The sequence below is a fragment of the Lysobacter antibioticus genome (assembly GCF_000731095.1).
GTDB lineage: Bacteria > Pseudomonadota > Gammaproteobacteria > Xanthomonadales > Xanthomonadaceae > Lysobacter > Lysobacter antibioticus_B.
On sequence record NZ_JMTZ01000051.1, the window covers coordinates 1 to 42,021 of the forward strand.

The window sequence follows — 42,021 nt, forward strand, 5'->3', positions numbered from 1 at the left end:
CTCCTACCCAGGAGCCGCGCAGCAAGGGGTAGGAGCGACGCGAGTCGCGACAGGGGGCGGGTCGAACATCGAGCCCGGTGCGACTACTCGAAGCGGCAAACACGCAGATGCTTCGTGCTTTCGCAGCGCAACGTTTTCGCGGTCGCGGCTCGCGCCGCTCCTACCCAAAAGGGGTGGCAGCAACGATGCAGGCGATGCCTGCGCGCCTCAATCCTTCTTCACCGCCAACAACCAATCGAGAAAGCTTTGCGCCGCGGGGCGCAGGCGGCGGTGGGCGGGGTAGATCGCGTAATAGCCCCAGCGCGCCGGCATCGACGGGCCGGGCAGGCGCACCAGCTGGCCGGAACGCAGATAGGGCACGGCGATCTGTTCGCGCGCCAGGGCCACGCCGATGCCGTGGGCGGCGGCCATCATGGCGTCGGTGGTGTCGCTGAAGGTGTAGCGCTCTTCGAGCTTGCGGCCGTGCACGTCCGCGGCGCGGAACCAGTCGTGCCAGCCCTGGCGGGCGTGGTCGGCGATCAGCGGCAGGTCGGCGATCTGCGCCGGTTCGGTGATCCGCTCGATGCCGGGCATGTTCGGCGAAGCGACCGGGAACAAGGCGTCGTCCATCAGATGATGCGCGGTCAGCCCGGGCCAATGGCCGGCGCCGTGGCGGATGCCGAGGTCGGGGCCGCCTTCGTCGAATCGCGCCAACGCGATCTCGGTGTCGAGGCTGAGCAATATCTTCGGGTTCGCGCTGGTGAACTCGCTCAGCCGCGGCAGCAGCCAGGTGTAGGCCAGCGAATGCAGGGTGGTGACGCGCACCCGGTCGGTCTCCTCGCGGCTGACCCGCAGGCTGCGCAGCACGCCGTCCATGTCGGCCAGGGCGGTGCCGGCCGAGTCGGCGAGCTGGCGCCCTTGCGGGGTCAGGGCGACGCCGCGCGCATGGCGCTGGAACAGGCTCACGCCGAGCCGGCTTTCGAGCTTGCGCACGTGATGACTGACCGCGCTGGCGGTCAAATGCAGCTCTTCGGCGGCGTGGGCGAAATTCTGATGCCGCGCGGCCGCTTCGAAGGCCGCCAGGGCCGGTAACCAGTCTGCCCGCAATGCCATGATCAGCCTCAAATCATATTTGTGTCTGAGCGCCAAAGTATGCGCTTGTCTCGGCTAGCAGGCCAGTCAAAATAAGCGCCAGGGAAGAGCCAGATTGTTGTCACGACCCGCCGCGACCCACCCGCCAGTGCCTGCGTATGAGCCTTATCGACCTGCTTGCGACCTCCGCCGAACTGCCCGCCGCCTGGCGCTCGACCCTGGTCGGACGTTTCGGCAGCGCCAACTTCAAGCTGGTGCGGATGGACGCCGGCGCTTACGAGGAAGAGACGCACGATTTCGCCGAGGGCCTGCTGGTGCTCGACGGCGAGATGCGTCTGAGCATCGGCGGTGCGATCGTCGAAGTCGGGGCCGGGCAGCTCTATGTGGTGCCCGCGGGTGTGGCCCACGGGGTCGCGCCGGGCAGCCGCGGCACGCTGGCGATTCTGGACGTCTGAGCGAGCTGCCGGCGGAGCCGGCGCGGCACTCGATTCGTTATTGATCGGATCGGTTCTTGATTAGATCCGGCTGATCGAATTCGGATATCCGCATCTGGGCCACGTACCGATACTGCGATCGGGCCCTGCGCTCGATGGCGCTTGGCCATGGCCGGCCTCGGTTGTCCGTATCGCGCAACGGCGTCCGTCGCCGCTGCGCCCACCGCGCCGCCGCGAGGCCGGGTGCGGCCGTGTTCCCCCGCAGGCGCCCGCATCGCGCGGCCGCCGTTTTCGAGGACTTAGCGCATGCGTTCCCCCGAACTCGCCGCCAACGTAGCTTGCAACTGCCCCGCAGCCCCGGCTGCCGTGGCCACCCATTCGGACTCCGAGCGCGCCGCCTGGCGCACGCCGCTGGAGCTGACCGTGCTCGGTGCGATCTGGGGTTCGTCGTTCCTGTTCATGCGCGTGGCGGCGAAGGACTTCGGCGCGCTGCCGCTGGTGGAAATGCGGCTGGGCCTCGGCGCGCTGATCCTGTTGCCGTTCCTGTGGAAGGCGCGCGAATCGTTCAAGGGCGCGATCTGGGCCAAGCTCGCCTTGATCGGCGTGATCAATTCGGCGGTGCCGTTCGTGCTGTTCGCCTGGGCCGCGCAACGCGCGCCGGCCGGCATCGGCGCGATCACCAATTCGATGGCGGTGCTGTTCACCGCGCTGGTCGGATTCCTGTTCTTCGGCGAGAAGATCGGCATGCAACGCGCGGTCGCCTTGTTCGCCGGTTTCGCCGGCGTGGTGGTGCTGGCCAGCGGCAAGACCGCCGGCGCGAGCATCGGCTGGGCGGTCGCGGCCGGTTGTACCGCCGCCTTCCTGTACGGCATCGGCGCCAACTTGGTGCGCCGCCAACTTACCGGCTTGCCGGCCGCGGCGGTCGCTGCGGCGACCCTGGGCACTTCGGCGCTGTTGACCCTGCCGTTCGCGATCGCGCAGTGGCCGACCCACGCGATCCCGGCCAAGTCCTGGCTGTCGGCGGCCTTGCTCGGCGTGCTTTGCACCGGCATCGCCTTCGTCATGTACTACCGCCTGATCCAGCGCATCGGCGCCGGCCGCGCGGTTGCGGTGACCTACCTGGTGCCGCTGTTCGGCGTGGCCTGGGGCTGGATGCTGCTCGGCGAGCCGCTGACCGGCACCATGCTGATCGCCGCGCTGTTGATCCTCGGCAGCGTCGCGCTGAGCCAAAGGGCGGCGAAGTAAGCATCGCGCGATGCAGAACGGCCGGCGGATGGGGGCTGCCTCCGAGCCTCGTTTTCGCGAGACTTCATGCGCCTGTCGTAGAACACGGCGATCGGTCGCTACGGGCCTTTCGTCAGTCGCTAGACTCCAAGCCGTCATCCCCGCGAAGGCAGGGGTCGAGAAACTTCAGCGTTCCGTCGCGATAAAGCCCTGGATCCCCGCCTTCGCGGGGATGACGAGCAGGAGCGTCGCAGGGCGCTGCCATGGATGAATCGGTCGCATAAGCCGCCATCGCATCATCCGTTCGCATCACCCATCCATTGCAGCAAATCCTCGTCGCTTCCCCCATCGCAGTCTTCCATCACACCCGCCTCTCGGAGATTCGCTTGAATTCCATCCAGCATCGCGTCCAGTTCGATTTCGAAATCGAGTTCAGCAACGGCGGCGGCCTGCAGGGCCAGGGGTTTCGCCTCGACATCGAGGGCGACGACATCAGCGATGCCGAACTGGTCGACTACATCGTGCGCGACTTGCGCCTGCTGATGGTCGGGCCGGCGCGCATCCTCAACAAGCAAATCCTGATCGAAGCGCACAAGCGCAAGGCCGGCGGCCTGGAGCACGGCGCGACGCGTTATATCGACCTCAGCCACACCATCGAGGACGGCCTGGTCACCTATCCGGGCATGCCGGCCGCGTATATCTGCGATTACCTCAGCCGCGAATCCTCGCGCGAGATCTACGCCGAGGGTACGCAGTTCCATATCGGCCGCATCGACATGGTCGCCAACACCGGCACCTACATCGACTGCCCCTCGCATCGTTACGAGCACGGCGCCGACCTGTCGCAGATCCGCGCGGAAGACTGCGCCGACCTCGACGCGATCGTGGTGCGTATCGACCCGTCGGTAAAGGCGATCGACGTCGCCTATTTCCGCGACCTGGAACTGCGCGGCCGCGCGGTATTGGTGCACACCGGTTGGGACCGGCACTTCGCCACGCCGGCCTATGCCGACGGCCATCCTTTCCTGACCGAAGACGCGGCGGTGTGGCTGCGCGATTGCGGGGTGAAGCTGGTCGGCATCGACTCGATGAACATCGACGACACCCGCGGCAAGACGCGCCCGGTGCATTCGACCCTGCTCGGCGCCGGCATCCTGATCGTCGAGCACCTGCGCAACCTCGCCGCGCTGCCCGACGAAGGCTTCAGCTTCAGCGCGGTGCCGCCGAAGGTGAAGGGCATGGGCACGTTCCCGGTGCGGGCCTTGGCGAAGATCGTCGGCTAAGGGGCCCGGGCTTCGCTCTCCTTCTCCCGCATGCGGGACAAGGTGCCTGCAGCGCGGATACGGGCACGCGCTCGCTACCGCTGCGATCCCAGATAGTCCTGCAAGGCCGCGATCGCCATGCGCACCTTGGCCGGCTGCGAATCGCGCTGCGCGGTCACCGCGTAGACGCCGAGCGGCGCCATCGTCCATTCCGGCAATACATGCACGGCGCGGCCATCGGCCAACACCGGCGTCGCATCCGGCTCGGGCAGGCGGACGATGCCGAGCCCCTGCAGCATCATCTGCTTGAGGGTCTCGGCGTTGTTGCCGACGATGCGCCCGCCGATCCGCACCCGCCGCGAGGGTTCGCCGTCGCGATGCATCTCGACGTACTCGGGTTGGCTCATCACGCTGAGGATCAGCATCGAGTGGCCGGCGAGTTCCTCCGGCGTGCGCGGCAGGCCGTGGGTCTGCGCATACGCCGGCGAGGCCAGCAGCAGATGCCGCCATTCGGCCATGCGCCGCGCGATCAGGTTGGAGTCGGCGAGCCGGCCGACCCGGATCGCCAGGTCGATGCGCTCGGCGATCAGGTCGATCTGGCGGTCGTCGGCGAAGATCCGCAGCGACAGTTCGGGATAGGCGCGCATCAACGGTGCGAGTGCGGGCGCCAGATGCGCGGCGAAGCCGATCGGCGCGGCGATGCGCAACTCGCCGCGCGGTTCGTCGCGCAGGTCGCCGAGGCGGCCGTCGGCGCTGCGCGCGGCGTGCAGCATCGCTGCGCAGTCTTCGTAATAAGCCTGGCCAATCTCGGTCGTGGTCAGCTTGCGGGTGGAGCGATGCAGCAGTACCACGCCGGTCTCGGCTTCGAGCTGGCGCAGCTGCTGGCTGACCGCCGAGGGGGTCATATCGAGTTCGCGGGCGGCCGCGCTCATCGAGCCCAGTTCGACCACCCGGGCGAACAAGGCCATACGTTTGAGCCGATCTATCGTGAAGTCCAGCTTCATGGTGATAGCGTCCTGGGCCGGATTATCGCGGAGTCTGTAAGTCAGCAAACTATATCCCGTCCAATCCACTACGGGAGTCCCCCATGAACATCGTCCTGATCGGCGCCACCGGTTACGTCGGCCGCGCCCTGCTCCAAGAAGCCCTGCAGCGCGGCCACCGCGTCACCGCGGTCGCCCGCGACACCTCGTCGCTGCAGGCGCACGACGGCCTGACCGCGAAGCCGGCCAGCATCGACGGCGAGGCGACGGCGTCCGCGACCGTGGCCGAACTCAGCCGTGGCCACGACGCGGTGATCGCCTCGTACAACGCCGGCGGCTGGAAGAACCCGAACGTCGGCCGCGACACCGTAGCCGGCTATACCCGGATCGTCGAAGGCCTGAAGCAGGCCGGCGTGCCGCGTCTGCTCGTGGTCGGCGGCGCCGGCAGCCTGGAGATCGCGCCGGACCAGCAAGTGCTCGACCAGCCCGGTTTCCCGGCCGAGTACCGCGACGGCGCCGAAGCCATGCGCACGGTGCTCAACACGCTGCGCGAGGAGAAGAGCCTGGACTGGAGCTTCCTGTCGCCGGCCGCGCACCTGGTGCCGGGCGAGCGCAGCGGTCGTTACCGCATCGGCGCCGATCAGTTGCTGGTCGACGAGAAGGGCGAGAGCAACATCTCGGTGCAGGATTATGCGGTCGCGCTGATCGACGAACTGGAGCAGCCGGCGCATTCGCGCAAGCGCTTCACCGTCGCTTACTGATCGTTGCGTGCGATGGGAACGAAGGGCGCGATAGTGGGGCTGTCGCGCTCTTCGTCGTGCACGGTCATTTCAACTGATCGCTACGGCGCGAGTGCCCAACCCTGCGGTCGCGGCTTACGCCGCTCCTACAAAGGGAGCGGCCAGTGGCGCCGTGCACGGGCTCTCAGCCGATCGCCGCGACCAGGGCTTCGCGTTGTTTCGCATCGAGCACAGGGCCGACGCCGGCCTTGAGGTTGTCGGTCTGGTTCTTGGGCTTGGACGTCGCCGGAATCACCACCGTCACCGCCGCTTCGCTGAGGGCGAACTTGAGGAACAACTGCGCCCAGGAATCGGCGCCGACCTCGGACGCCCAGGGCGGCAGCGGTTTGCCCTTGACCTGCGAAAACAAACGGCCGTCCTCGAAGGCGCGGTTGATCATCACCGCGATACCCAACTCGCGCGCGAGCGGAAACACCGTGCGTTCGGCAGCGCGCGAGACCGGCGAATAATTGATCTGGACGAAGTCGGGCTTGAGCGCGCGCATGTCTTGCGCGAGTTGCGCCTGCGCTTGTTCGCGGTAATGGGTCAGGCCGACCAGGCGCACCTTGCCTTGCTGCTTCAGTTCGCGCGCAAGCGCGAGCTGGGTGCGGGTGTCGCCCAGGTTGTGCACCTGCAGCAGGTCGATGCGATCGGTGCGCAGGCGCCGCAGCGAGGCTTCGAACTGCGCCAGGCCTTCGTCGCGGCCGCTGACGCCGGACAGCTTGGTGGCGAGGAACAGGCGCTCGCGCAGCTTGGCTTCGGCCACGAGATCGCCGAGCACGTCCTCGGCGCTGGAATAGGTCGGCGCGGTGTCGATGACGCGGGCGCCGGCATCGACGAAACGTTTCAGCACCTCGCGCAGGGGCGCACGCGATGCCGCGTCCGTGCCGACCTCGAAGCTGCCCGAGGTGCCCATGCCGATCACCGGGATGGATTCGCCGGTCGCGGGAATCGTGCGCTTGAGCAGGGTCCCGGAGAACGACGTTTCGGCCGGTGCTGTTGCCGCCGCGGCGGGCGGCGATTCGTCGCTGCATGCGGCCAGCGGCGCGAGTGCGAGGCCGGTGGCGGCGAGGGAGACGGTGCCGAGGAAATCGCGACGACTGGCCATGGCGGAGGCTCGCTGTGGGATCGGTGCGGTGGTCGCCTGCGTGGCGGGCGACCCTGCGGCGATTGTGGCACCGAATCCTCGCCGGCGAGGCGTTGCGTGACGGGCGGGAAATCAGCGGGGGTGGGTATCGGCGCGATCGGAACGAATGCGGTCGCGACTTGCGTCGCTCCTACCCTTAAAGCCGCGTTCCAGGGTAGGAGCGGCGCGAGCCGCGACCGCGATGTTTCGAAAGCCGGCGCTACGCCCCGTAAGCCGGCGTCGCCGCGACGCAACGACTGGCCTCAACGTGCCCCGAGCTTCTCCAACAAACGCATCGCCGCGGCCGGGTTGCGTTCCTTCGCGGCGCTGATGAAATAGACGAAGACTTCGCGCGGCTTGCCGCCCTCGACGGGCGCGGCGACATGCGGCAGCTCGGGCCGATCTCGACCTTGCGCCCAGGCCTGCGCGCGTTGCTTCCAGTCATCCAACTCGGCCTCGGGATAGCCTGCCGCCACTTCGCTGCGCGAACGCATCAGCCGGGCGTAGACGAAATCGCCGGTGACGTCGGCCAAGGAGGGGTATTCGTCTGAGTCGGTGAATACCGTGGCGATGCGGTGCTCGCGCGCCAGCCGCACATAGGCCTCGTCGAGGAAGCTCGGATGGCGGACTTCCAGTACGTGCTTGAGTGCGCGGCCGTCGAGCGTGCGCGGCAGGTTGTCCAGAAACGCCGCGATGTCGTCGCGGTCGAACACGCGGTTCGGCGTAAGCTGCCACAGGATCGGCCCGAGCCGCTGGCCGAATTCGCTCAAGCCGCCGTCGATGAAGGCCTTCGCGCCGTTGCCGGCCTTGGCCAGGGCGCCGCCCTGGGTGATGCGGCCCGGCGCCTTCAGCGAGAACACGAAATGTTCCGGCGTCTCCGCCGCCCACTTCGCATAGGTCGCCGGCTTCTGCGCGCTGTAGTAGGTGCCGTTGATCTCGATGCTGCTGAGCTGGCGGCTGGCGAACTCGAGCTCGCGCCGCTGCACCAGCTTGTCCGGATAGAAGTTGTTGCGCCAGGGCACGAAGGTCCAGCCGCCGATGCCGGCGCGGATACCCTCGACCGGGCCGGGGCCGGCGCCGAAATCGCCGGCCGCGGTCGAAGCCGGGGCGGCGGGAGCGGCGAACAGATCGCCGGGTGCGGAGTCGCTGCTGCGTTTGCGATTCATAGGTTCCACGGGTTGTAGGTGCCGAACCACCACAGTCGGCCTTCGAGGTCGCGGCAGGTGTAGGCGCGTCCACCGTAGTCCTGGTCGGCGATCTCGACCACGATCTCGGCGCCGGCCGCGCGCGCCTGCGCATAGTGCTCGTCGGCGTCGCTGACGACCACCGAGCAGGCCTGAGTCTCGCGCCCGCCGATCTCATCGGGTTGGACGATGCGCCGGCCCCATTCGCTGCTGTCGTCGACCGAGCCGAGCATGATCATGCCCGGCCCGTAGGTCAGCTGGGCATGGTGCACGGTATCGCCGTCGGCGTAGACGGCGTGTTTCTCGAAACCGAACGCGCGGCACAGCCATTCGATCGCGGCGGGCGCGTTGCGGTAACGCAGGGACGGGATGATGGTGCTGCCGACGATCGAGTCCATGAGGCGCTCCGTTGGCGTGTTGGCGGCGCGGGGTGTCGGATTTAGGGCGACGAGCATAGCGCGGCGGCGTTATCCTCGTGTCTTCACGGACGCCGCACCGCGGCGGGAGCATGCGATGACCAAGTATTCCGGCGGCTGCCACTGCGGCAAGGTCGCTTACGAAGTGGAAGGCGAGATCGACCAGGCCATCGATTGCAATTGTTCGATGTGCCAGCGGCGCGGCGGGCTGTTGTGGTTCGTGCCGCGGGCCTCGTTCGTGTTGAAGACCGATCCGGCCGATCTGGGCCTGTATCACTTCAACAAGAACAGCATCGATCATCATTTCTGCAAGCACTGCGGCATTTCCTCCTTCAGCCAGGGCAGCATGCCCGACGGTACGCTGATGACGGCGATCAACGTGCGTTGCCTGGAAGGGGTCGATCTGGCCTCGGTCAAAGTCGTGCCGGTGGACGGGCGCAGTTTTTGAGTCGAGGCCGGCGTTGCGTGAGCGACGCCGTAGCGGATGGTTCGTGGTCGCGGCTTGCGCCGCTCCTAGCCCGGTCGCTTTAGGGTAGGAGCGGCGCAGGCTTGCGCCGCTCCTAGCCCGGTCGCTTTAGGGTAGGAGCGGCGCAAGCCGCGACCGCGTCAAGGCACCAACGACGTAGCCCGCATTGCCAGGGCTATCTCGAAACACTCATGCGCTCTAATCGCGCTTCTCGCTGTCGCCCATCCGCAGCCGTTCGCGCCCGCGCTCGGTCAACACCGCGACTTGGGTTTCGCCGCGCGTCTCTACCCGCACCCAACCCGGGCCGGTGTGGCCGCCGATGGCGTCTTCGCCGATCCACGCCAACTCGCGCAGCAACACGCTCATGCGCAGGCCCAGGCGCTTGCACAGGCGCGGCAGAGACACGCCGTCGGCTTCGCCGGCCAGCATCGCCAGCAGGGCCTCAGTCGACTCGGACAAGGCCGATGTCCTTGGACGCTTGCAAGCTCTGCGCCGCTTGCGGCGCATGCGGATGCACGAGCACCGGGATCGATTTCGAGGTCGGGGTGCGCGCCTCGTCGGCGAAGCTCGACAGCGGCACCAGCGCATTGGTCTCGGGGTAGTAGGCGGCCAGGCAGCCGCGCGGGATGTTGTATTCGACCAACAGGAAGCGCCGGGCGATGCGTTCGACGCCGTCCTCGCACAGGCTTTCCAGGTCGACCCAGTCGCCGGCGTTCATGCCCAGGGCGGCGATGTCGTCGCGATGGATGAACAACACCCGGCGTTCGCCGAACACGCCGCGGTAGCGGTCGTTCATGCCGTAGATGGTGGTGTTGTACTGGTCGTGCGAGCGGGTCGTCGCCAGGGTGAACACTGGTTGCTGTTGGCTGGCGCGTGCGCGGTGCACCGGCAGGTCGGTCGGCACCGCATGGGTCTTGAACAGCGCCTTGCCCTCGGCATTGAGCCAGCGCCGTTCGGCCGCGGCATTGGGCAGGTGGAAACCGCCGGGTACGCGCACGCGCCGGTTGAAATCGTGGAAGTCTTCGAACACCTCGGCGATCTTGTCGCGGATGCGGTCGTAGTCGCCGACCAGCCACAGCCACGGTACTTTGCTGCGGGCGCCGAGGGTGGCCGCGGCGAGACGCGCGACGATCGCCGGTTCCGACAACAGGGTCGGTGCGGCCGGCGCGTTGATGCCGGCCGACAGGTGGACCATGCTCATCGAATCCTCGACGGTGACGCCTTGCGCGCCGCTGTCCTGGATGTCGATCTCGGTGCGGCCGAGGCAGGGCAGAATGTAGGCGTCGCGGCCGTGCACGAGGTGGCTGCGATTGAGCTTGGTGGTGACGTGGACGGTGAGGTCGCAACGGCGCAGGGCGCGATGCGTGGCCTCGGTGTCGGGCGTGGCGGTGGCGAAGTTGCCGCCGAGGCCGAAGAAGGTCTTGCAACGGCCGTCGAGCATGGCCTCGATCGAGCCGACCGTGTCGTGGCCGTGTTCGCGCGGCGGTTCGAAACCGAACACTTCGTGCAGGCGGTCGAGAAAGGCCGGCGACGGCTTTTCGTAGATGCCCATGGTGCGGTCGCCCTGCACGTTGCTGTGGCCGCGCACCGGGCAGGGCCCGGCGCCGGGGCGGCCGATGTTGCCGCGCAACAGCAGCAGATTGCCCAGCATGTGGATGGTCGCGACCGAATGCTTGTGTTGGGTGATGCCCATGCCCCAGCAGCAGATCACGCTGCCTGCGCGGATATAGATATCGCCGGCGCGTTCGAGTTCGGCGCGGCTGAGGCCGGACTCGGCCTCGATGGTGTCCCAGGATTCGGCGGCGACGTCGGCGGCGAAACGCTCGAAGCCGCGGGTGTGCTCGGCGATGAAAGCGATGTCGACGGCTCTTTCGCGGCCTTCGCGCTGCGCCTGGGCATCGGCTTCGAGGGTGCGCTTGATGATGCCCTTGACCGCGGCCAGGTCGCCGCCGATGCGCAACTGGAAATAATCCGAGGAGATCCGGGTCGAACCGTTGTGCAGCATCTCCAGCTTGTCCTGCGGGTCGGCGAACTTCTCCAGGCCGCGTTCGCGCAGGGGATTGAACGAGACGATCGCGGCGCCGCGCTTGGCCGCCTTGCGCAGCTCGCCGAGCATGCGCGGATGGTTGGTGCCCGGGTTCTGGCCGAAGATGAAGATCGCATCGGCGATCTCGAAATCGTCGAGCAGCACGGTGCCTTTGCCGACGCCGAGCTGGGCCTTCATCGCCGTGCCCGAGGGTTCGTGGCACATGTTGGAGCAGTCGGGGAAGTTGTTGGTGCCGAACTCGCGCACGAACAACTGATACAGGAAGGCGGCTTCGTTGCTGCAACGCCCGGAGGTGTAGAACAAGGCCTGGTTCGGCGAATCCAGGGCGTTCAGATGCGCGCCGATGCGGGCGAAGGCTTCGTCCCAGCCGATCGGCAGATAGCGGTCGCTGGCCGCGTCCCAGCGCATCGGATGGGTCAGGCGGCCCTGGTTTTCGAGCCAATGGTCGCTGTAGCGTGCGAGCTCGGCGACTGTGTATTGGGCGAAAAGCTCCGGTGTCGCGCGATGCCTGGTCGCTTCGGCGGCCACCGCCTTGGCGCCGTTCTCGCAGAACTCGAAGGTCGAGGTGTGGTCGCGGTCGGGCCAGGCGCAGCCGGGGCAGTCGAAGCCGTCGGGCTGGTTGGCCGAGAGCAGGGTGCGCGCGCCGTGCACCGGTACGTCCTGTTCGAGCAGGTGCCGGGCGACGCTGCGCAAGGCGCCCCAGCCGCCGGCGGGGCCGTCGTAGGGGCGGATGGTTTTCTTGCTCATGAGTTCGCTTCCATTGCGTCGTCGTCGCCGTCTTCGCCGGCGTGCGGGCCGTCGTCGAGCAGGCGCTGCGGGTGGGTGTAGACCGCGTGCCCGTCGTCGCGGGCGAAGCCGATCAGGGTGAGGTGGGTCGAGTCGGCCAGCGCGATCGCCAGCGCGGTCGGCGCCGAGATCGCGGCCAACAGCGGGATACCGGCTTGCGCGGCCTTCATCGCCATCTCGAAACTGGCGCGGCTGGTGACGACGGCGAAACCCTGCAAGGGGTCGAGGCCGGCGGCGACCAAGGCGCCGATCAACTTGTCGAGGGCGTTGTGGCGGCCGACGTCTTCGCGCACGAACAACAGGCGACCGTCGCGATCGGCCCAGCCTGCGGCATGGGTGGCGCCGGTCAAAGCGTTCAAGGGCTGGCGTTCGCGCAGTTCGCGCAAGGCGCGGTGCAAGGCCCCGACGCGGATCGGCTTGCTGTCGCGCAGACGCGGCGGCGGCCGCAGCACCGCTTCGATGCTCTCGGTGCCGCACACGCCGCAGCCGCTGCGGCCCTGCAGGTTGCGCCGGCGTTGTTCGAGCGCGGCGACGCGGGCCTCGGGAATGGACAGCTGCAGGGTGATGCCTTCGAGCGAGGTCGCGATCTCCCCGACCCGCAGTTCGTCGGCGCCGGCGACGATGCCTTCGCTGAGCGAGAAGCCCAGGGCGAAATCGGCGAGGTCCTCGGGCGTGGCCATCATCACCGCGAACGGCGTGCCGTTGTAGACCAGCGCGACCGGCACTTCGGCGGCGATCGCATCCAGGGTGTCGTCGACGCGCGCGCCACGGCGGCGGCGCACCGGGCGCGACACCGCGCCGGCGCGGGCCGGGTCGGGCGTCGCCGATGGCAGGCTTGCCGACGCCACGGCGTTGTCACTGGACATGAGACCTCTCCGATTACGAAGGTTGTTGCCTGGGCTCTGCGCCACTATGCGCTTTGCACCACTATGCGCTCCGGGACATAAAGCAAGGGTCAATCCGGAAGCGTGAGCGAGGCTATCCCAGGCCGGTGGCGAGATATATCACCAGTCGAACGGTTCTCGCCTTCGCCTGCCGCGATCCGGGAACGGGAATGGGGACGGGGACGGGGACGAGGCCGGGGCGACGCGGCCGGCCGTGGTTTAGTCGCTGCCGAGGCGGCGTGGTCGCGGCTCGCGCCGCTCCTACCCAAGAGCCGCGCAGCAGGAGTAGGAGCGGCGCAAGCCGCGACCGCGGGCGATCAGCGGCGGCGTTACTCCGGCTGGCCGCGTGCGCGATAGGCCAGGCGGAAGAACGCACTCCAACAAAAAGCCCGCCATGCGGCGGGCTTTCGTTCCTGCGAACCGGGGTTCAGAGAATCGGTTCGTCCAGCATCAGCTCGCGCACGAACCGCACCGGCGGTGCGCCGTAGGACAGCACCTGGTCGTGGTAGGTCTTGGCGTCGAACTTCGGTCCGAGCTTGGCTTCCACGGCCTTACGCATGTCGAAGTGTTCCTGCGCGCCGACGAAATAGGTCGGCAACTGCGCCGAGGTCAGCTGAGCGCGGACCCATTTGCCGGCGGCTTCGCGTTCCTGCTGGAAGGTCTGCTGGGTCATGAACTGCATCGCCTGCTCGCGGCTCCAGTCTTCGACCTGCACGCCCTGGTCGAGGATCGCGTTGCCGATGCTGCGCAGGTAGAACTTGAGCTGGACCAGGCGGAACAGCGGGTCGTTGTCGAGATAGCCGGCGTCGGCCATGACGTCCTCGGTATAGACCGCCCAGCCTTCGGCGAACACGCCCGAACGCAGTACCGCGCGCAGGGTCGACGGCGCCTTGGCCGAATGCGCGCCTTCCAGGTAGTGGCCCGGCATCGCTTCGTGGATCGACAGCAGATGCACCATGCGCGTGTTGTATTCGCGCAGGAAGGAGTCGACCTGGGCATCGCTCCAGTCGTCCGGAATCGGCGAGATCGCGTAATAGGTGTCCAGGCCCTTGTCGAGCGGGCCCGGCGAGTCGCAGTAGGCCAGCGCCACACCGCGCTGGAACTCCGGCATCAGGATGATCTTGACCGGCGCGTCGGGCACGGTCACCAGGTTCTTGGCGCGGGTGAAGGTCGTGGCTTCTTCGAGTGTCTGCTTGGCGAAGTCGACGACCTTGTCGCGCGCCGGCTTGTCGGCATAGGCCAACTCGAGCGCGGCCTCGATCGCCTTCTGCTGCTGTTCCGGCTTCGGCTTGTCCGGCAGTTCCGGTGCGCCGGGCTTACCCTTGAGTTCCTTCTGCGCGATCGCGTACATCTCGGCGCGCACGCGGGCCAGTTCGGATTGTGCGCGCTGCATGATCTCGGCGCGCGACAGCGAGGAGTTGAGCGAGAACTTCAGCTTTTCGTCGTACAGGGTCTGGCCGATGCGGAAATTGCCCTTGGCGTTCGGCACCAGGGTCTTGTCCAGCCATTCCTGTTGCTCGGCGACGGCCTTGCGCAAGCCGGCGACGGCGGCGTCCAGGCGCTTGCGCTCGGCGCCCTTGACCTGGCCGGCGTTGGGCACGATGAAGGTGTCGATCAGGCTGAGCACGCCGGCGTTCTGCTTGGCGACGGTCTCGGCGTGGATCTTCGGCACTCGCGCCGGGTCGAGGTTGGCGCGGGCCTGGGCGAAGATCGAGGGGATCTTCTCCATGCGCGCGGTCGCCGACTTCAGGCGCTGCGGCATCGGCGCGAATTCGCGCGCCATCAGGTTGTAGATCGCGTCGCCGGCCAGGCCGCTGTAGACCATCGGGTCCCAGGCCCAGTTCTGCAGGGTTTCGATCGACCACACTTCCGAACGCAGGCGGTTGCGCAGGATCGCCGCATCGACCTGGTTCTCGCGCGACAAGCGGGTGGCGTCGACGGCGTCGAGTTCGGCCAGCAGCTTGCGGTTGAAATCGAGCTGGCGCTGGCGGCCGGCGGTGCTGAGGTCGTCGATCTCGCCATCGAAACGGTGGTCGCCGATCTGGGTGGCGCTGACCGGGTTGATCTGCATGACGCCGTCGAGCCAGCGCTTGGACAAGGCGGCGAAGGCGGCGTCGACGGCCGGGTCGGAGCTCGCTGCGGGCGCGGCGGCGGTCTTGGCCACGGCGGTGGGTGCGGCGGTTTCGTGCGGCCCGCAGGCCGACAAGGCGAGGGCCAACAGGGCCGGAGTGAGGACGAAAGAGAGCTGCGAGGGACGCAACAGGCGCATATCCGATCTCGGTCGAGGGGGGCGGCCGGGCCGCAATGCGCGGAGGATATGCGAAGGCGATGGGGTGCGCATGGGTCATAGGTCCGGGCGGGGAACGGACTCGCCGGCCGATATGCGGGAAGGTGCCGCGGCCGGCCGCCAGCCGCGTGCCACAACCGAATGCGACTTTTCCGATCCTGTCCTCTGCGCAACGGCCGTGTCCGGCGTCGGATTTCGCGGTTTCCGCGGGCGCTTGCGACATAACCATCGGCAATGCGCTCATGCGCCCCGCGGCATGAGGCGACCTGAATAATGAACACCGGGCCGCACTGGCGCGATCGCGTGCAAGCCTTGGCCTGCGGGGCTTGCGTGCGATTCGCCCGATTCGCCGGCGCATTGCCCGGTTCAGGATCGCGGCGGCCCATGGCGGCGAAGCCGGCGAGTCGGCCGTCCGCGTCGATTGACGTCGCTTTATCGCGATGCAACATATCTCTCGTCGCCGGCCTCGGCGGCCCTTTCTCCGCTGCCGAAGACCTCACCGTGAATCCTGCAGGACCGACGAAACCCCATGCCGCATCGCGCCGTTCCATGCGCGCCTGCCGCTGTCGCGAGTGTTGCCGCTGAATCGCGCATCGCTTCGTCTCCGTCCGTCCGCTCGCTCTTCACGTTCGTCTTTGCCGCCATGTCCGCTTCGACCCTGAAATCTCCGCTCGCGACTGCGTTCGCTTCGCTGCAGCTCCGGCCCATCGCGCGAATGCCGATGCGTTGTCGCTGTAGCCGGCAGGTGATGCCCGCGACGGGTTGATCCTGCCAGCAAGGTTTTTCGCCCGTCCCGGATCGGTACGCGGCTGCACGGTAACGCCGTCCCGCGATTCCCTCTCCCTCGTGACCGCACTGCGCTTGCGCAGCGCCGGCGGCTGCGTGCCGTTCCGGGCGGGCGTTCTTTCGTCTCTTCGTTTTCCCCTTCGACTCGTACCCAGGAACTCCCCATGTCTTTCGCTCAGGTTTCATCCCGCTCCGGCGTGCGCTACCGACGCCTCACGCTCGCTCTGTCCATCGCCCTGGCCGCGCCGCTGGCGCAGGCCGACGACGCCACCGCCGCAGCCGATGCCGCGGCCGGCGTCACCCTCGACGCGGTCCAGGTGACCGGCACGAACCTCAAGCGCAGCGACGAGGCCGGGGTCAACCCGGTGCTGGTGATCGATCGCGCGCAGATCGAGAAGAGCGGCAAGGTCACCGTGTCCGACTTGCTGCGCAGCCTGACCGTCAACAGCGGCAACAGCTTCAACGAGCAGTACACCGGCAGCTTCGCCAACGGCTCGGCCGGCGTGTCGCTGCGCGGCCTCAGCCAGAAGAACACCCTGGTGCTGGTCAACGGTTATCGCGTGGCCTCGTATGGTTTCGCCCAGAACACCCAGGACAATTTCGTCGACCTCAACGCCTTGCCGTTGGGCGCGATCGAGCGGGTGGAAATCCTCAAGGACGGCGCGTCGGCGCTGTACGGTTCCGATGCGATCGCCGGCGTGGTCAACCTGATCCTGCGCCGCAAGATCGAAGGCTTGGAAGTCGATGCGGCCTATGGCGCGGCGACCGAGGGCGGCATCGATCAGAGCAGCCTCGGCCTGCGCGCCGGCCACGGCGATTCGGCCAAGGACGGCTACAGCCTGCGTTTCAGCCTGGACGTGTTCAAGCGCGGCCGTCTCGACGCCGACGAGCGCGACCTGACCCGCGACGGCGATTATCGCGACCAGCCCGGCGGACGCCTCGCCGGTTGGTCGACCCAGGGCGGCGCCTACTTGTCCAACCCGCGCGCGCCGGTGGCATTCGCGTGCCAGCCGGGCACCCAGTCGCGGCCCTACGCCGACTTCGGCAGCCCGCTGCCGGGCAACGCCTGCGCGTTCAACACCCAGCCGTTCCGCACCCTGGTACCGGACGTCGAGCGCTACCAGGCGCTGGTCGCCAGCGACGTGTGGTTCAACGATTCGCTGCAGGGCTTCGCCGAGATCCTCTACAGCACCAGCCACAACGGCACCTACTTCAGCGCGCCGATGTCGGTCGGCGCCGGCCTGCGCGCCTACGACCGCGGCACCGGCCGCCTGGTCGACATTCCGACGGTGTTGCCGGTCGGGCATCCGAACAATCCCAATGCGGTGCCGACCCCGTTCGAGTACTCCTTCCTCGACCTCGGCGCGCGCTACAAGATCAACAAGTCGCAGTTCCAGCGCACCCTGATCGGTTTGCGCGGCCACGGCGAGACCTGGGACTGGGAAGTCGCCGCCAGCCATTCGGAAAGCCGCCAGCGCGAGTACGTGCGCAACTTCCTCAATCGCTACGCGTTCGAACAGACCCTGGCCAGCGGCAGTTACGACTTTCTCAACCCCTCGCGCACGCCGGGCGCGCTCGACGCGCTGCGCCTGTCGACGCGGCGCCCGGGCACCTATCGCCTGAGCACGGTCAGCGGCAAGATCTCCGGCTTCCCCTGGCAGTGGCGCGCGGGCGACGTCGGCGTCGCCGCGGGCGTGGAGTTCCGCGACGAGGCCCAGGACGCACGCACCAGCCCACAGGTGCTGTCGGGCACCGAGCTGCGTCCGGCGATCAATCTGATCGACGGCAGCCGCCGCGTGTCGGCGGCGTTCTTCGAACTCAGCCTCAAGCCCTGGCAGCAGGTCGAAGTGCAGTTGGCCGGCCGCGGCGACCACTACGACGACTTCGGCAGCGCGTTTTCGCCCAAGCTCGGCATCCGCTGGCAGGCCAGCGACGATTGGCTGTTGCGCTTGAACGCGTCGCGCGGCTTCCGCGCGCCGTCGTTGCCGGAGATCGCGCAGAGCACCACGATCAGCTATGGCAGCGTGATCGACCCTTACGACCCGGTGCAGCCGGGCGCCTCGCGCGGCGTGACGATTCTTCGCGCCGGCAACCCCGAGCTCAAGGCCGAGCGTTCCAGCAACATCAACCTCGGCGTGTTGTGGGCGCCGGACGCCGACACCAGCCTCGGCGTGGATCTGTACCGGATCCGCCAGGACGACCTGATCGCGCCGGACAACGTCCAGTTCGTGGTCTCCAACCCGCAGACCAATCCCGGTCGGGTTACCCGCGATGCGCAGGGTCGTCTGCAACTGGTCGAAAACCGCTACGCCAACCAGGGCACGCTGACCACGACCGGCTTCGACATCGAAGGCCGCAAGGTCTGGCATGCCGGCGAGGCCGACTGGACCCTCGACGGCACCTGGACCCGCCTGCTGAGCTACGAGCAGCCGCAAGTCGCCGGTCAGAGCGCACTGGAAGGCGCCGGCGGCAACCGCTTCGGCGCGCTGCCGAAGTGGCGCGGCATCACTTCGCTGGCGTACGGCCGCGGCGACTGGAACGCGCAGCTGTCGTGGCGCTATATCGGTGGTTACCGGCAGCAGGTCGTCGATGCGCGCAGCAACCCGGGCCTGGACGCCAAGGTCGACGACCATCACCAGTTCGATCTCTACCTGGGCTACGAAGGCCTGCGCGACACCACGCTGTATTTGTCGGTGCAGAACCTCGCCGACAAGGACCCGCCGTTCGATCCGGCCGGCGGCGCGCTGCCCTACGACATCAGCCAGTACGACGCCTTGGGCCGGTTCGTCACGGTGGGGTTCAAGCACAAGTTCTGATTGCGCGATCCCATGCACGACTCTGAAGTCTCTGGATCCCCGCTTTCGCGGGGATGACGGCTCATACGAGGGCGGCGCAGCCTACCTACCGTCGTTCCCGCGTAGGCGGGCTCCGCTTTACTTCGGCGGAGCCGAACACCCAGGGCTTTACCGAGGCATCGCTCTGAAGTCTCTGGATCCCCGCCTGCGCGGGGGTGACGGTCAGGGGGAGACGTCGCGAAATCTACCTGAGGTCTCGGCCGTATCTCCGATTTGCTCAACCCCGATCAGGGCAATGCGACGTTAGCCATTACGACCACGGCGCCCAGCGGAAACCCGCTGCGCGCCCGGCCGCGATGGCATAGTGCGCGGGCCGAACGGATCACGGACAACAGGGAGAACGGATCATGGCATATGGATTGGCGAAGCGGCTGCTGGCCGCGACGTTGGCGGTGGGCCTGCTCGGCGCTTGCAGCAAGCACAACGCCGCGACGATGGAGGAGTCGGCCGCGGTGCCGATGGCCGACCTCGGCAAGCCCGATGCCGGCGGCTCGGCGCCGTCGCCGGGCAAGGCCGACCTCGGCGTGCTGCTGGCTTACGAACATCGGGTGCAGGTGCGCCTGCCCGGCGAGCGCATCGCGACCCAGATGCAGGCGGTGCGGGCCGCTTGCGACTCGGGCAAGTTCGGCGCCTGCGCGGTGTTGGACATGAGCCAGAGCGGCGGCGATTTCCCCAGCGCGATGCTGCAGCTGCGGGTCGTGCCGGCGGGGGTCGAGCCGCTGGTGGCGCTGGCCGGCAAGGGCGAGGAAATCTCCGAGCGCAGCATCCAGGCCGACGACCTGGCCACGGCGGTACGCGACAACGCCATGTTGCGCGACCGGCTGCAGAGGGAACATGCGCGTCTGTTGGAATTCCAGCAGCGCCAGGACCTCAAGATCGCCGACGTGCTGACCCTGTCGAACCGCATCGCCGAGCTCGAAGCGCAGCTGCAGGGCGCGCAGCAGGAAGCGGCGCAGCAGCAGCGGCGGATCTCGACCCAACTGGTCACCTTCGATTTCGAAACCACCCGCAGCCAAGCCAGCCGCAGCGAGATCGGCGAAGCCTTCCGCGATTTCGGCGGCATCGTGGCGGCGGTGATCGCGTTCCTGATCCGCGCCTTCGCGGTGTTGTTGCCGCTGCTGGCGGTGTTGTTGCCGCTGGTGTGGCTGATCCGCCGCACGCTGCGCAATCGCCGCAAGGCCCGAGGCGGCTGATAGCGGCGCGCGCCGCCGGCCTGCGGACCGGAGCTGCGCCCGTTACGGGCGCAGGCGCCGGCTCAGCGTTCTTCGTCGGTTTCGAACTCGACCAGCACGTCCAGGTCGAAGGCCAGCGCTTCCACCGCTTCGCGGACCTTGTTCGCGGTGGAGGCGTTGGGCGCGTCGACTTCAAGTTCGTGCACGCCGGGGCCGGCATCGTCGGGCAGGCCGGCGGAACTGGAATCGGAGTCGTCCATGTGCGGCATCAGGTCGGCGACTTCCTCGACGTGTTCGATGCCTTCCAGGCTCGACAGCAGGTTGCCGATGGCGCGCGCGTCGTTCTCGTTGCCGGTGATGCGCAGTCTGAGCAGGGGCATGGCGGAACCTTCGCGCAGGGGGGTATCGGCAGGCTAGGCAGGCGGCGGCTAAGGCGATGTGAAGCGATGCCGCCGGCCGCCCATTGCGATGCGCAACGTGGGTAAAACGTCACACCGGCTGCATGCCGGTGGAGTAGGGTAACGGCCATGAATACGACCTCCGCCGACGAGCATCCCGCGCCGAGCGTCACCCTGCGTCCGCTGGAGCGCGGCGACCTGCATTTCGTCCACGTGCTCAACAACAACCGCAGCGTGATGGGTTATTGGTTCGAGGAGCCCTACGAGTCCTTCGTCGAACTCGAAGAGCTGTACCGCAAGCATATCCACGACCAATCCGAGCGCCGCTTCATCGTCCAGGACAGCTCGCAAGAGCGGGTCGGGCTGGTCGAGTTGGTCGAGATCGACCACCTGCACCGGCGCGCCGAATTCCTGATCATGATCTCGCCGGAGCAGCAGCGCCGCGGTTACGCGCGCGCAGCCACCGACATGGCGATCAACTACGCTTTCCGCGTGCTCAATCTATACAAGCTCTATCTGCTGGTCGACGTCGACAATTCGCGCGCCATCTCGATCTACGAGCAGGCCGGGTTCCAGCGCGAAGGCGTGTTGATCGACGAATTCTTCAGCGACGGCCGCTACCACGACGTGGTGCGGATGTGCCTGTTCCAACCGCAGGCGTTGGAGCGCGGCGCCAGCGCCAAGCCGCTGTCGCGCGGGCCGGAGCGGGACTGAGTCCGGCGCCGAACGGCGCCGAACACGACTGAGGCCGGCGCCGGGCGACGCCGGATCTTGCGGAAGCCGACGCCGTGCGCGCGGCGCTGGGCTCAGCGCTTCTTGCCCTTGCCCTTCGCTTTGGACGGCTGCGCCGCGGACTGCGCGGTCTGCTCGCGCACCGGCAGCGGCACGTTGCAGATGTTGACGTGGCCGGCCGGCTGCTTGTACCACTCGTCGCGGCGATTGCGGCGCGATTCGACCAGTTCGGCGAACAGCGGTGTGTCGGTGCGCAGCACTTCCAGGTTGGCGCGTTCGGCCTTCGGCACGTCGGCGGCCAGGCGGATCGCGCGGATCGGCGTGCGCTCGGCCGGGGTCTCGTAGAAGCCGAGGTTGCCGGTGCCGCGCGGCAGCGACGACAGCAGCTCGATGCCCTTGACCACGCGCCCGACCGTGGTGATGTTGCGGTCGAGGTGGCGCGGCGATTGCCCGGTCACCACGTACAGCTCGGTGCCGTTGCTGGAATCGGCGGCCATGTCGCGGCCGGCGCCGACGGTGCCGTAGCAATGGGTGAGCCAGCTCGAACCGGTGGCCGAATCGCGTGCGGCCGGGAAGCCGGCGACGAAGCCGGCCTCGGCCGCCCAGCCGTCGGCGTCGGGCAGCACGGTCATCGCCAGACCCTGGCTCTTGCGGGCGAATTCGGCCGGCAGCTTCGCCTTGACCCCGCGGCCGTAAGGCTTGCGCTGGGCTGCGTCCTCGGCGTTCGCATCGCCCCATTGCACGACGTAGTTGTCCTGCGAGCGGTTGATGCTGAGGCCGTTCCAGTACTGATTGGTGGCCAGGGCGCGGATGTTGGCGACGTGCGCCGGCGCGAACTGCGGCGCCAGCTCGATCACCACGCGGCCGCGCGGCAGTTCGACGTACAAGGTGTTCTTCGGGTCCAGCGCGCGCCAGTCGGCGGGCTGGCTGGCGTCGAGGATCTCCTGCATCGGGCGCGCCGGCGTCTGCGCTGCTGCAGTCTGCAGCACGGCGACGGTCAACAGGCTCAGCAGGGCGGTTTGCGGCATCGAACGCATCGGGCGATCTCCTGTCAGGGCTGGCGAGTGTAGTCGCCGCGCATGAATTCGGCGAAGTCGGTTTCGCCCGGGAAGCGGTTCTCGATGACGAAGCGGTGGCGCTCGCCGTCGAGTTCGTAGCGATAGCGCGATTCGCCGCGCGGGGTGACCTGGTCGAAGCACAGGCTGTCACCGTGCCAGCGCCCGCGTGCCGGCGCGGCCGGATACCCGAGCGAGTCGAACCACCACCACAGCACCTGGTCGCTGCCGGGCTCGACCAGGAACACGCCGTGGCCGCGGAACACGGTCGTGCCGTTGCGTTCCTGGCGGTAGTCCTGGATCAGCGCGCCGCCGTCGAGGGCGACCCGGTAATCGCCATGGCCGACCGAGGCGGCCGCCGCGCCGGTGGGGTCGGCGTTGCGTTCGGGCCCGGACCAGGCGCCGGCGAGGCGGTGCAGCAGGGCGAGCTGGGCAGGGTCGGGGCGGGGCGATTCCATGGCGTCTGCATGACCTCATCGAGGATGTCGTCGGGCCGGGCGGTGCGGCCGGGTCGCCGCAGCGTACCCCAGCTCCACGAGCCGAAAGCGGCCCTGCGCCTCGTCCTGGTGACTATCGGCACATTCGCTATACCGAACTTCGTACTAGTCTGACCTCAACGATAGCGGAGAGCGACATGACCGACTTCGATAACCAACTGCGAAAGTTCCAGAAAGAGCTCAGTGCCGGCACCGTCTCGCTGGCCCTGTTGGCGGTATTGGCCTCGGCCGCCGAGCCGATGTACGGCTACCAGATCGCCAAGCGCCTGGAGCGCGAAGGCGAGGGCGTGCTCAGCGGCAAACAGAGCGCGCTGTACCCGGTGTTGCGCAACCTCGGCGCCGGCGGCCTGCTCGACAGCCACGTCGAGCCCTCGGTGACCGGTCCGCCGCGCCGCTATTACCGCATCACCGAAACCGGACTGTCCGTGCTGCGCGAATGGGTCATGGCCTGGCGCGCCACCCGCGATTCCGTCGATTCCGTCCTTCAGGGGCTAGCACTATGAACACCACCGCCACCGGTTCCTTCGCCCGCCCCGACAGCGCACTGCCGCAGTCGATACCGGACTACCTCGATCGCCTGCGCGCGGCTCTGGCCGGCGCCGACAAGGCGCTGATCCAGGACGCGCTGTACGACGCCGAGGAATACTTGCGCTCGGAGATGGCCGAGAACCCGGGCCAGAGCGAGGCCGAAGTGATCGCCGCGGTCGCCGGCAGCTACGGCGCGCCCGACGAAGTCGCCGATATCTATCGCGACACCGAGGTCAAGGTGCAGACCGCGTTGCGCCCGCCGGCACCGAAGCCGCGCCAGTCGCCGCTTGGGCGGTTCTTCGGCGTCGCCGCCGAACCGCGCACCTACGCCGCGCTGTTCTACATGCTGTTCTCGCTGGCGACCGGCATCTTCTACTTCACCTGGGTCAATGTCGGCGTGTCGCTGTCGCTGGGCCTGCTGGTCCTGATCATCGGCGTGCCGCTGCTGATTCTGTTCCTGGGCTCGGTGCGGATCCTGTCGCTGGTCGAAGGCCGCCTGGTCGAGGTCATGCTCGGCGAACGCATGCCGCGCCGGCCGCTGTACCACAACCGCGAACGGCCGCTCCTGGAACGCATCAAGGACATGTTCGCCGATCCGCGCACCTGGACCACGCTGATTTACATGCTGCTGATGCTGCCGCTGGGCATCGCTTACTTCACCGTCGCGGTGACCGGCCTGAGCGTCTCGCTGTCGCTGATCTTCTTCCCGCTGCTGCGGCTGTTGGGCATCGGCACGGTGCAGTTCGATGGCTACGACGTGTTCATGGCCTGGGAACCGTGGTCGTGGCCGGTGGCGATGTTGATCGGCGTGGCATTGCTGTTCGCGACCCTGCACGTCGCACGCTTCGTCGGCAAGTTCCACGGCCAGATCGCCAAGCACCTGCTGGTGCGCTTGGGCTGAGAGCAGGGGAAACGGCAGTCGCCGCCGCGATCGGCGATCTTCGATCGCTGCGAGAGTCGAACCAGACGAAGCCGGCCCGAGGGCCGGCTTCGTCGTTGTGGTGTGTACCTACCGCCGAACGCGCTGAGCTGCTGGCCTTCGTCGCTGCTGTCGCTGTTCCCCCCTTTGGAAAAGGGGGAAGGGGGGATTTGCTTTTGCTTGGCTGCGCGCATCGCGCTGAACGGCAAATCCCCCGCGCCGAAACTGCATCGGGCTTCGTGCCGTGTCGGGCGCTTGCCCCCTATCCAACGGGGGCGATGTGAGACGGGGCCAGGCTGCGTATCACTGCATGAAGCAGTTCACCTTGACCTGCAGGAAGCTGGCCTGTTCCTGCTGCATCGCGGCCTGGCAGACCGGGTCGGTCGACGAGCCGGCCTGCTGGCACTTCATCGCGCGTTGCTGCGAAACGACGTTGTAGATCTGCCGGTTGACCGAGCACTGCGGCGTCGGTGCCGGGCATTGCGCATCCATCACCTGCCAATAGACGTTCTCGACCTGCTGGCGCTGCTGGCAGATCGGGCTGTTCGGGCCTTGCGTGGTGCAGGCCTGTACGCGCTGGATGTGGCTGATTTCGACTTGGATACGCGAAGACTGGCAGGCCGCGGTGGCGGCGGAAGCCGCACCCGAGCACAGCATCAGGGCGGACAGGACGGCGGAAACGGTGGCGAGTTTCATGCGGTTCTCCTTGAGCCGGGGCAATGGAACGAGTCGAGGGGTGAAGCACGATCCGGGGCAAGAGCGCGGCAGAGCGCCGATGCTTGCGACGGGACGTAGGGGCCTGCGATCGCAGTCGGCGATCGCGCTTGCGATGAGGTCGATGGATGAGGCAACGCAACGCGACGCGCAGGCCTCGGCGCTGCGGCGGGCGATGACGAGATAACGATGCGATGCGGCATGGGCCTTCCTGGCGTGTCGCGAACGGCGTGGCCGGTTCGCGTGGTCCTGATCAGTTCGAACCGATTCGTCCGAGCGGATGCGTTCGAGCCGACTCGATGCGGCGGCGACGTTCAAGCGGCATTCGGCGGCGGGCGCGGCGATCCTTCGGCGGGCTTCAGCGCCGAATGTATCCGCAAAATTCGCCGGGTCCTCGCGGGGACGGCTGCGTTTGCTACCCAGTCGACAGTTTTTCCGTGCGGATCGGCCGGGTTCACGGATAAAAAAAGCCCGATGCATGGCATCGGGCTCGGGTTGCGGCGGCTGTGCGCGCTATGGCGCGGGAAAGCTCACGCCGCGTACTTGGCGATGAACTTGCGCACCTGCGGATAGACCTGCTCGCGCCAGCGGCGGCCGCTGAAGATGCCGTAATGGCCGGCGCCGAGGATGGTCAGGTGCTCGCGGTCGGCTTCGGCCACGCCGGTGCACAGCGTGTGCGCCGCGCGGGTCTGGCCCTGGCCGGAAATATCGTCGAGTTCGCCTTCGATGGTCAGCAGGGCGGTGTTCTTGATCGCGCCCGGATTCACCCGTTCGCCGGCGACGTCCCACAGCCCGCGCGGTAACAGGTGCTCCTGGAACACCACGCGGATGGTGTCGAGGTAGTACTCGGCCGGCATGTCGAGCACGGCGTTGTATTCGTCGTAGAAACGGCGGTGCGAGTCGGCGTCTTCGAGGTCGCCCTTGACCAGGTCCTGGTAGAAATCCCAGTGCGACTGGAAATGCCGCTCGGGATTCATCGCGACGAAACCGCCGTGCTGCAGGAAGCCCGGATAGACGCGGCGGCCGCGGCCGGGGAAATTGGCCGGCACGTGATGGATCAAATTGCCTTCGAACCACCACAGCGGCTTGTGCACGGCGAGGTCGTTGACCTGGGTCGGGCTTTCGCGGGTGTCGATCGGGCCGCCCATCATCACCAGCGAACGCGGCGTGGCTTCGCCGCGCGCGGCCATCAGCGAGACCGCGGCGAGCACCGGCACGGTCGGCTGGCACACGCTGATCACGTGCAGGGTGTCGGCGCCGATCAGGCGGATGAAATCCTGGATGTAGGCGACGTAGTCATCGAGGGTGAAGGCGCCGTCCTCGGCCGGCACCATGCGCGCGTCGACCCAGTCGGTGATATAGACCTTGTGATCGCGCAGCAGGGTCTTGACCGTGTCGCGCAGCAGAGTGCTGTGGTGGCCCGACAAGGGCGCGACCACCAGCACCGGCGGATCGTCCTTGAGCTCGGCGATGTTGTCGGCATCGTCGGCATAGCGCTTGAAGCGCAGCAGCCGGCAGAACGGCTTGCGCTGCATCTCGCGCTCAATCACCGGATAGGCGTTGCCGTCGATCTGGATGGAGTGGATGCCGAACTCGGGCTTCTCGTAATCCTTGCCGACCCGGTACAGCAGTTCGTAACCGGCGGCCAGGCGCGAGGCGCCGGGCACGGCCGAAAGCCAACTGCCGGGCGCGGCGAACATCTTCGCGCCGGCTTCGGCCCAGTAGGTCATCGGCGCCATCCAGGCACGGCCGAGTTCATGCATCTGATAAAGCAGCATCGGATGGGACTCTCTGTGACGTTACGACTGTGGCGGTACGGCCTGAGGCCGGAGCGTCGAGGCTCCGGCCCGGGTGGTTTGCTGCGCCGCAGCATAGCGGATTGGGACGGCGGTCGCGTGAATGGCCTTAGCGAGTGCGACCCGCGTTCCAGGATGCGCTGAGACGCCGCGGCGTCGCGGTTTGTGGGCTTACTCGGCGGTTTCCAATGCCGCGGTGCCGCCGCGCAACTCCGGCGCCAGCCACAGGTGCGAGCCCAGGCTGGCGAAGCCCTGGGCGGCGAAGCGTTCGCGATAGAACTTGGCCGGGCGGCGCTTGAAGCCGACCGTGTCGCCTTCGATGCCGTCCTCGCGGCTGAAGGTCTCCAGGAAGGCGACGCCGCCGCAGAGTTCGGCCAGGCCGGACAGGCCGCGGTCGAGTTCGCGGGTGTCCAGGTAGTGCAACACGTCGCTGCAGATCAGCAGGTCGACCGGGGCGCAGGGGCGCAGGAACTCGAAGTCGCCGAAGCGCGCCAGATGCAGGTTGCGACTGCGGCCGTAACGGCCGATCGCGTACTCGCTGCTGTCGAAACCCAGATAGCTCGCGCGCGGCCGCAGCTTCAGCAGCGGCGCCCGCCACGGCCCTTCGCCGCAGCCGATGTCGAGCACGCTGCGCAGCGGGCGCTCCAGGTGGTACTCGGCGGTGGCCACGGCCAGCGCGACCTTGCGCGCCAGGCGGGCGCTGCCGCCGATGGCCTGGTCCTTGAGGGCCGGGTCGCGGTACCAGCGCTGGAAGTAGTCGCGGTCGTACTGTTTGCTCATGGGGTCATCGGCGTTGCGTGGAGCGTGGCATCCTATCGTGCCCGGCCGGCGGACAGGGTGCGACGCGCGCCTGCGTTGTATTCGATGATGGTTTCATCGGTTCCGCCCGCCGACACCGCCAGCCGACTTCAGGACGCCCGCGCATGAATGCCTATCTGTGGACCAAGACCTTCCATCTCGTGTTCGTGATGGCCTGGATGGGCTCGGTGTTCTACCTGCCGCGGATCCTGGTCAACCTGGCCGAAGCCGGCGACGAGCCGGCGGTGCGCGCCCGATTGGTGCTGATGGGGCGGCGCCTGTACCGCTTCGGCCACATCATGTTCGGCGTTGCCGCGATCCTGGGCGGCGTGCTGTGGTTCGTGTTCCACATGAGCGGCGGCTGGCTGCACGCCAAGCTGACCGTGGTCGCTGTGATGCTGGCCTATTACATCGTCACCGGCCGTTGGCTCAAGGGTGTCGATCAGGGGCGCGCGCTGCCGTCCTCGCGCAACTTGCGCATCTTCAACGAGATCCCGGTGTTCGCCCTGATCGCGATCGTCTGGCTGGTGTTGGCTAAGCCGTTTTGAGCCGGGAATGGGGATTCGGGAATCGGGATTCGTAAAAGCGGGATTCGTAAAAGCGGGAATCGTGGGCGGGCCGACGCTGGCGACCTGGTAACGAAAACGGCGACCTGCCGGCAGGTCGCCGTTTTGTTGTTCGCCAGTGCGCCGAAGGGCAAATCCCCCGCGCCGAAACTGCATCGGGCTTCGTGCTCAGGTCGGGCGCTCGCCCCCTTCTTCAAAGCGGGCGATGGGAGTCTGCGATGGCAGAGAGTGTTCGGGGCCTACGTTCAGCCCTTGCTTTTGCTGTTCCCCCCCTTTGGAAAAGGGGGGCAGGGGGGATTTGCTCTAACGCGAATGCTTCAACGATTCTTGAAATCGTCCGCTTTCGGCAGCGCCAGCGGAATCGCGTTCGCGTCGCAATCGCCCTTCGCGCACAACGCCGCGCGCAGCTTCGGCATGCTCTGCAGCATGAAGTGGTAGATCGTGTTCTGCTCGACGCTGCCGCGCACGGCGTCGCTGCCGGGGCCGCGCGCCCAGATGCCGACGTCGTCGCCGCCATGGGTCTCGGCGTTGGTCGGCACCAGCGCTTCCTGCATGTAGTCCGGATGCGCGGTGTCGACCTTGCTCAGGTCCGGGCGGCCCTTCTCGGCCATCTGCGTGCCGCTGACGGTGTGCGGATAACGGTGCGGACCTTCCGGTTGCTGCGCGCTGGCGCCGACGTAGCCGGGGCCGTTGCTGTAGCTGAGGGTGGTGTAGGGCATGCCGAGCGCGTCGCGGGCGTAGTCGCCCGGGTCGCCTTCTTCGCCGCTGCTGCCGCGCACCTTGCCGAGCATCGGGTTGCCGCGCACCGGGTAGCCGACGAAGCTCAAGGTATGCGAGTGGTCGGCGGTGACTAGGATCAGGGTGTCGTCGGCCGAAGTCGCCTGGTTCGCAGCCTCCACCGCTTCGCTCAGGGCGATGGTGTCGGTCAGGGCGCGGTAGGCGTTGCCGAGGTGATGGGCGTGGTCGATGCGTCCGCCTTCGACCAACAGCACGAAGCCCTTGTCGCCCTTGATGCGCTTGAGGCGTTCGATCGCCGCGGTGGTCATCTCCGCCAGCGAGGGTTCGCCGGCGCCGTCCTGCGGGCGGTCGTGCGAGAACTGCATGTGGTCGGGCTCGAAAAGGCCGAACAGCGGCTGGTCCTTCGGCGCCGCGGCGAATTGCTTGGCGTTCCAGACATAGCTGCCGCCGGGGTGGCGCTGCTTCCAGGTCGCGACCAGATCGCGGCCGTCGAGGCGCTGGCCGACCTTGTCGTCGTACTCGGGGTCGCGCTGTTCGGCGGTCATGAAGTTGCCGCGGCCGCCGCCGAGCAACACGTCCGGGCCGGTGCCGTAGGGCGATTCGATCATCTGCCGGGCGATGTCGGCGCAGCCTTCGGCCTTGGCTTTCTCCGGCAGGTCCATGTCGTTTTCCCAGTTGCGATCGGCCGAATGGCTGAAGGTCGCGCCAGGGGTGGCATGGGTGACGCGGGTGGTGGTGACCACGCCGGTGGCCAGGCCGCTGCTCGCGGCGAGTTCCCACAGGGTCAGCATCGGTGCCGCCAATGCGCCGGCGCAATCGCCGCGCGCGGCCTGCTGGCCGATGCTGAGCACGCCGGCGCGGGTCTTCACCCCGGTGGCCATCGCGCTCATGGTGCCGGCCGAATCGGGCGTCTGCGAGTCGGTGTTGTAGGTCTTGCTGAGCGCGGTCGCGGGGAAGCGTTCCCAACTCAGGCGGTTCTCTTCGCCGGGCGCGCCCTTGAGCTGGCCGGCGAGGATGCGCGCGGCGGCGACCGTGGTCAGGCTCATGCCGTCGCCGACGAACAGGATCACGTTCTTGGCCTGGCCGCCGCTGGCGCCGCGTTGCGCGGCCTGGGCGGCGCCGTCGCGATACCACCAGGCCGGCGTCTCGCCCTGCGGATGCTGGATCGCGGGGACGTCGATGGCGACGCCGTGTGCCGCGGGCGCATCGGCGCGCGTGGGCGCCGATGCGGCGCAGGCGCTGAGCAGCGCGGGAACGAGAAGGACGGAAGCGGAACGCAGCTTGGACATGGACGGCCGGCTTGGGATGACTAGCCGGCGATTATGCCCCGGGTCTGTGACGGCGCGGCGCTGGCACCCGGGCGTCGCTTTGCGGGAACAGGCGGGAGCGGGGGGCGGGTAAGCAGGAGCGAGGAGTGAGGAGTGAGTAAGGGCCGGAGCAACGCCGTTGCCTTCGCTCACTCCTCACTCCTACCCACTCACTTCTAGCTTCAAATAGCCTGTCCCAGCCGCAGGTCCGAGCGGTGCTCGAGGAAATTCACCACCAACCCGAGCCCGATCACGAACGCGGCGACTACCAGGATCTGGTTGAGGCCGACCTGCCGCAGCACCACGCCGCCGATCAACGAACCCAGGGCGATGCCGATGTTGTAGCCCGACACGGTCAGGCTGGAGGCGATCTCGGCCGAACCCGGGATCAGCCGGCGCGACACTTCGATGCCGTAGTGGCCGAGCGACGGCGTCGCGCTCATCGCGAACAAACCAAGCACCAGGATGCCGGCGTAGGCCGCCGAGGGCAGGCCGATCAGGAAATAGATCGCCAGGAACAGCGCCGCGATCAGGGCGTAGTTGAAGCCGATCGTGCGCGATACGCCAAAACGCGCGGCGGCGATACCGCCGACGTGGTTGCCCAGCACCACGCCGATGCCGAACAGCAACAGCAGCAGGTTGGCGGTGTCCTGGCTGTAGCCGAGCGAATCGATGATGAGCTTGGGCAGATAGGTGTAGGCGATGAAGTAACCGCCGAACAGCAGCACGATCTTCATCAGCGCCGACAGCACGCGCGGGTTGGAGATCACTTCGACGAAACCGACCTGCTGCGCAGCGGCCTCGCGCGCGCCGGCGCGCGCCGGGATCCAGCGCCACATCGCCGCCGCGGCGATGAAATAGCTCGCGCCGAGCAGCCAGAACGTCGCTTGCCAGTGGTAGTGATCGCTGACGAATCCCATGATCGGAATGCTCAACACGATGGCGATGGTCAGGCCGGACACCACCTGGGACATGCCCTCGATGGTCGAGCGTGGGCTGAGCTTGCCGGCCAGCGGCATCGCCAGCGAGAAGAACAGGCCGTGGTTGGCGCCGAGCAACAGCCGCGCGACCAGCAGCAGGCCGAAGTGCTCGCTGGCCGAAGCGAGCACGGTCAACACGCCGGCCAGGGCCATCGACACCGCCAGTGTCAGGCGGGCGTCGTAACGCTGCAGCAACCGAGTCAGCAGCGGCGCGCCGATGGTCACGCCGATGGCGTAGATCGCCACCAGCCACCCGAGCTCGTCGCTGCTGCGGTGCAGTTGATGGCTCAGCGACGGAATCAGCCCGACCGTGCCGAATTCGGCCGAGCCGAGCGCGAAGGCGCCGAGCAGGAGAGAAAACAGGGGTTTGTTCATTGGGCGGGAATCGGGGATCGGGAATAGGGAATGGGACGAGCAAGAACAGCGAAAGCGAGAAAGGCGGGGCGAAAGTACGGATTGTTGCGGAACCGCTTCTGCGATTCCCTATTCCCGATTCCCCATTCCCGGCGGCTTACAAATGACTGCCGCCGCTGGCATCGAGCGTGGTGCCGGTGAGCCAGCGGCCGTCGTGCGAGGCGACGAAGGCTACCGCATCGGCGATGTCCTCCGGTTGACCCACTCGCCCGATCGCCTGGCTCTGCAAAATCGCCGCGCGGCCGGCCTCGTCCTGCAGGAAGGTGTTCATGACCGTTTCGATGGCGCCGGGCGAGACGTTGTTGACGGTAATGCCGCGCGCGGCGAACTCGGGCGCGAGCTGCAGGGTCAGGGTTTCCAGCGCGCCCTTGCTGGCGGCGTAGGCGGCCAGGCCCGGGGTGGCGACGCGGGTCGACAGCGAGGAGATGTTGACGATGCGGCCGCCTTCGTTGAGGCGCGGCGCGGCCTGCTGGATGGCGAAGAACACGCCTTTGACGTTGACGTCGAACAGGCGGTCGAACTGCGCCTCGGTGGTGTCGGCCGGTGTGGCGGCCACGGCGACGCCGGCGTTGTTGACCAGGATGTCGAAGCCGGGCCGGCCGTTGGCGTCGAGCAGGAAACGATCGAGTTCGACATAGGCCTGGACGATCGAGGCGACCGAGCCCAGGTCGGCGCCGATGGCGACCGACTGCACGCCGAGGGCGCGGATCTCGGCGGCCACCGCCTCGGCTTCGTCGCGCGAGGCGCCGTAGTTGATCGCGACATGGGCGCCGTCGCGGGCCAGGCGCAGGGCGATGGCGCGGCCGATGCCGCGGCTGGCGCCGGTCACGAACGCGGTCTTGCCGTGCAGGGGGTTGCTGGAAAGCGTGCTCATGTCGGGTGTCCGGAGAGGAGGGGCGGCTGGGGAGGGCGATGTGTTATTCTGTTGTTCCGATATTCGGAACAATGGAAACCATAGCAGCAGGCCTCGGCTTGTTGCAAGCTGTCGCCATGAGACCCCTGCATCACCCCGCCATCGACGACATCGAGATGACCAGCGTGCTGTATGCGCTGGCCGATCCGGTGCGCCTGGGCATCGTCCGCTCGCTGAGCCGCGACCATCCGGTGTCCTGCGTCGGCGCCTGCATCGGCGAAGACCTGCCGCGCGCGACCTTGTCGCGGCACTTCGACGTGCTGCGTTCGGCCGGCCTGGTCAACACGGTCAAATCCGGAACGCAGTATCTCAACACCCTGCGCTGCGACGATCTCGAACGGCGTTTCCCCGGCCTGCTGCGGGCGATCCTGGCCGGTGCCGGCGGCTCGCAGCCGGCCAGGAAGCCGCCGGCCAAACCTGCGCCGAAGCCGGTGGCCAAGGCGCCTGCGCGCGGACGCCGCGCCGACGCTTCGCGCACGCCGCCGGCGAAGGCCCGAGCATGAAAGCGCGGACTGCGTCGCGCTGTTTTGCCGAAGCGGTCGCTCTTCATGAAATTTCGTTGCCGGCTTATGCGCTAGGGTTTGCCGGCGGCGTATCGAACCTGTTTATGGTGTGCCGCTCGCTCCGCGCCGGGCTGGTCCGGCCGGAGTCTTCCGACGAATCTTCTGGATAGTCCGTCATGACCGCCTTGCTCTCCGCGTGGTTCCGCATTCCGTTCTGGCAGCGCGTGGTCGGCGGCTTCGTGCTCGGCGCGCTCGCCGGCTGGGCCTTCGGGCCCGCGGCTGAAACCTGGTTCGGCCCGCTCGGCGATCTTTACGTCACCCTGATCAAGATGATCGCGGTGCCGCTGGTGTTCTTCGCGGTGATCAACGCGGTGGCCTCGCTGCATGGGCAGAAGTCGATCGCCGCGCTCGGCGGACGCACCTTCCTGTGGTTCGCGGTCACCGCGGTCCTCGCCGTCGGCATCGGCCTGGCGGTCGGCACCGTGCTACAGCCCGGCAGCGGCGTGATGGGGCTGGCGATCGACAGCGGCTACAAGCCGCGCGACGTGCCCAGCGTGACCAAGGTGCTGCTCGACGTGGTGCCGAGCAATCCGTTCTACGCCCTGACCGGCATCGGCGCGACCAAGAACGCCGCCGGCGAGACCGTGCTCGCGGCCGGCAAGGGCTCGATCCTGCCAGTGATCTTTTTCGCCGGCCTGCTCGGCTTCGCGATGGTCAAGCTAGGCGAGAAGGTCGCCGGGGTGCGCAAGCTGGTCGGCGAGACCAGCGACCTGATGATCCAGGTCACCCGCTTCGTGCTCGAAGTCACCCCGATCGGCACCTTCGGCCTGATCGCCGCGCTGGTCGGCGCCTACGGTTTCGAGAAGCTGCTGCCGCTGGGCAATTTCGTGTTCGCCCTGTACCTGGCCTGCGCCCTGCACATCGTCGTGGTCTACAGCGGCCTGCTGCTCGCGCACGGGCTGAACCCCTTGAAGTTCTTCCGCGGCGCCGCGCCCGGCATGCAGGTGGCGTTCGTAAGTTCGTCGAGCTTCGCCGCGATGCCGGTGGCGATGCGTTCGATCACCCACAACCTCGGCGTCAATAAAGACTATGCGGCGTTCGCCTCGCCGCTGGGCGCCAGCATCAAGATGGACGGCTGCGGCGCGATCTATCCGGCCCTGTGCGCGGTGTTCATCGCCCAGTACACCGGCACGCCGCTGACCGCCGACCAGTACTTCATCGTCATGATCGCCTCGGTGCTCGGCAGCTTCGGCACCGCCGGCGTGCCCGGCACGGCGGTGATCATGGCCACCGTGGTGCTCAGCGCCGCCGGCCTGCCGCTGGAGACCATCGGCTATCTGTATGCGATCGACCGCGTGCTCGACATGATGCGGACCATGACCAACGTGACCGGGCAAATGCTGGTGCCGGTGCTGGTGGCCAAGGAGACCGGCCTGCTCGACAAGGCGGTCTACGACGCGGCGCCGACCAATGTCGGGATCGAGGAAGAAAGCAAAGCCTGAGCGAGGACGAAGGCCATGCAGGGTGCGAGGCGTCGAAACAAGCGTGTAGGCAGAGTGGTAGCGGCCCTGGGGTTCGCGAGCGCGTTCCGGTGGCCGTCGCTGCTGTTGGCTTCGAGCCTGCTGGCGGCGTGCGCGACGCACCCGAACCTGCCCGAGGCCGAACAGACCGGCCGCAGCGGCCAGGTCGGCGTGCGCTCGATCGACAAGCTGATGCCGGCCAGCGAGCGCATGCAACTGGCCGACAACGAAACCTTCCAGATGCCCCTGGCCGAATACGGCAATCCCAATCCGCTGTATCCGCCGGTGCTGCTGGCCCAGCGCCTGCCGCCGCAAACCATCTGCCTGCGCGTGGCCATCGGCGAGGACGGCAAGGTCATGGACAGCCAGCCGATCGACGATGCCGCCAGCGGTTGCCCGCGCCCGGCCCAGACCGACCCGCGTTTCGTCGAGGCCGCGCGCAATGCGGTGGCGCAATGGCGTTTCGACCCGGCGTTCCGCTGCGTCTATCCCGGTGCGCGACCGATCGACGAGCAGGGCTGCGTCAGCGGCCGCGAAGAAGCGGTCGCGGTGAGCCTGGCCTTCAGCTTCGTGTTCGAGCAGGAAGACGGCAAAGGCTCGGTGCGGGTCGGCGGATAAGCCGGCGCGTTCGTCGGCCGGATCGAAGATACTGGCGGCCTGCACAGCGAAGGAGGTCGGCATGACCTTCGAATTACCCGCGATCGAACTGGTCGAAATCTTCCCGCAGATCGAGGACTACTGCCGTTTGCGTATCCTCGCCGGCATGTCGCCGCGCACGCCGCAGGCAGCGGCGCGCGGCCTGCCGAACACCTTGTACGGGGTCAGCCTGTTGCGCGAAGGGCAGGTGGTCGGCATGGGCCGCATCATCGGCGACGGCGGTTGTTTCTACAGCGTGGTCGACATCGCGGTGACGCCGGACCTGCAAGGGCGCGGATTGGGCCGGCGCATCCTCGACGCGCTCGACGCCTGGTTGCGCGCGAATGCCGAGCCTTCCGCATTCGTGACCCTGGTCGCCGACGGCGACGCCCGGCATCTCTACGCCAAGTACGGTTTCGCCGAGAGCGCACCGCATGCGGTGAACATGGAATATGTGGTCGGCGCACGCAGCGCAGGCTGAGCGTCGACGGCAAGCGTTCGAGGACCAGCGCCGGACAAGGCGTCTCAGGAGGAGCGGATGTCGGTGGAAATCGTATCGCGGCCGATGACGGACGCGGAACTGAGCGAGCTGGCGTCGCTGAGCCGGGCTGGGCCCACACCGGTCAAGACCGCGTTTGAGAGCTGGGTGGTCGCGACGGCGTCGCTGAGCTTGGCGATGGCCTTGCTCATCATGGGCGCGGGCTGGGTGGCGCGGAGGTTGTTCGGCGCCGGGGCCTGGGGCGACGACTACGCTTCCTTCGCGATTCTGGTTTGTGCAGTCGCGATCGCGCTGGGCTGCGCGGTGTACGCCTGGCGCCACGGCCGCAGGCTGAGCCGCACGCGTGGCGTGTCCCGCGAGCGTTATCGGGCCGATATGCGGGCGGGGACGGTGAACGAGGAGCACTACGAGTTCAGCGAATGCAAGTCGCTGGCCGAGCCCGAGCACGGCGGCGGCCTGGTCTACCTGCTCAAGATCGATGCCGGTCGTTGCCTGGCAGTCTACGACTACGACAGTCTGCGCATCGCCATGGACGATGGCGATCCCTTGAGCAGCCCGATGACCCCCTGCCGCCGCGCGACGCTGCGCCGCGCGCCGGTTTCGGCGCACGTGTTTTCGTTCGAGTTCGATGGCGAGCCCTTCGATAAGAGCCCGCAGGGCGAGCTGCCCGCGCAGGTGGAGTGCTGGCCGGAGCACGGCGAGGTCTGGGAAGTGTCGTGGCACGAGATCGAGCGGCGGCTCGACGGCGCTTGAGGCGGACCGGCCGCCCTCAAACCCGCGAGAACTTCCATGACTGCATGCGCCCGTCGCGATAAGGCATCACCCCGTGGAAGGGGCGCGGGTCGGCGTCGAACACCAGCGGCAGGAACTCGCGGTCGCCTTCCCACATCGGCAGTTCGTGCAGGCGCTCGATCGGCACCCAGTCCAGCGCGCCTTCGGCATTGCTCGCGAACGGCGTGCCCTCGAAGGCGGTGATGGTGAAGACGAAGCCCAGCCAGTCCTCGCCGTGCTTGCCGAAGCCGGGCCAGCTGATGGTGCCGCGCAGGTTCATCGCGGTGCAGTCGATCCCGGCTTCCTCGAAGATCTCGCGGCGCATGCCGGCGACCACGTCCTCGTCGGCTTCGAGCTTGCCGCCCAGGCCGTTGTACTTGCCCAGCTGATGGTCGTCGGGGCGCGCGTTGCGGTGGACCATCAGGACTTGGCGGCCATCGGGCGAAATCACGTAGCCCAGGGTGGCCACGATAGGCGTATACGGCATCGGCGGGGGGTCGGCGGAGCAGGGGCGCGGGCCGCACAGTGTCGGCGATTCGCCCCGCAACGACCAGCGCCGTCGATCCCCCTACGTGACTTTCGACCCGTATCGGCGGGCCCTTCCCGGGTTAGGGTGCCGGAGCCTCCGGCGCGTCGCAGCAGCGGTCCCGCGACGGCCGACGGACTCATTCGACAGGACAGGGAGATTCCCATGCGCAAGCCTCACCTCTGCGTGCTGCTGGCCGGTCTGACCACGATCACGACCGCCGCGTTCGCCACTGCGCACGCGGCCGAGAGCGATCGCTGGCAGTTGCCGGTTGCGGTCAAGAAACTCGACAACGGATTGACCGTGGTCGTCTCGCAAGACCACAACTCGCCGACCGTCGGCGTCAGCGTGGTCTATCACGTCGGCATGCGGCTGGAGCCGAAGAACCGCACCGGCTTCGCCCACCTGTTCGAGCACTTGATGTTCCAGGGCACGCCGGTCGCGCCGAAGGGCGTGTTCGACCAGGTCATCAGCGGCGGCGGCGGACGCAACAACGGTTCCACCCGCGCCGATTTCACCAATTACATCGAAGTCGCGCCGGTCTCGGCACTCGACCGCATCCTGTGGCTCGAAGCCGACCGCATGAAGACCCTGGACTTCAACCCGACCACGCTGAAGAACCAGCAAGACGTGGTCAAGGAAGAGATCCGGGTCAACGTGAAGAACCAGCCCTACGGCGGCTTCATGTGGATCGACATCGGCCAGCACGCATTCCAGAAGTGGGAGAACAACCACGACGGCTACGGCAGCTTCCAGGATCTGGAGAACGCCAGCCTCGAGGACGTGCGCTCCTTCCACCGCGACTACTACGGCCCCAACAACGCCGTGCTCGGCATCGCCGGCGACATCACCCCGGAAGACGCCTTCAAGCTCGCCGACAAGTATTTCGGCGCGATCCCGGGGCGTCCGACCCCGCCGCCGCCGGATTTCGCCGAGGGCCTCAACACCAAGGAGAAGCGCATCGAGCAGACCGATGCGTTGGCGCAGGTGCCGGCGATCGCCGCGGCCTGGAAGATGCCGACCCGCGGCAGCCGCGACCACGCGCCGATGGCGGTGCTCGGCAGCCTGCTCGCCGGCGACGAGGCCTCGCGCCTGTACCAGGGCCTGGTCAAGCAGCGCCAGATCGCGCTCAACATCGACGCGCTGTACGGCCTGACCGACCCCTGGACCTATAACGGCCCGACCTTGTTCACCCTGTTCGCGTTGTACAAGCCCGACACCAACGCCGATGCGGTGCTCGCCGCGATCGACGAGGAAGTGGCGAAGGTCGCCCGCGACGGCGTCGATGCGGTCACTCTGAAGCGGGTCAAGACCCACATGCTCGCCGATTGGTACAACGGCCTGGAAAGCTACATCGAACGCGCCGACACCGTCGCGCGCATGCAGACCCTGTGGGGCGACGCCAACGTGGTCAACAAGATCCCCGGCTGGATCGAAGGCGTGACCTCGGCCGATCTGCAGCGCGTCGCCAAGACCTATCTGACCCGCGCCAACCGCACCGTGATCGACCGCAAGCCGGTCGCGATGGCGGCGCCGGCCGCGAAGCCCGGCGCGGCCGCGCCGTCGGCGACGAACTGAGGAGGAGACGACATGAGAATCCATAACAATCTGCTCGCCCTGTCGACCTCGTTGGCCCTGGTCTGCGCGGTCGGCACCGCCGTCGCCGGCCCCGCCGCCAAGCTGCCCCAGCAACTGCCGCCGCTGGCCGCCGACAAGGCCCTGCCGGTGCCGCAGATCGCCCAGAAGACCCTCGCCAACGGCCTGCAAGTCTGGGTGGTGCCGCGCAAGGGCCTGCCGCGCGTCGATTACGCACTCGCGGTGCGTAGCGCCGGCTATGCCAGCGACGGCCCCGACGCCTCGGGCTTCGCTTCGTTGTATGCCGGCCTGCTGACCCAGGGCACGGCCAAGCGCAACGCCAAGGCGATCGCCGAGGCTGCGCAGGGCTACGGCGGCGCGATCGGCGCGAACGCACTCAACGACGGCGTGCTGCTCAGCGCCAACGCCTTGCCCTCGCAGGCCGAGCCGATGATCCGGCTGCTGTCGGAAGTGGCGCAGCAGGCGAACTTCCCCGATGCCGAGGTCAAGCTCGCCCAGGCCAACGCCCTGCAAGGCTTGAAGGTGTCGCAGGCGCAGCCGAGCTTCAAGGCCACGCGTGCCTTGCTGAAGGCGACCTACGGCGATCACCCTTACGCACGCAGCCAGCCCACCGAAGCGGCGATCGGCGCGGTCACCGCCGAGAAAGTGCGCGCCGAACACGTGCGCCGTTTCCGTCCGGACCGCGCCTTGTTGATCGTCACCGGCCGGATCGGCGCGGAGGAGGGCTTCAAGCTCGCCGAAGCCGCCTTCGGCCAGTGGAAGGCCAGCGGCGAAGCCATCGCCGACACCGCACCGGCGCGCGCCAGCGCTGACCCGCAGCGCATCTTCGTGCAGCGCGACGGCAGCGTGCAGTCGGCGGTGCGCCTGGGGCGTCCGGCGATCGCCGCGACCGATGCCGACTACCTGCCGGCGCAGTTGGCCGGCATCGTGCTCGGCGGCGGTTTCAGCAGCCGCCTGATGCAGAACCTGCGCGAAGACAAGGGCTATACCTACGGCGCGCGCGGCGGCCTCAACGCCTTGCGCGACGGCGGCAGCATCCAGGCCTCGGCCGACGTCCGCAACGAAGTCACCGGCAAGGCGATCGGCGAATTCATCTACGAATTCGGCCGCATCAACGACTACCCGGTGCCGGCGCAGGAGCTCGAAGACACCAAGCGCTACGTCGCCGGCGGTTATCTGATCGGCAACCAGCTGCAGAGCTCGGTCGCGGCCTCGTTGGCGAGTAATTGGCTGTACGGCCTGCCGCCGGAATTCCTCGGCGAGTACGTGCCGAAGATCCGCGCGATCAGCGCCGAGCAGGTCCAGGCGATGGCGAAGAAGTACTACGCCTCCAAGGACCAGTCGATCGTCGTGGTCGGCGATTACAAGGCGGTCGAGGGCCAGCTCAAGGAATACGGCGAGTTCAAGCTGGAGAAGTAAGCCCGGCCCATCGTCGCCAACAACTAGCCCCGGCCGTTCGCGGCCGGGGCTTCGTCGTTTTGGAAGCTTGTGGTCCGGATGTCGAGCCGACGGCGCTCAGTTCTCGCCGAACCATTTCAGCACCACGCCGATGGCGAGGCCGGCGAAGACCAGCCCGACCACGCCGTACAGCAAGCCGGTAAGGAACAGGCCGTAGCCGCCCGGAAACGCGCCGACGACGGCGCCGGTGACCAGCGAATACGCCCCGTACAAGGGGATGAAGATCAGCCGCGCCAGCCACACCCCGCGCTCGCCGCGCTGGTCGCGAGGGACGGGGCTGCCGGTGGCGGCCCAGCGCACCGCCATGCGCGCGAGTACGACCGGCGCGAACAGCAGCGCAACCGCTTCCAGCGCCTTGTAGCCGAGCACCAGGCCGACCGCGAGCATGCCGCCGCCGATCAGCATGGCGGTGTCGTCGCCGGGCGCGCCGAAGCGGGCGAGGCCGGCGCCGATCAGGAAGGCGACGACGAAGATGCCGAAGCCGTAGAACACTTGTTTCATGCGGTCGCCCGTTCAGGTCTTGCGATCAAAAAGGCGCCGAGCCAGCTGGCCGGCAAAGGCAACAGCAGTCCGGCGACGGTCATCCACAGCGGATGCGCGAACATCATCGACACCGCGATCACGCTGGCGACGATCAGGGCGCCGACCGTAAGCGCGGCGCCGCGGCGGTGGCGGCGCGCGATCAGCGCCGCGACCAGGCCGCCATCGAAAGCACCCACGACCCAGCCGGCCACGACCAGGGCCATGGCCGAGAACGGCGCGGCCGCCACGTGCGCGGCCAGCGCGACGGGATCGCGCGGATCGGTGCCGGGCGCGAACGGATGCAGGCGGGCCGAGCCGAACTCGAACAAGTGCATAGTCGCCATCGCCGCCAGCATGCCGACGATCACCGCCAAAATCGTGCGAATCATGGTTCCGTCCCTCCCCGGATCGGATGCGCGGAGCATCGCCCCACGGACGCCGGGTTTCAAGCTCCCGCCGTTGCGGCGCGTCGCGCATAATCGGCGCCTCGCCACGGAGCCCCTCCATGCCCCCAGCCAATCCCGCCGTCTCGCCGGTGCGTCTGCTCGCCTTCGCCGGCAGCCTGCGCGCGGGCTCCTACAACCGCCGCCTGATCCCGGTGTTGGCCGAAGGCGCGCGCACCGCCGGCGCCGAAGTCACCCTGATCGAACTGCGCGACTACCCCTTGCCGATCTACGACGGCGACATCGAAGCCGAGGCCATGCCCGAGCACGCGCGCCGCCTGCAGGCCTTGCTGGCCGAACACGACGGCCTGCTGATCAGCACGCCCGAGTACAACGGCTCGATGCCGGCCCTGGTCAAGAACACCCTCGACTGGATCTCGCGTCCGCTCGCCGACGGCCGTTCCGGCACCGCCCTGTTCGCCGACAAGGTCGCCGGCATCGTTTCGGCGTCGCCCGGTCCCCTCGGCGGACTGCGTTCGCTGCTGGTGTTGCGCGACGCCTTGGCCAAACTCGGCCTGATCGTGGTGCCGCAGCAGGTTGCGGTCGGCCAGGCCGCCGACAAGCTCACCGATTTCGGCCAGTTGAACGACGAGCGCCAGCGCGACGCCGTGCATCGCGTCGGCGCCGCCGTGGTGCGCCACCTCAAGGTCTACCAGGGAGCTCCGGCATGAAAGGTCAGCAACGCGAATTGAACCTGCGCTTCCTGGCGCAACCGACCGACGTCAACTATGGCGGCAAGGTCCACGGCGGCATGGTCATGAAATGGATCGACCAGGCCGGTTACGCTGCCGCAGTCGGCTGGAGCGGCAAGTACAGCGTGACCGTCGCCGTCGGCGGCATCCGCTTCGTCGCCCCGATCCGGATCAGCGACCTGGTCACCGTGCACACCAAGTTGATCCACACCGGCACCAGCAGCATGCACTTCGCGGTCGACGTGAAGGCCCGCGACCCGGGCCTGGACGACGGCGAGCCCGAAGAGCGCCTGTGCACCCACTGCGTGATCGTGTTCGTCGCCATGGACCAGGTCGAAGGCAAACCGACCCCGGTGCCGTCGTGGACCCCGGTGACCGAGGACGACAAGCGTCTGGCCGAGTACGCGCTCAAGGTGATGGAGTTGAGCAAGGGGATCGAGGCGACGGTGGAACGGTACGTGCACGAGGGGTGAGGTTCGCCCGCTGCGCTCGGGCCCGGGCTTGTGTAGGAGCTCTGGGCTTGTGTAGGAGCGACGTGAGTCGCGACCGAGGGACGCGCAGAATCTTTACTGCCGTCGTTGCCGATCGAAGCCACGAACTGTCGCCGGGTAGGAGCGACGCAAGTCGCGACCGCGCAGCTCGCAGTTGTTGCGTACCTTGCCGCAGAGCGATGAAACAACGTCAACATCTAAAGCTTCCGTCCGCTGACGCGGCCGGGTTACTTTCTTTTGCTGGCCC

Annotated in this window: 41 protein-coding genes; 20 read left to right on the forward strand and 21 right to left on the reverse strand. The window is 67.7% G+C overall.

Translation table 11 applies throughout. The features are described 5' to 3' along the window. Nucleotides 1–207: 207 nt before the first annotated feature. On the reverse strand, nucleotides 208–1,092 hold the full coding sequence (locus tag EX88_RS23845) for a LysR substrate-binding domain-containing protein (RefSeq protein ID WP_036149103.1): 885 nt from the start codon (nucleotides 1,090–1,092) through the stop codon (nucleotides 208–210). A 137-nt stretch (nucleotides 1,093–1,229) separates the two neighbouring features. Between EX88_RS23845 and EX88_RS0115380 the strand changes: the two genes are divergently transcribed. The 3 genes from EX88_RS0115380 (at nucleotide 1,230) to EX88_RS0115390 (ending at nucleotide 4,012) form a co-directional block, all read left to right on the forward strand. Further along, nucleotides 1,230–1,526 (forward strand): cupin domain-containing protein, encoded by a 297-nt coding sequence (locus EX88_RS0115380; RefSeq protein WP_031372878.1) that lies wholly within the window; start codon nucleotides 1,230–1,232, stop codon nucleotides 1,524–1,526. Nucleotides 1,527–1,811: 285 nt separating this feature from the next. After that, nucleotides 1,812–2,750: a DMT family transporter gene (locus EX88_RS0115385; protein WP_081931052.1), complete on the forward strand. Its 939-nt coding sequence runs from the start codon at nucleotides 1,812–1,814 to the stop codon at nucleotides 2,748–2,750. A gap of 365 nt (nucleotides 2,751–3,115) precedes the next feature. After that, nucleotides 3,116–4,012 carry a cyclase family protein gene (locus EX88_RS0115390; protein WP_235186309.1) on the forward strand — a complete coding sequence of 299 codons (897 nt, stop codon included), beginning with the start codon at nucleotides 3,116–3,118 and terminating at the stop codon, nucleotides 4,010–4,012. 74 nt (nucleotides 4,013–4,086) lie between these two features. Here EX88_RS0115390 and EX88_RS0115395 read toward each other — a convergent pair whose 3' ends face one another. Continuing rightward, entirely contained in the window at nucleotides 4,087–4,995 is a 909-nt protein-coding gene (locus EX88_RS0115395) for a LysR family transcriptional regulator (RefSeq protein ID WP_051885168.1), read from the reverse strand. 83 nt (nucleotides 4,996–5,078) lie between these two features. Here EX88_RS0115395 and EX88_RS0115400 point away from each other — a divergent pair, with 83 nt between their 5' ends. After that, a complete protein-coding gene (locus tag EX88_RS0115400) occupies nucleotides 5,079–5,735 on the forward strand; it encodes an NAD(P)-dependent oxidoreductase (RefSeq protein WP_031372882.1) in 657 nt (218 codons plus the stop codon). A 163-nt stretch (nucleotides 5,736–5,898) separates the two neighbouring features. Here the strand turns inward: EX88_RS0115400 and EX88_RS0115405 are convergent, their stop codons facing one another. The 3 genes from EX88_RS0115405 to EX88_RS0115415 form a co-directional block, all read right to left on the reverse strand. Further along, nucleotides 5,899–6,861: an aldo/keto reductase gene (locus EX88_RS0115405; protein ID WP_031372883.1), complete on the reverse strand. Its 963-nt coding sequence runs from the start codon at nucleotides 6,859–6,861 to the stop codon at nucleotides 5,899–5,901. A 281-nt stretch (nucleotides 6,862–7,142) separates the two neighbouring features. Beyond that, the gene (locus EX88_RS0115410) at nucleotides 7,143–8,045 is read right to left on the reverse strand and encodes a DUF72 domain-containing protein (RefSeq protein WP_081931054.1); all 903 of its coding nucleotides are present in this window, start codon (nucleotides 8,043–8,045) and stop codon (nucleotides 7,143–7,145) included. Continuing rightward, nucleotides 8,042–8,461, reverse strand: a complete 420-nt coding sequence (locus EX88_RS0115415) for a VOC family protein (protein WP_031372885.1) — start codon at nucleotides 8,459–8,461, stop codon at nucleotides 8,042–8,044. Before EX88_RS0115415 ends, EX88_RS0115410 begins: the two co-directional genes overlap by 4 nt. A 115-nt stretch (nucleotides 8,462–8,576) precedes the next feature. On the opposite strand from EX88_RS0115415, the gene EX88_RS0115420 reads away from it, so the two are divergent. Further along, on the forward strand, nucleotides 8,577–8,927 hold the full coding sequence (locus EX88_RS0115420) for a GFA family protein (protein WP_031372886.1): 351 nt from the start codon (nucleotides 8,577–8,579) through the stop codon (nucleotides 8,925–8,927). Between the two features lie 216 nt (nucleotides 8,928–9,143). On the opposite strand, the gene EX88_RS0115425 is transcribed toward EX88_RS0115420, so the two are convergent. The 4 genes from EX88_RS0115425 to EX88_RS0115440 form a co-directional block, all read right to left on the reverse strand. Further along, nucleotides 9,144–9,452, reverse strand: a complete 309-nt coding sequence (locus EX88_RS0115425; RefSeq protein ID WP_051885169.1) for a hypothetical protein — start codon at nucleotides 9,450–9,452, stop codon at nucleotides 9,144–9,146. Continuing rightward, entirely contained in the window at nucleotides 9,388–11,739 is a 2,352-nt protein-coding gene (locus tag EX88_RS0115430; protein ID WP_031372888.1) for an FdhF/YdeP family oxidoreductase, read from the reverse strand. Before EX88_RS0115430 ends, EX88_RS0115425 begins: the two co-directional genes overlap by 65 nt. Further along, nucleotides 11,736–12,611, reverse strand: coding sequence for a formate dehydrogenase accessory sulfurtransferase FdhD (gene fdhD / locus EX88_RS0115435; RefSeq protein ID WP_430536915.1), 876 nt, complete (start codon nucleotides 12,609–12,611; stop codon nucleotides 11,736–11,738). The genes EX88_RS0115430 and fdhD overlap by 4 nt, the downstream gene beginning before the upstream one ends. 478 nt (nucleotides 12,612–13,089) lie before the next feature. Next, nucleotides 13,090–14,931, reverse strand: a complete 1,842-nt coding sequence (locus EX88_RS0115440) for a DUF885 domain-containing protein (RefSeq protein WP_036149105.1) — start codon at nucleotides 14,929–14,931, stop codon at nucleotides 13,090–13,092. A 968-nt stretch (nucleotides 14,932–15,899) separates the two neighbouring features. Here EX88_RS0115440 and EX88_RS0115445 point away from each other — a divergent pair. Together EX88_RS0115445 and EX88_RS0115450 are read left to right on the forward strand one after the other, a co-directional pair. Continuing rightward, the gene (locus EX88_RS0115445) at nucleotides 15,900–18,551 is read left to right on the forward strand and encodes a TonB-dependent receptor plug domain-containing protein (protein ID WP_081931056.1); all 2,652 of its coding nucleotides are present in this window, start codon (nucleotides 15,900–15,902) and stop codon (nucleotides 18,549–18,551) included. A gap of 386 nt (nucleotides 18,552–18,937) precedes the next feature. Continuing rightward, nucleotides 18,938–19,783: a DUF4349 domain-containing protein gene (locus EX88_RS0115450; protein WP_081931058.1), complete on the forward strand. Its 846-nt coding sequence runs from the start codon at nucleotides 18,938–18,940 to the stop codon at nucleotides 19,781–19,783. A gap of 62 nt (nucleotides 19,784–19,845) precedes the next feature. Here the strand turns inward: EX88_RS0115450 and EX88_RS0115455 are convergent, their stop codons facing one another. Beyond that, complete coding sequence (locus EX88_RS0115455) at nucleotides 19,846–20,142, reverse strand: hypothetical protein (protein WP_031372893.1); 297 nt, start codon at nucleotides 20,140–20,142, stop codon at nucleotides 19,846–19,848. Nucleotides 20,143–20,289: 147 nt separating this feature from the next. On the opposite strand from EX88_RS0115455, the gene speG reads away from it, so the two are divergent. Continuing rightward, complete coding sequence (gene speG / locus EX88_RS0115460) at nucleotides 20,290–20,874, forward strand: spermidine N1-acetyltransferase (RefSeq protein WP_031372894.1); 585 nt, start codon at nucleotides 20,290–20,292, stop codon at nucleotides 20,872–20,874. Between the two features lie 92 nt (nucleotides 20,875–20,966). On the opposite strand, the gene EX88_RS0115465 is transcribed toward speG, so the two are convergent. Then, the gene (locus EX88_RS0115465; protein WP_152566297.1) at nucleotides 20,967–21,929 is read right to left on the reverse strand and encodes a peptidylprolyl isomerase; all 963 of its coding nucleotides are present in this window, start codon (nucleotides 21,927–21,929) and stop codon (nucleotides 20,967–20,969) included. Nucleotides 21,930–21,943: 14 nt separating this feature from the next. Then, nucleotides 21,944–22,405, reverse strand: coding sequence for a DUF1579 family protein (locus EX88_RS0115470; protein ID WP_051885172.1), 462 nt, complete (start codon nucleotides 22,403–22,405; stop codon nucleotides 21,944–21,946). A gap of 176 nt (nucleotides 22,406–22,581) precedes the next feature. Between EX88_RS0115470 and EX88_RS0115475 the strand changes: the two genes are divergently transcribed. Then, nucleotides 22,582–22,947 (forward strand): PadR family transcriptional regulator, encoded by a 366-nt coding sequence (locus EX88_RS0115475; protein WP_031372897.1) that lies wholly within the window; start codon nucleotides 22,582–22,584, stop codon nucleotides 22,945–22,947. Next, entirely contained in the window at nucleotides 22,944–23,873 is a 930-nt protein-coding gene (locus EX88_RS0115480) for a sensor domain-containing protein (protein WP_031372898.1), read from the forward strand. Before EX88_RS0115475 ends, EX88_RS0115480 begins: the two co-directional genes overlap by 4 nt. A 321-nt stretch (nucleotides 23,874–24,194) precedes the next feature. Here EX88_RS0115480 and EX88_RS0115485 read toward each other — a convergent pair whose 3' ends face one another. From EX88_RS0115485 to EX88_RS0115500, 3 genes are all read right to left on the reverse strand, one after another. Beyond that, a complete protein-coding gene (locus EX88_RS0115485; protein ID WP_031372899.1) occupies nucleotides 24,195–24,587 on the reverse strand; it encodes a hypothetical protein in 393 nt (130 codons plus the stop codon). Nucleotides 24,588–25,135: 548 nt separating this feature from the next. Further along, nucleotides 25,136–26,380: a polyhydroxyalkanoate depolymerase gene (locus tag EX88_RS0115495; RefSeq protein ID WP_031372900.1), complete on the reverse strand. Its 1,245-nt coding sequence runs from the start codon at nucleotides 26,378–26,380 to the stop codon at nucleotides 25,136–25,138. Between the two features lie 192 nt (nucleotides 26,381–26,572). After that, complete coding sequence (locus EX88_RS0115500) at nucleotides 26,573–27,181, reverse strand: class I SAM-dependent DNA methyltransferase (protein ID WP_031372901.1); 609 nt, start codon at nucleotides 27,179–27,181, stop codon at nucleotides 26,573–26,575. A 143-nt stretch (nucleotides 27,182–27,324) separates the two neighbouring features. Here EX88_RS0115500 and EX88_RS0115505 point away from each other — a divergent pair, with 143 nt between their 5' ends. After that, nucleotides 27,325–27,747: a CopD family protein gene (locus EX88_RS0115505; RefSeq protein WP_031372902.1), complete on the forward strand. Its 423-nt coding sequence runs from the start codon at nucleotides 27,325–27,327 to the stop codon at nucleotides 27,745–27,747. A 335-nt stretch (nucleotides 27,748–28,082) separates the two neighbouring features. Here EX88_RS0115505 and EX88_RS0115510 read toward each other — a convergent pair whose 3' ends face one another. The 3 genes from EX88_RS0115510 to EX88_RS0115520 form a co-directional block, all read right to left on the reverse strand. Further along, entirely contained in the window at nucleotides 28,083–29,792 is a 1,710-nt protein-coding gene (locus tag EX88_RS0115510) for an alkaline phosphatase (protein WP_031372903.1), read from the reverse strand. A 200-nt stretch (nucleotides 29,793–29,992) separates the two neighbouring features. Beyond that, nucleotides 29,993–31,165, reverse strand: a complete 1,173-nt coding sequence (locus EX88_RS0115515) for an MFS transporter (RefSeq protein WP_031372904.1) — start codon at nucleotides 31,163–31,165, stop codon at nucleotides 29,993–29,995. A gap of 136 nt (nucleotides 31,166–31,301) precedes the next feature. Then, nucleotides 31,302–32,078, reverse strand: coding sequence for an SDR family oxidoreductase (locus tag EX88_RS0115520; RefSeq protein WP_031372905.1), 777 nt, complete (start codon nucleotides 32,076–32,078; stop codon nucleotides 31,302–31,304). Between the two features lie 116 nt (nucleotides 32,079–32,194). Here EX88_RS0115520 and EX88_RS0115525 point away from each other — a divergent pair, with 116 nt between their 5' ends. From EX88_RS0115525 to EX88_RS0115545, 5 genes are all read left to right on the forward strand, one after another. Then, a complete protein-coding gene (locus EX88_RS0115525) occupies nucleotides 32,195–32,620 on the forward strand; it encodes an ArsR/SmtB family transcription factor (RefSeq protein ID WP_081931062.1) in 426 nt (141 codons plus the stop codon). Between the two features lie 176 nt (nucleotides 32,621–32,796). Next, entirely contained in the window at nucleotides 32,797–34,122 is a 1,326-nt protein-coding gene (locus EX88_RS0115530; RefSeq protein ID WP_031372907.1) for a dicarboxylate/amino acid:cation symporter, read from the forward strand. 54 nt (nucleotides 34,123–34,176) lie between these two features. Further along, nucleotides 34,177–34,758: a hypothetical protein gene (locus tag EX88_RS0115535; protein ID WP_152566299.1), complete on the forward strand. Its 582-nt coding sequence runs from the start codon at nucleotides 34,177–34,179 to the stop codon at nucleotides 34,756–34,758. 61 nt (nucleotides 34,759–34,819) lie between these two features. Beyond that, a complete protein-coding gene (locus EX88_RS0115540) occupies nucleotides 34,820–35,257 on the forward strand; it encodes a GNAT family N-acetyltransferase (protein WP_051885173.1) in 438 nt (145 codons plus the stop codon). Between the two features lie 57 nt (nucleotides 35,258–35,314). Further along, the gene (locus tag EX88_RS0115545) at nucleotides 35,315–36,028 is read left to right on the forward strand and encodes a hypothetical protein (RefSeq protein ID WP_031372910.1); all 714 of its coding nucleotides are present in this window, start codon (nucleotides 35,315–35,317) and stop codon (nucleotides 36,026–36,028) included. A 16-nt stretch (nucleotides 36,029–36,044) separates the two neighbouring features. On the opposite strand, the gene EX88_RS0115550 is transcribed toward EX88_RS0115545, so the two are convergent. Then, nucleotides 36,045–36,533, reverse strand: a complete 489-nt coding sequence (locus tag EX88_RS0115550; protein ID WP_031372911.1) for an NUDIX hydrolase — start codon at nucleotides 36,531–36,533, stop codon at nucleotides 36,045–36,047. 204 nt (nucleotides 36,534–36,737) lie between these two features. On the opposite strand from EX88_RS0115550, the gene EX88_RS0115555 reads away from it, so the two are divergent. Both EX88_RS0115555 and EX88_RS0115560 read left to right on the forward strand, forming a co-directional pair. Next, nucleotides 36,738–38,150 (forward strand): M16 family metallopeptidase, encoded by a 1,413-nt coding sequence (locus EX88_RS0115555; RefSeq protein ID WP_031372912.1) that lies wholly within the window; start codon nucleotides 36,738–36,740, stop codon nucleotides 38,148–38,150. Between the two features lie 12 nt (nucleotides 38,151–38,162). After that, the gene (locus EX88_RS0115560) at nucleotides 38,163–39,587 is read left to right on the forward strand and encodes a M16 family metallopeptidase (RefSeq protein ID WP_152566300.1); all 1,425 of its coding nucleotides are present in this window, start codon (nucleotides 38,163–38,165) and stop codon (nucleotides 39,585–39,587) included. A gap of 96 nt (nucleotides 39,588–39,683) precedes the next feature. Here the strand turns inward: EX88_RS0115560 and EX88_RS0115565 are convergent, their stop codons facing one another. Both EX88_RS0115565 and EX88_RS0115570 read right to left on the reverse strand, forming a co-directional pair. Further along, the gene (locus EX88_RS0115565) at nucleotides 39,684–40,127 is read right to left on the reverse strand and encodes a hypothetical protein (RefSeq protein WP_031372914.1); all 444 of its coding nucleotides are present in this window, start codon (nucleotides 40,125–40,127) and stop codon (nucleotides 39,684–39,686) included. Then, nucleotides 40,124–40,537 carry a hypothetical protein gene (locus tag EX88_RS0115570; protein WP_031372915.1) on the reverse strand — a complete coding sequence of 138 codons (414 nt, stop codon included), beginning with the start codon at nucleotides 40,535–40,537 and terminating at the stop codon, nucleotides 40,124–40,126. The genes EX88_RS0115565 and EX88_RS0115570 overlap by 4 nt, the downstream gene beginning before the upstream one ends. Before the next feature lie 116 nt (nucleotides 40,538–40,653). Between EX88_RS0115570 and EX88_RS0115575 the strand changes: the two genes are divergently transcribed. Beyond that, nucleotides 40,654–41,262, forward strand: a complete 609-nt coding sequence (locus EX88_RS0115575) for an NADPH-dependent FMN reductase (RefSeq protein ID WP_031372916.1) — start codon at nucleotides 40,654–40,656, stop codon at nucleotides 41,260–41,262. Beyond that, nucleotides 41,259–41,756 (forward strand): acyl-CoA thioesterase, encoded by a 498-nt coding sequence (locus EX88_RS0115580; RefSeq protein ID WP_031372917.1) that lies wholly within the window; start codon nucleotides 41,259–41,261, stop codon nucleotides 41,754–41,756. The genes EX88_RS0115575 and EX88_RS0115580 overlap by 4 nt, the downstream gene beginning before the upstream one ends. The last annotated feature ends 265 nt before the right edge of the window (nucleotides 41,757–42,021 follow it).

Excerpts from the sequence above, each read along its gene's own strand:
- EX88_RS0115485 (WP_031372899.1), bottom strand. The coding sequence starts at position 24,587 with ATGAAACTCGCCACCGTTTCCGCCGTCCTGTCCGCCCTGATGCTGTGC.
- EX88_RS0115475 (WP_031372897.1), top strand. The coding sequence starts at position 22,582 with ATGACCGACTTCGATAACCAACTGCGAAAGTTCCAGAAAGAGCTCAGT.
- EX88_RS0115530 (WP_031372907.1), top strand. The coding sequence starts at position 32,797 with ATGACCGCCTTGCTCTCCGCGTGGTTCCGCATTCCGTTCTGGCAGCGC.
- EX88_RS0115385 (WP_081931052.1), top strand. The coding sequence starts at position 1,812 with ATGCGTTCCCCCGAACTCGCCGCCAACGTAGCTTGCAACTGCCCCGCA.
- EX88_RS0115555 (WP_031372912.1), top strand. The coding sequence starts at position 36,738 with ATGCGCAAGCCTCACCTCTGCGTGCTGCTGGCCGGTCTGACCACGATC.
- EX88_RS0115400 (WP_031372882.1), top strand. The coding sequence starts at position 5,079 with ATGAACATCGTCCTGATCGGCGCCACCGGTTACGTCGGCCGCGCCCTG.
- EX88_RS0115445 (WP_081931056.1), top strand. The coding sequence starts at position 15,900 with ATGTCTTTCGCTCAGGTTTCATCCCGCTCCGGCGTGCGCTACCGACGC.
- EX88_RS23845 (WP_036149103.1), bottom strand. The coding sequence starts at position 1,092 with ATGGCATTGCGGGCAGACTGGTTACCGGCCCTGGCGGCCTTCGAAGCG.
- EX88_RS0115395 (WP_051885168.1), bottom strand. The coding sequence starts at position 4,995 with ATGAAGCTGGACTTCACGATAGATCGGCTCAAACGTATGGCCTTGTTC.
- EX88_RS0115545 (WP_031372910.1), top strand. The coding sequence starts at position 35,315 with ATGTCGGTGGAAATCGTATCGCGGCCGATGACGGACGCGGAACTGAGC.
- EX88_RS0115465 (WP_152566297.1), bottom strand. The coding sequence starts at position 21,929 with ATGCGTTCGATGCCGCAAACCGCCCTGCTGAGCCTGTTGACCGTCGCC.
- EX88_RS0115430 (WP_031372888.1), bottom strand. The coding sequence starts at position 11,739 with ATGAGCAAGAAAACCATCCGCCCCTACGACGGCCCCGCCGGCGGCTGG.
- EX88_RS0115560 (WP_152566300.1), top strand. The coding sequence starts at position 38,163 with ATGAGAATCCATAACAATCTGCTCGCCCTGTCGACCTCGTTGGCCCTG.
- EX88_RS0115540 (WP_051885173.1), top strand. The coding sequence starts at position 34,820 with ATGACCTTCGAATTACCCGCGATCGAACTGGTCGAAATCTTCCCGCAG.
- EX88_RS0115570 (WP_031372915.1), bottom strand. The coding sequence starts at position 40,537 with ATGATTCGCACGATTTTGGCGGTGATCGTCGGCATGCTGGCGGCGATG.
- EX88_RS0115500 (WP_031372901.1), bottom strand. The coding sequence starts at position 27,181 with ATGAGCAAACAGTACGACCGCGACTACTTCCAGCGCTGGTACCGCGAC.
- EX88_RS0115510 (WP_031372903.1), bottom strand. The coding sequence starts at position 29,792 with ATGTCCAAGCTGCGTTCCGCTTCCGTCCTTCTCGTTCCCGCGCTGCTC.
- EX88_RS0115425 (WP_051885169.1), bottom strand. The coding sequence starts at position 9,452 with ATGCGCCGCAAGCGGCGCAGAGCTTGCAAGCGTCCAAGGACATCGGCC.
- EX88_RS0115505 (WP_031372902.1), top strand. The coding sequence starts at position 27,325 with ATGAATGCCTATCTGTGGACCAAGACCTTCCATCTCGTGTTCGTGATG.
- EX88_RS0115480 (WP_031372898.1), top strand. The coding sequence starts at position 22,944 with ATGAACACCACCGCCACCGGTTCCTTCGCCCGCCCCGACAGCGCACTG.
- EX88_RS0115410 (WP_081931054.1), bottom strand. The coding sequence starts at position 8,045 with ATGAATCGCAAACGCAGCAGCGACTCCGCACCCGGCGATCTGTTCGCC.
- EX88_RS0115440 (WP_036149105.1), bottom strand. The coding sequence starts at position 14,931 with ATGCGCCTGTTGCGTCCCTCGCAGCTCTCTTTCGTCCTCACTCCGGCC.
- EX88_RS0115575 (WP_031372916.1), top strand. The coding sequence starts at position 40,654 with ATGCCCCCAGCCAATCCCGCCGTCTCGCCGGTGCGTCTGCTCGCCTTC.
- EX88_RS0115455 (WP_031372893.1), bottom strand. The coding sequence starts at position 20,142 with ATGCCCCTGCTCAGACTGCGCATCACCGGCAACGAGAACGACGCGCGC.
- EX88_RS0115470 (WP_051885172.1), bottom strand. The coding sequence starts at position 22,405 with ATGGAATCGCCCCGCCCCGACCCTGCCCAGCTCGCCCTGCTGCACCGC.
- EX88_RS0115515 (WP_031372904.1), bottom strand. The coding sequence starts at position 31,165 with ATGAACAAACCCCTGTTTTCTCTCCTGCTCGGCGCCTTCGCGCTCGGC.
- EX88_RS0115415 (WP_031372885.1), bottom strand. The coding sequence starts at position 8,461 with ATGGACTCGATCGTCGGCAGCACCATCATCCCGTCCCTGCGTTACCGC.
- EX88_RS0115380 (WP_031372878.1), top strand. The coding sequence starts at position 1,230 with ATGAGCCTTATCGACCTGCTTGCGACCTCCGCCGAACTGCCCGCCGCC.
- EX88_RS0115525 (WP_081931062.1), top strand. The coding sequence starts at position 32,195 with ATGAGACCCCTGCATCACCCCGCCATCGACGACATCGAGATGACCAGC.
- EX88_RS0115420 (WP_031372886.1), top strand. The coding sequence starts at position 8,577 with ATGACCAAGTATTCCGGCGGCTGCCACTGCGGCAAGGTCGCTTACGAA.
- EX88_RS0115550 (WP_031372911.1), bottom strand. The coding sequence starts at position 36,533 with ATGCCGTATACGCCTATCGTGGCCACCCTGGGCTACGTGATTTCGCCC.
- EX88_RS0115580 (WP_031372917.1), top strand. The coding sequence starts at position 41,259 with ATGAAAGGTCAGCAACGCGAATTGAACCTGCGCTTCCTGGCGCAACCG.
- EX88_RS0115450 (WP_081931058.1), top strand. The coding sequence starts at position 18,938 with ATGGCATATGGATTGGCGAAGCGGCTGCTGGCCGCGACGTTGGCGGTG.
- EX88_RS0115520 (WP_031372905.1), bottom strand. The coding sequence starts at position 32,078 with ATGAGCACGCTTTCCAGCAACCCCCTGCACGGCAAGACCGCGTTCGTG.
- EX88_RS0115565 (WP_031372914.1), bottom strand. The coding sequence starts at position 40,127 with ATGAAACAAGTGTTCTACGGCTTCGGCATCTTCGTCGTCGCCTTCCTG.
- speG (WP_031372894.1), top strand. The coding sequence starts at position 20,290 with ATGAATACGACCTCCGCCGACGAGCATCCCGCGCCGAGCGTCACCCTG.
- EX88_RS0115405 (WP_031372883.1), bottom strand. The coding sequence starts at position 6,861 with ATGGCCAGTCGTCGCGATTTCCTCGGCACCGTCTCCCTCGCCGCCACC.